The sequence below is a fragment of the Profundibacter sp. genome (genome assembly GCF_056498605.1).
Genome location: NZ_JBSMEZ010000163.1, coordinates 1 through 49,850 on the forward strand (window position 1 = coordinate 1; position 49,850 = coordinate 49,850).

Sequence of the window (49,850 nt, forward strand, 5' to 3'; positions counted from 1 at the left end):
CCCCGTGGCCAGCAGGCGGTCGCCCTCCCACATTCTATGGAACAGATGCATCTTTTTGCCCGCACCCAGCAGGCATTGGGTTTCCACCCTGATGCGCGCCCCTGCACGCACCTCGTCCAGATGGCAGATGTGGGTTTCGGCGGTGAAATAGCTGCCGCCGGACGCGATATAGTCCGCGTCACAGCCGACGATCTCCATAAACCGGTCCGTTGCGTCGCCAAACGCCTGCAAATAGCGGGCCTCGTTCATGTGGCCGTTATAGTCGGTCCAGTCCAGCGGCACGGCGCGGGCGACGGTCTGGATTGGCACCGTGATGTCAATTTCCGCCACCGGCTGGCGGGCGTCTTGCGCATTCAGCAACGCCCCCGCGCCGTAATCCTGCGCCTTTAGCCCTCGCAGGATGGTGACCAGATTGTTGTCGCGGATGCGTTCCAGCTCGCGAATCGTGTGCATCCCTGATTGCGCGTCGGACTGGTCCGCGATCTGGTCAATCAACTCGTCCGTCAATTCGGGCACATCCATCAGCTTGGTCCACGGCCATGACAGGCACGGCCCGAACTGCTCGATGAAATGTTTCACCCCCGCCTCGCCACCGGCAATACGGTAGGTTTCAAACAGCCCCATCTGCGCCCAGCGTAACCCAAACCCGTAACGGATGGCGTTATCAATTTCCTCGGTGGTGGCGATACCGTCCTGGATCAGCCACAGCGCCTCGCGCCAAACGGCCTCAAGGAATCGATCCGCGATGTGAGCATCAATTTCGGCCCGCACATGCAGCGGATACATGCCAATGCCTGTCAGGGTTTCTTTGGCCTTATCAACCAGTTCCGGCGCGTTCTTATCCGTTGGCACCAACTCAATCAGGGGTAATAAATAAACAGGATTAAACGGATGCGTCACCATGATCTGTTCAGGGCGGGTGGCACAGCCCTGCAATTCTGACGGTTTGAACCCCGATGTGGAAGACCCGATCACCGCATCCGTCGCGCAATGTTCTTGGATTTTCTGATAGGTTTTGCGCTTCAGATCAAGCCGCTCGGGGATACTCTCTTGAATCCACACAGCGCCCTCGACGGCCTGTGAAATGGTGTCGCAAAACACCAGCCGCCCCTCGTCCGGCAACATTACATCCGACAAGCCCGGCAGCGAGCGCCGCGCATTGTCCAGCACCTCGCCGATTTTGCGCTGCGCTTGCGGATCGGGGTCAAACACCCGAACCTCCCAACCCATCAACAGGAACCGCGCGGCCCAACCTCCGCCGATGACCCCGCCGCCGATAATCGCTGCAACTTGCGCCATCCTAGCCCCCGCAGCGGGTGTATTTGGCCGGATCACCACCACCATACCAACGCCACAGAGTATCTTCCCCATCCAGCATCAGCAGGGCTGTATCCTCGTATTGCTCGCCCTCACCGGAACACGACAGGGCCAACTCCCAATACTGCATTTGTTCATTGCCGCGCACACCGGTGATTGAACAGCTGTTCTCCAGCCCCGCAACTTCGGTCTGGGTGATGCGGATCGGGGTGGGATCATGGCCGCCGATCATGTCTGCATATTGGCACCAATCAGGGTTCGAAGTCCAGATCCCTGTCCATGCTGGCGTTTGCGCCAATGCCGGTGTCGCCAGTAGTGCCATTGCTAAAATATAGCGTTTCATAATCCCCCCTTTGGCCGGATTTCCAGCCGCGATAAATCATACCCGTTCCAGTCTAGTATCTCGCGGGCCGCGGCCATCCTGTCAGCAGGTATATCCTGCCCGCGGTTCAGGATCATGCCGAATTCGCCATCAGGCGTGCCGATAACGGCAGTGCGATAGGTTTGATCAACCCACATCACCCAATGTTCGACCGCCTTGTTCGCCCCGCCTTTGGGCGTAAACCGCCCCGGACCGGTGACCATCGCGACACTATGCGTCACCGTCCCCGAACAGGCACGTTCCGCCAGATCGAACATGCCCGCACTGTCTGCAACCATGTCGAATGCGCAATTTTCACTGCCATATGAGGCGATCATTTCCCAATGCCCTGCAAGCTGCGCCGGATCAAACAGCGCAACCGACGTGATCGGCACAGAGGTGTTGCGAAACGAGGCGGCCACAGGCACGGTGCAGGCCGCAGCGAACAGGATCATGCTCAGGCTCAGTCGATGCAAATCTCGACCACCTCGCCGTTGTCCTCGACCATGCTGAAACACCCGAAGATCGGAGAGGCCGCGGAACAGGTAAGGGTGTCGCCGAAACAAACCCCTTCGCAATCCTTGCCCGTTTTGCAGGATTTTCCGGCGTCATTGGTGCTAAATATACAGGCCTTGCCAAATATTCCGGCCGGCACATACCGACCGCCATCAATCTCGCATTGTTTTTCCTCGGCACGGATCTGGGCGTGGGTTTTGCCCCCCATTGCGGGGTCTTCCTGACAGCCGGACAGGACCAGCAGACCGCAGAGTAAAATCAGACTTTTCATAACAACCTCATTCCTTTTTGGAATGTCCGCGCGAACCCAGTGAATACCTTTTGGGGACCCCGATCAATAGGGCATTGGATGTGCTTGGTGCGCCGTATTAATCTCGGCCAGAACCTCGTCCGGCAACTCCACATCAACCGCACCCAGCGCCACCTGCAACTGGTCCATATTCGTTGCCCCGAAAATCGCCGAGGTCATAAACGGACGTGTGCGGCACCACGCCAGCGCCATTTGCGCGATGTTCAATCCGTGCCGCGCGGCAATGTCCTCATAGGCCGCCACAGCACCCCACACGCGGTCGGTAACCCGCCCACCAAGACTGCCGTTGATCGCACGGCGTGATCCTTCCGGCGTCACATCGCGTTTGTATTTGCCGGTCAACAGCCCTGTCGCAAGCGGCGAAAATGCCAGCAGGCCGACGTCCTCGTTCACCGATAATTCCGACAGGTCAGTGTCAAACATCCGGCACAACAGCGAATATTCATTCTGGATCGACATCATCCGTGGCCCCGCACCCTCGTCACTAAGACGCAACCACATCGCTGTGCCCCATGCACTTTCGTTCGACAGACCGACGTGGCGGATTTTGCCAGCCTTAACCATTTTGGCCAATGCCTCCAGAACCTCGTGCATATTCGCAACTGTTTCAGCACGATCCTGACCGGACGGGTCAAACTCCCAATTCTGGCGAAACATGTAGGAACCGCGATTGGGCCAATGTAGCTGATACAAATCGATATAATCCGTTTGCAGCCGCTTTAGCGACCCTTCAACGCCTTCGGTGATCGTTGCGCCCGTGATCCCCTGACCATCCCGCACAAAGCCACCGTTTTTGCCCGACATTTTGGTGGCCAGCACCACGTCCTTGCGCCGTCCGGTGCGGGCAAACCATTCGCCAATGATCGCCTCGGTCTTGCCGACATTTTCAGCCGCCACCGGATTGACCGGATACATTTCGGCGGTATCGACAAAGTTCACCCCGTGGTCCAGCGCCATGTCAATTTGCGCATGCCCCTCGCCCAGTGAATTTTGCGTGCCCCAAGTCATCGACCCGAGACACAGCTCGCTTACTTTCAGGCCAGTGCGGCCCAATTCTTTCATACGCATGTTCTGATCCCTGTTTTATATTCAGCGATCAGAGGTAACCAGTTTTACACGATTGGCAATCCCTTACGGGCGCACATAGGCAAATCCGTTTTCCTGCAATTCGATCAACCGGACCACACCGGATGGCACCACCGTGGCTTCGGACATTAGCGGCACTTCATGGCCGGCTTTGGCGTTCATCTTACGCAGAGTGTTGCCACAGGCGGAAAACGACAGGTTGTCCAATTCCAGTGACAAAACCGAGATTCGATCCGCCACAGGGCTTTTGCCCTCGACAAACATATTCAGGCCAGGGCCATAGGCAACCAGCTCAACTTCAACAGTATCGCCTATGGATTCATAGTATTTCGTGACGTTCACGGCATTGTTAAGGGCCATGTTCATTACTTTTGGATCGTTCTGGTCAACATGGATGGCGACGAAATGCTTCACGCCCTCGGCAGCCGCTCCGCCAATAAAAGAAAGGGATAGCAGTAATGTTGTGATAAATATCTTCATGGTTTTTCCTCCTGTTTATCAAAGTAGCTTATCAGGCAATGCGCATTTGGCGAGAAGGTATTTCTGATATTCCGGTTTTTACTTTACTGTGATGCGGAGCAGGCTATGCTGGTCCCATGCTCCAAAAAACCTTTGGCCTTATTCTGTTTATGCTGACAATCACGGCGGCCGGTGCCGCGCCGTTTCACTATGCGCTTGAGGCTGATAAATCATCGGTCGGGTTCACCTATCAGTTCAGCGGCAACCCGACAAAAGGCACCATGCCCGTTACCAGTGCAGACCTGACAATCGACTTTGCCGCATTGGAAAAATCAACAGTTCAGGTCGTGCTGAATGTCAGAAAAGCCCGCGCCGGTTTCATTTTCGCCACCGAAGCCCTGCGTGGTAAAACCGTTCTGCATGTTGCCAGCCATCCGCAAATCCGCTTTGTCAGCACACGGGTATCACGGTCCGGCAACGGGGCCAAAATCGATGGCAGGGTGACCGTCCGCGGCGTCACCAGACCTTTGACGCTGATGGCAGGGTTTTACCGGCAGAAAGGCAGCGCCCCTGCCGATCTTTCGCGCCTTAGCATCCTGTTGACCGGCTCCATATCCCGCAGCGCCTTTGGCGCAACGGGCTATCCAGATCTGGTTGGCGACAGGATAGATCTGCGGATACTGGCACGCATTCGTCCGGTTAACTAAGATCAAAAACGACCCCGCCACGTCGATAAATGGATAGACCCCGAAAATGATTCACACCATAATTTTTCCACCCAACCACGCGAACCCTATTTCATGCGCCTACTGATTTCCTTTGCCGCCCTGTTTCTGTCTGTCATCCTGTTGCAGCTGTCTTCGGGCGGCGTGGCCCCGCTTGATGCGATCTCGGGGTTGAACATCGGCTTTACCACAGCGCAGGTCGGCTTTCTTGGATCAGCACATTTCTTTGGCTTTTTGATCGGTTGCTGGTGGGCGCCCCGCCTGATGGGCAGCGTCGGCCATTCCCGCGCTTTTGCCGCCTTTACAGCAACGGGTGCGATCGGCCTGTTGGCCCACATGATCATCATCGACCCCATCGCATGGGCAATCATGCGCATCGCCACCGGTCTGTGCATCGCGGGCTGTTTCACCGTGATCGAAAGCTGGCTACAGGCCAAAGTCACCAATGAAACCCGTGGCCGCGCGATGGGCGGTTACCGCATTGTCGATATGGGCGGGTCCATGGCCGCGCAGCTGATGATTGGTGTGTTGGAGCCCGCCAGCTATGTGTCCTACAACCTTCTGGCGTTGCTGTGTTGCGCATCAATCCTGCCGCTGACCCTGACCAAGGCCAGCCCGCCTGAAACACCCGCCGCCCCGCGCCTGCGTCCGATGCTGGCGATCAGGCAATCCCCGCTGGCCGCCGCCGGTGTGATGGTTGCGGGCCTGACCAGTGCCGCCTTTCGAATGGTCGGCCCGATCTATGGCCAAGAGGTTGGCCTACAACTGAACCAGATCGCCCTGTTTCTGGCGGCCTATGTGTTGGGCGGCGCGTTGGCGCAATATCCTGCAGGCTGGCTCGCCGATAAATATGACCGGCGCTGGGTGCTGATCGGCCTGTCGATTGCTGCAGTGTTTAGCTGTGGCGCAGCGGTTCTGGCCTCGGACGGGGGCACAACGATGGTGATGCTGGGCGCGGTTTTCTTTGGTTTTACCACCTTCCCGATCTTTTCGGTCGCTGCCGCCCATGCCCATGATTTCGCCACCTCCGAGGAGCGCATCGAGCTGTCCGCTGCCCTGATGTTCTTTTTCGCCATTGGTGCCATCGCCAGCCCGTTGATCGCATCATCTATGATCCAGACATATGGCCCACCCGCCCTGTTTGCGTTTCTGGCTTTTGGGCATCTGGTGTTGGTGGTCTTTGGCCTCAGCCGGATGCTGGTCCGCCCCACGGTGGAAAAACGCACGCCCTACGTCTATGCGCCGCGCACGTCGTTTATGATTGGCCGGATGTTGCGCCGCCAACGCGACAAGCGCAAACGCTAGTCTTCAAGTGTGGCGACAAACGCAAGGCGCAACGCCTTTAGGGTGCGCGGGTCTGCGGTGCCGCCGTAAAACGCGAACAATGCGGATTCAAAAACCGCACTTGCGCCTTTAACCCTTGAAAATAACGTTATTGCGGCATGGAACGCCTGACCATCTTGATGATCAAATAACGTGCGCGTGCCACCAACCGCCTGCTGGATCGCCAGTTTTGTGCATTGGATCAAGCGCGGGCCTAATACGGGATGCGCCAAATAGGCTGCCGCTTCATCCCTGTCATGCAGGGCGTAGAATTCAGAGCTTTCCGAAAACTCAAGCCCCTCAAGCTGTGGAAAAATACAACTGACCCAGTCGCCACGTATCTGGCCACTGCCCAATTCCTCAAGAACCGCGTCGATACAGGGGGATTGCGCCGCAACAAAGCGTTCAAGGTCATAGGATACATTCATATTCACTCTCTAGCATGTGATGTCGTGCAGGTAAACGCCCTAGCCCTTGGCAGCACCATCCGTTAAAGGGGGACAACACAATCAAAGGCATCTGAAATGGCACGTATCCTCATCACCTCGGCCCTTCCGTATATCAACGGGATCAAGCATCTGGGCAATCTGATCGGCAGTCAGTTGCCCGCTGATCTGTTCGCGCGTTACAATCGCGGGCGCGGCCACGAGGTGATGTTCATTTGCGCCACCGACGAGCATGGCACCCCGGCCGAATTGGCCGCCGCCAAAGCCGACATCCCCGTGGCAGACTACTGCGCCGAACTGCATGATGTGCAAGCCAAAATTGCCGCCGATTTCCGCCTGTCGTTTGACTATTTTGGCCGCTCTTCCAGCCCGCAAAACCGCGAGCTGACCCAGCATTTCGCCGCCAAACTGGCCGAAAACGGGCTGATCGAAGAAGTCAGTGACAAACAGGTTTATTCCATCACTGATAAACGATTTTTGCCGGATCGCTATATCGAGGGCACCTGCCCCAACTGCGATTACGTCGGCGCGCGTGGTGATCAATGTGATAATTGCACCAAACCGCTGTCGCCCACTGACCTGATTGATCCATATTCCACCATTTCAGGGTCCAAAGACCTTGAGGTGCGCGAAACCAAGCACCTGTTCCTGCGCCAATCCAAACTGCGTGGGGAACTGGATAAATGGATTTCCAGTAAAACCGACTGGCCAATCCTGACCACATCTATCGCCAAGAAATGGCTGCATGACGGGGACGGGCTGCGCGACCGTGGCATCACCCGCGATCTGGACTGGGGTGTGCCGGTGCCGCATATGCAGGGCAAAGTTTTTTACGTCTGGTTCGACGCGCCGATCGAATACATCGGCGCGACGGCTGAATGGGCGCAAGCAAACGGGCTGGACGATGCTGCATGGCAGCGCTGGTGGCGCACAGATAAAGGGGCTGATGATGTGCGTTATGTGCAGTTCATGGGCAAAGATAACGTGCCGTTCCACACCCTGTCCTTCCCCGCCACAATCATGGGGTCCAGTGAGCCGTGGAAGCTGGTCGATTACATCAAATCCTTTAATTATCTGAACTATGATGGCGGCCAGTTTTCCACCTCGCGCGGGCGCGGCGTGTTCATGGATCAGGCGCTGTCGATCCTGCCATCAGACTACTGGCGCTGGTGGCTTTTGTCCCACGCACCAGAAAATTCGGATGCCGAATTCACATGGGAGAACTTTCAGGCAAGCGTCAACAAAGACTTGGCGGATGTGCTCGGCAATTTCGCCTCGCGGGTCACCAAATTCTGCCGTTCCAAATTCGGCGAGGTGGTGCCGGAAGGCGGTGAATATGGCGATGCCGAAAATGCCCTGATCGCCACGCTGACGGATCGGGTTGCCGCCTACAACACACACATGGATGCCATGGACGTGCGCAAATCGGCGTCTGAATTACGCGCCATCTGGGTTGCGGGCAACGAGTATCTGCAAAATGCAGCACCTTGGTCGCTGTTCAAAACCGACCCCGATGCCGCCGCCGCCTCGATCCGTCTGTCACTGAACCTGATCCGGCTATATGCGGTGCTGTCCGCCCCCTTCATCCCCGATGCCGCCGCCAGCCTGCTGGCCGCAATGAACACAGATGACGACAGCTGGCCCGACGATGTGGCCGCCGCCTTGCAAACCCTGCCAGCCGGTCACACATTCACCGTGCCCGAGGTGCTGTTTGCCAAAATCAGTGACGAGCAGCGCGAGGAATGGCAGGAGAAATTCGCAGGCAGGCGGGAATAATCCGGCGTAGAACAACTCTTGTTAGGTAACACGGAGAACCCTATGCGCCTTTTTCTTGCTTTGATCGTTGCAATGCTGCTGCCCCTGTCGAGTCACGCAGAAGCCACGCCGCATGACCGCGCCCTGCGCGCCCTTACCCCGCCTGCCGGAAAACTGCTGCATGGTGTCTACACTGGTGGACGCAGCGGCGAAGAGGACGATATCCGCCCCTCTGATCTGGATGCCTATATCCGCACCGTGGGTGTAAAACCCGCATGGGTCTATTTCTCCAACAACTGGTATCACTCGCGCGCCTTCCCCACCGCCACCGCCAAATGGATTCGTGCCAAAGGCTCCACCCCCTTTGTGCGCCTGATGCTGCGCTCTGACCCCGAACAGGACCACCGCGACCCGCTGTTCACCACCCGCGCCATCGCCAGTGGCAAATTCGACGCCGATCTGGCCAAATGGGCACAACAGGCCGCTGCCTTCAAAACCCCGATCCTTGCCGAATGGGGCACCGAAATGAATGGCAAATGGTTCCAGTGGAACGCCCGCTGGAATGGCCGCAACAAAGGCGCTGAACGTTTTGCTACCGCATATCGGCACATCATCGATATTACCCGCACCAACGGGGCCAGCAACATCATCTGGGTGTTCCACGTCAATTGGGCCGATGGGCCGCCAAAGCCGTGGAACCGGATGGAAAAATACTATCCCGGGGATGATTACATCGATTGGCTCGGTATTTCGCTCTACTCGATGCAAGGGCCGGATGAATGGGAGCCTACCGCCTTTGCCCAAATCGACAACACCATGAAACGGCTACACCGGATGGCCCCGACAAAACCCGTGATCATCGCCGAATTCGGCACCGATGTGCACAACCCGCGTGAACCCGCCGCACCATGGGCTGATAAGGCTTTGAAACTAATCCTGTCAGGGAATTACCCCCAACTGATCGGATTCAGCTGGTGGAACGAAACATGGCCCAACGGCGATGATCCGAAAGATGCCACCGACACCCGTATTCAGTCGGATCCCGCCCTGACACAAGTGTTTCGCCGCGCCCTGAAGCACCCGCGTATCGCCCGTTAAAACGGTTCAGATAGAACCCAGTCGCCAATCGGGGCAGATACCGGATGCTTTGATAAACGGCGTCACATCCTTACCTGCAAACAACCCGTGATCCGTCACCAATACGGTTCGCCACCCCCGTGCAGATGCCCCCAGAATATCTGTGTGCAATGTATCCCCGACCATCACAAGACGGGCGTAATCCTGTGCGGCTGGCAAGGCCGCCTCGATACGTTGAAACACCGGCGCAAAGGGTTTGCCCAAAAACACCGGCATCCGCCCTGTCGCATCCGCCAAGGCATGACCGTAATACCCGGGATCAAGGCTAAGGCCATATTCGCGCGGCGCCACCAAATCGGGGTTGGCGATGATCATCGGGCGCGGTGTGTCCAGCAGCGCCTGGCCCAACAGGTTTTGCCGCCCATTGGTCCACTGCGCCGCCCCCAGAAACAAAAACCCGTCCACCGCGCGGTAATCATCCACGTCATCGCCCAGCGTGATGCTGTCAAACGGCAAATCCGATGGTTTGTGGTGTACGGGTGCAATCACTCCCCACAGCTTGATCTGCGAATAATTCGCCGCATGATCCAGCGCTGCATCCCGACTGGATATGATCTCGTCCGGTTCAAACGCGAACCCAAGCCCCGCAAACCGCGTCTGCATGGCAACGCGGGTGTAGGATGCCGAATTGCTCAGGACAAACACCTGTTTGCCGAGGTCTCGCAGCTGTTTAATCCGCGCCGCCGCCCCCACAATCGGCCCCTCGCCCACGTTCAGCACACCGTAGGCGTCAAACACGAAAACATCGGCCTGATCTGCGATATCCAGCAGGCTGTTGATCTGCGCCGTTATGTCAGGAAATTTAGCGGATGGCAGACGCGGACGCAGCGTTTCATAACGGGCAAAGGCGGCGGCGGCATCCATTTCATTCACATCCTATCTGTCGCGCCAATGCATCCCGTGGGCCAGCAAACGGCGCTGTGCGCGCGCTGGATAGTCGGTGATAATCCCGTCCACCCCCAGCGCTATCATTGCATCCATATCCTGTGTGGTGTTCACGGTCCATACATTGACGATCAACCCCAATGCGCGCGCCTCAGCCAGATCCGCCTTGTTCAGGTCGGCAAAATACGGGCTCCAGACCTGCCCACCCGCCGCCGCAACCAGACGCGGCAGGCTGCCGTTAAAATCGGCCAGCACATAGCCATCCATCCACGGTGATCCGTCATAGACATTTTCATCCGCCGGTGTTGTGGTGGCGGGCAGATCACTAAGATACGAGCGCACGCTGTCCGGTGCCTGCAGAGCAACCTCGCGCAATATGCGCCAGTCAAAGCTCTGGATGATGCACCGCCCCATCAGGTCATGCGCCTGCACCACCTGCAGCACGCTCATAACCAGTGCTGGGATCGGCGGGGAATATTCAGGGTGCAACGGGTTAGACTTAATCTCGAGGTTCAGCCAGACATCTGCGTGTTCAGGCCGCACCATTAATTCGGCCAGCTGCGCCAGCGTCGGAACCCGCTGCCCCGACAGAAACGCCTGATCAGGGTAGAGCGCGGCATAGGCTGTGCCTTCTTGCAAGCCGCCCATGTCATAGGACTGTATCTGCGCCAGTGACATGCTGTTGACCGGCGGCGTTTTCGCATCCAGCCATTGCCCCGCCGCATCGCGCGTCATGTCCGGCATCAGGTGCGGGTTATGCGTGACCACAGGCACGCCATTGCTGGCAGATTGCACGTCGAATTCCACAGCATTTACAGCGCATTCCAGCGCATAGCGAAATCCGGCCATGGTGTTTTCCGGCATCACCCCGCGCGCACCGCGATGGCCATGCAGCCGGATCACACCGGATTGCGCTCGCAGCGCCGACAGGCGATCTGCCCCCGACATCAGCCGATCCGCTGCCCGCTGTTTTGATCAAAGAAATGCAGCGCCTTGGGCGGGGCACTAAACCGCACCACGGCCCCTTCAGCAACGGTTTGCGTGCCCGGCAGGCTGACCACCATTTCGCTGTCAGTGCCGTCCAATACCCCGTGGATCAACGTATTCGCGCCCAGTTGTTCTTGCATCATGACCTTGACCTTGATCGGCCCCGCATCATCGGCAACCAGATGTTCGGGGCGCACACCCATTGTCATGTCACCCCCGCCTGCACCCCCCATAATCGTTGTGCCATCCCCAAGCATTAACGTGTCATTTGACTGTGCCTTTACCGGCAGAAAATTCATCGCAGGGCTACCGATGAATCCGGCAACAAAGATCGAGGCGGGGCGTTCATACAGCTCAATCGGGGTGCCGAACTGCTCCACATAGCCGCCGTTCAGAACCATCAAACGATCCCCCAGCGTCATCGCTTCGACCTGATCGTGGGTCACAAAAATTGACGTCACCCCCAGCCGTTTTTGCAATTTGCGGATTTCCAGACGCATCTGCACCCGTAATTTCGCGTCCAGATTGGACAGCGGTTCGTCAAACAAAAACACCGAGGGTTCACGCACAATCGCGCGGCCCATTGCCACCCGCTGACGTTGGCCACCCGACAGCGCACGGGGCTTGCGATTCAGATAGTCGCGGATTTCCAGAATATCGGCGGCCTCGTTCACGCGGCGCAGGATTTCATCTTTGGCGATGCCACGGATTTTCAGACCATAGGCCATGTTGTCATAGACCGTCATATGCGGATATAGCGCGTAATTCTGGAACACCATTGCGATATCGCGGTCGGCAGGCTCCAGCGTATTCACCATCTTGTCGCCGATATAAACCTCACCCGCTGTCACGGTTTCCAGTCCGGCAATCATCCGCAGCAGCGTGGATTTCCCACAGCCCGACGGGCCAACGATCACCACGAACTCGCCGTCATTAATCTCGCCATTCACCCCGTGCAGAACCTCGACATCGCCGTAGGACTTTAGCAGGTTATCCAGTTTAATCTTTGCCATCTTAAATGTCCTACTTGTCGGTTTCCGTCAGCCCTTGCACAAAGAGCTTTTGCATAAACACCACCACCAGAATAGGCGGCAGCATGGCCAGCAGGGCCGTCATCATAATGATGTTCCACTGCGGGCTTTGTTCGGCTGATTCCAACATCTGTTTGATGCTCATTACAATCGTGGTCATACTGGTATCGGTGGTGATCAGCAGCGGCCACAGGTATTGGTTCCAGCCGTAAATAAACAGGATTACAAACAGCGCCGCGATATTGGTGCGCGACAGCGGCAGCAGGATATCCCAGAAAAACCGCATTGGCCCTGCCCCGTCAATGCGGGCAGATTCCAGCATTTCATCGGGAATGGTCAGGAACACCTGTCGGAACATAAACGTCGCTGTGGCTGACGCTATCAAGGGGATTGAGAGGCCCGCATAGGAATTCAGCATACCCAGCGACGCCACCACTTCGTAAGTGGGCAAAATCCGCACTTCGACCGGCAACATCAGGGTGATAAAAATCATCCAGAAAAACGCCATGCGGAACGGGAATTTGAAATACACGATGGCAAAGGCCGAAATCAGCGAAATAGCGATTTTGCCAAACGCGATGGACAAGGCCATGATCAGACTGTTCAGCAACATTCGCCAGACCGGCACGCTATCATATCCCGCCATCCCGTCACCAAACAGCACTTCTTTCATATTTACAAAGAACTGATCGCCGGGCAGCAGCGGCAGCGGAACTTGGGTCATGCGTATTTCATCGTGGGTCGATGCCACAAAGGTGATCCAGATCGGGAATGCGATCATCACGATCCCCAGCAACAGGATCAAATGGGTCAGGAACGTCAGGATGGGGCGGTTTTCTATCATTTAATATTCCACCTTGCGTTCGACGTAGCGGAACTGAACCACCGTCATTGCGATGACGAGGACCATCAGGATAACCGATTGCGCGGCTGATCCGCCCAGATCCAGCCCGACAAACCCGTCGTTATAAACCTTGTAAACCAGAATATTGGTCGACCCCGCCGGCCCACCTTGCGTGACAGCGTGAATGATGCCGAACGTATCAAAGAAGGCGTAGACCGCATTTATCACGATCAGGAAAAACGTGGTGGGTGAAATCAGCGGGAACACGATGGTCCAGAACCGTTTCAACGGCCCCGCCCCGTCAATCGCTGCGGCCTCGACCACTGATTTGGGGATCGACTGCATGGCGGCCAGATAGAACAGGAAGTTATAGGCGACCTGTTTCCACGCCGCGGCCATAATCACCAGCCCCATCGCCTGATTGCCGTTCAGATAGTGGTTCCAGTTCACCCCGACAAATTCCAGCGCATAGGAAATAATGCCGAGCGTCGGGTTGAACATAAACACCCATAACGCGCCCGCGAGCACGGGGGCCACGGCATAAGGCCAAATCAGCAAGGTACGGTAAATCATTGCGCCGCGAATAACGCGGTCGGCAAATCCGGCCAGAACTAACGCAATTGACATCGACAGGAAGGCCACCGCGATTGAAAAGAACCCTGTGCGGATAAAGACGTCTAAATACTGGCTATCGGAAAACAGAACCTCGAAGTTTTCAAACCAGACGAATTCAGTGCTCAGCCCAAAAGCATCCTCGATCAGCAACGACTGATATAACGCCCGACTTGCAGGCCAGATGAAAAACACCAGCGTGACGATGATCTGCGGCGCGACCAACAGATATGGCAACACCGAGGATGGGAAATGGACGCGTTTAAGCAACGAAATCTCTCCGGAAATCTAACGGTTCATGCCGCCCCTAACATCTGGGGCGACATGATGTGTTTTTTCAGCTTTGGCTTACTTAACTGTGCGCTCGAACTTGCGCAGCAGGGCGTTGCCACGCTCCGTCGCCGCTGCCATTGCCTCGGTGGCGGTTTTATCGCCAGCCCACAGCGCTTCCAGCTCCTCATTAATCACGTCACGCACCTGGACAAAGTTACCAAACCGGATACCGCGCGATGCGGGGGTTGGTGTGTTCAGGCTAAGCTGCAAAATCGCTGTGTCTGTGCCCGGGTTGCTTTCGTAGAACCCTTGGGTTTTTGACAGCTCGTAAGCGGCAGTTGTGATCGGAACATAGCCGGTTTCCTGATGCCACCATGCCTGCACTTCGGGCGAGGACAGATAGGTCAAGAACTTAGCAGTCCCTTTGTATTCCTCTTCCGACTTGCCTTGCAGAACCCACAACGTAGCCCCACCGATGATCGAGTTTTGCGGCGCAGACGCAACATCTGTGTCCAACGGCAGCATAGTTTGGCCAAAGTTAAATTCTGCCTGCTTTTTGATGGAACCGTAATATGCCGAGGAGTTCATCCACATGCCGCATTCGCCAGATGTGAACAGCGGCAGGCTGTCACCACGACGGCCACCGTAAACGAACAGATTGCCCTCGGACATCGACGCGATGTCGTCCAGACGGTTGATCACCGCCTCGTTGGCCATAGTGAATTCGGTGTCAAATCCGGCGAACCCGTTCTCTTTGGTGCCCATTTCCAGATTGTGCCATGCCGAATAGTTTTCGACCATCACCCAAGATTGCCAACCGAACGAGAAACCGCATTTCATGCCGTTATCAACCAGCTTTTGCGAGGCAGTTTTGATGCCTGCCCATGTTGTCGGAACTTCGGCACCCGCCGCATCCAGCGCGTCTTTGTTATACCACAAAACTGGGGTGGAGGAGTTGAAAGGCATCGACAGCAGTTCGCCATCCGGCGTTTGGTAATATGAAATCACCGCAGGCAGATAGTCTGATTTATCAAAGGCTTCACCAGCGTCCGCCATCAGTTTTTCAACCGGGTAGATCGCGCCTTCGGCGGCCATCATCGTTGCTGTGCCAACTTCAAACACTTGCACGATTGTCGGCTGCTCGCCTGCGCGAAACGCCGCAATCGCCGCTGTCATAGTTTCGGTGTAGTTGCCTTTATTGACGGGAACGATTTTATAATCGGTTTGCGTTGCGTTGAAATCGGCGGCGATTTTATCAACCCGCTCGCCATTGGCACCGCCCATAGCGTGCCACCACTGAATTTCGGTTTGCGCCATAGCTGATGCCGCAAAGGACATAACCACACCCGCTACAACGGACCCTAATAGTTTGTTTTTCATAGTATTGGACCTCCCAGATCACAAAAACCTTGTTGAACAAAGCAAAGGTCAAAGAGGTGCTGTCGGCAGCCCCCCAGCCTTTCCTATGGTCAGCAAACCACGGTCAGAAACATAATTCAATTAAAAGATTTGTAACATAAGTCATAACATCATGTTATATATTTGCAGAGAACTTGAAGGGAAATGTTCAGCTTTGGCTATTAGATTAAGACAATTAGAGGCCTTTCGGGCGGTTTCACAATCCGGAAATATAACCCGTGCAGCAGAAAATCTGGGGGTTTCGCAGCCCGCTGTCAGTCGGCTTTTGTCCCATTTCGCTGTTGAGGTCGGGTTCGAACTGTTCCAGCGGCGTGACGGGCGACTGATTCCCACACAAGAATCACGTTATCTGCTGGGCGAGGTTGACAGGCTGCTCGACAGTCTTTCCCATATCGAGGAATTGACCAAAGATTTGACCGAGCGCAAAGCCGGTCATCTGCGCATCGCCTGCCTGCCCGGGTTCGCCACCAGCCACCTGCCCGGCGTGGTTGCGCAGTTCCTGAAATCACGCCCCGGCGTCACCGTGACGATTGAACCAGACCGCCCCGAACGCATTCTGGAATGGATCATCGGCGAGCAATATGATTTCGGCATCACCGAAGGGTTTGCCGGCCATCCTGCCGTCGAAAGCAAACCGGTGAACATGCGCACCGTGTGTATCCTGCCAACGGATCACCCCCTGTCCACGGCGACCGAGGTTTGGCCCGAGGATCTGGCAAACCAGCGGATGATCCACACACGGCGCGACAGCCAGTTTTTCCGCGCGCTGGAAGAACAGTTCGTAACCCGCGGCGTCGCCCTGCCCTCATTGATCGAAGTGCGCCAGTTCAACGCCGCCTGCATGCTGGTGGCCGAAGGGGCGGGCGTTTCTGTGGTCAGCGAGCTGGACGCCTGCGCCTATGAGGGGCACGGGCTCGTCATCAAACCCTTCCGCCCCCAAATCAGCCACAACCTGACCCTGCTACACCCCATCCACACCCCGATCTCGATGGTCACGCTGGAATTTATCGAGGTCTTCAAGGCGAGTCTGGGGCCGTATCTGGCCTAATCTTCGCAAAACTCAGACTTCATAAATACGTCGCGGTCGGTCGTGCATACCGTCTCCCACATGCGCCGCATCTCCTCTTTTTGCGCACGCAATTCCTGCGCAGTTGGTGGCACTGGCGTAAACCACTCCAGTAACCCCGCCCGATGCTCCTCATCCACATATCCGAACATCATCCTCGCCAAATCATGCCACGGCCCAAATCCCGGCGAATGGTAAAAACTCACCGAATACCCTTGCGCGTCAACCATTTCGGAAATCCAATAGGCACCGTCAAACACAACTCTATCTTTGGAGGCTGGCCCCTCAGCACTGACCGCCTTAGCCAGTGCTTGAATGCGCTCAAACTCATCAACCGTCAGCGACACTTGCTGTTTACTGTGCACCTCAATCGGCCCCCAGTCAGGGGAAAACGACACCGTAATAGATAAAATTCTCGCTTCATCTCGTGCCACCGCACGAAAGGCATAATGACCGTAGAACGAAGATGTTAGTGTCAGCCGCACAATCGCATCCTCGCCCATTAACACGGCATCCTTAATTATAGGCTCTGCCAACCCTGACAGCGAATATGATACTGAGTGCGCGACTGAATACGGCCCATCCTTATCCCCGGTGCCCAACCCGCCTTGGGGGAAATAGCTTTTCCCTTTCCATCCATAATAAATCTTTTGGGCAGCACGATGTATCATCAATTCTGGATCAACGGGCACGACCATTCCCGACGGGTAGGGCATCGAAAAAGAATTGCCATCATTGGAAATATACTCGTCACCAAAAGAATACAGCCCGCGTGACAAGTCCCAATCACTCCACTCTATCGTATTTTCAAACGCCGCCGCCGCTTGCACATTTAGAAACACAAACAAAACCACCCGCAACATTGAGAGCCTCCAAATCAACCTACCGTTTCTTTTTCACATATATATCCCCGCAGGAGGCATAAAACCCTTCCCGCCAGCGGTTCTCTGCCACATCCCCATTGCCCCGCCTTCCCCACCTGCATTAGTATAAGCCGAAACAAAACCAACAAGAGCAGCCTTATGTCCGCAGACGACCTACTTTCGGGCCGAGACCCCGAGAAAACCTATGACGCCTCCTCGATCGAAGTGCTTGAGGGGCTGGAACCCGTGCGCAAACGCCCCGGGATGTATATCGGCGGCACCGATTCCCGCGCGCTGCACCATCTGGTGGCCGAGGTTCTGGACAACTCGATGGACGAAGCCGTGGCGGGGCACGCAACCCGCATCGAGATCGAGCTGCATGATGATTATTCCGTCACCATCCGCGACAATGGCCGCGGCATCCCCGTCGATCCACACCCGAAATTCCCCGATAAATCCGCGCTCGAGGTGATCCTTTGCACCCTGCACGCAGGCGGCAAGTTTTCCGGCGACAGCTATGCCACGTCGGGCGGGTTGAACGGGGTTGGCTCATCCGTGGTGAATGCGCTATCGGACAGCATGGTGGTCGAGGTGGCCCGCAACCGCATCCTGTACCGTCAGGAATTCTCGCGCGGCCTCCCGCTGGCCCCGCTGGCCGAAATCGGTGCCGCCCCCAACCGGCGCGGCACCACGGTGACCTTCCACCCCGACCCTGAAATCTTTGGCACGCTGAAATTCAAACCATCCCGCCTACACGAGTTGGTCCAATCCAAGGCGTTCCTGTTCTCCGGCGTTGAAATCCGCTGGAAATCCGCTGTGGCCGATGGCGACACCCCGATGGAAGCCTCGTTCCACTACCCTGGTGGTCTGGCCGAATACCTTGGCGAAGTTCTGGGGGATGCCGCCACCTACGCCGACGCAGCATTCGCTGGCAAAGTCGAGTTTGGCGAAAAGTTCGGCGAAGCCGGATCGGTGGAATGGGCGATCAACTGGACCCCGTCACGCGACGGTTTCATCCAGAGCTATTGTAACACGGTGCCCACCCGCGACGGCGGCACGCACGAGGGCGGGTTCTGGACCGCCGTTCTAAAAGGCATCCGCGCCTATGGCGAATTGGTCGGCAACCGCAAGGCAGCCTCAATCAACCGCGATGATCTGACCACCGGCGGCTGTGCGCTGCTGTCCGTGTTCATCAGCAACCCCTCATTTGTTGGCCAGACCAAGGATCGCCTATCAAACGAATCCGCGCAGAAGATGGTCGAAAATTCGGTCCGTGACCATTTCGACAACTGGCTGGCCGCCGATACCAAATCGGCAGGCGCAATCCTTGATTATCTGGTGCTGCGGGCCGAAGAACGCCTGAAACGCCGCGCCGAAAAGGAAACCCAGCGCAAAACGGCAACCAAAAAACTGCGCCTGCCCGGCAAGCTGACCGATTGTTCCAGCAAAACCCGGATCGGCACCGAACTGTTTATCGTGGAAGGGGATTCTGCGGGGGGCTCGGCCAAAATGGCCCGCAACCGCAAGACCCAAGCGCTGCTGCCCCTGCGCGGTAAAATCCTGAACGTGCTGGGGGCGGCCTCCTCGAAAATCGGCACCAACAACGAGATTAACGATCTGACCCAAGCGCTCGGGGTCGGGCTGGGTTCCCGCTTTAACCTTGACGATCTGCGCTATGAAAAGGTCATCATCATGACCGATGCGGATGTCGATGGTGCCCACATCGCGGCGCTGTTGATGACGTTCTTCTTCACCCAGATGCGCCCGATGATTGACGCGGGGCACCTGTATCTGGCCTGCCCGCCGCTGTTCCGGCTGACGCAGGGGGCCAAGCGGGTTTACTGCATTGACGAGGCCGAGAAAGCCGCGTGGATGGAAAAAGGGATCGGCGGCAAGGGCAAGATCGACGTGTCGCGGTTTAAGGGGCTGGGCGAGATGGACGCCAAGGATTTGAAAGACACCACCATGAACCCCGAAACCCGCACCTTGATCAGGGTAACGATCGAGGAAGATAACCCGGGGGATACGGCCGATTTGGTGGAGCGGTTGATGGGCAAGAAGCCCGAGATGCGGTTCCAGTATATTCAGGAGAACGCGCAGTTTGTGGAGGAGTTGGATGTTTGAGGGTATTAGCGTACAAAAGGAATAATTATGCCTGAAGAATCCATTCAAGAATTATACCAAAGAATCGTCAATCTACTTGCAAGTTTTAATTCAACCGACAAGACTTTTGAACGGGCAGACATGGATGAAGTTTCTATGCTAACCCAAGAATCTCAAAGTATTCTCCCTGAAAGGTTTGTAAAAATCGTAAAAGAAGCAGACCAAAATTTTCCAGATGATACGTATAAAACATATGAGTTGAGAAGACGGTTGGAGAGGGTGCTGGTTGTTTCCAAGACGGTTCCAGAATCAATATCGCCCAGCAACGATTCCCCCCTTCTTCCAACATTTACTCTGCCAAAAAAAGACAAAGATAGAGTAGTGAAGCTATGTGGAGATATGCGTAAAATTGTTTTCGCATCACCAGATTTTGACCAACCTCACAAAAAAAGGCTATTGGACCGAATAGCAGCTATAGAAAAGCAAGTGCTCTCCAAAACGGGACTATTTGATGTCATCCTAGGCGGCGTATCCGATATTGGCGAGACAATTGGAAAATTCGGCAAAGACGTCAAGCCACTTACAGATCGCATGAACGAAGTTGCTCAAATTACACGGCAGGGAACAAAAGAATACGACCAAATTCCAGCACCAGAGGAAATCAAAAGGCTTCCCAAACCCGATGATGCAGATGAAAGCTAAGGCACAATTGAAAGAATAGCCAATTTACCCATGCGCTGGCCGCCCACCCAAGGGTATAAGCGCCCCCCCGTTGTTGTGAAAGACTGAAGCCAAAAACATGTTCCTAACCGGCATCCCCATTGCGATCATCGTCGCCATAATCACCGGCCTAATCTGCCGTGCCGCCGGAATGGACGGGCGCGAGGCCAAGCCTAAAATCCTAATGGCAGCCTTGATCGGTCTGCTGGCTGGCGGCATCATCCCCAGCCTGCTGCCCTATTTGCTCACGCCCTAGCGCTGCAAGCTTTCCAGATAATCCGCCACCGCCAGCACCGCGGCCTTGGTCACAATCGGGTCACCCGCCGCCGTGTCAATCACCGCCGAGGCCCCAGTCAGCAACGCGCCAAACACCGGCATCGGATCGCCATGCCCGCGCATTTCAACCCGACCGTCGATCTGGCGCACGACGGACACCAGTGGAAACACCCCGCCGTATTGCCGCGACAACCCCGTCAAATCGGGCACCGGAACGCTGATCAAAGCCGCCAACGGCCCGTCGCCCTTGGCCGCCTCGCCGTGGCATCCGGCGCAGTATTCCAGATAAATCTCCTGCCCGCTCGCACCTTGTGCCCCCGAATCCTGCGCCAATGCCGCAGTTGCAGGGATCAGGGCCGCCAATGAAAGCGCTAATAGATATCGCATCGGTATCCTCCAGCCTGTTACAGGCACCAATCATAGCCGATCCGCGATCAACGCGATATGATCTAAAGCAATTTGCGTTTTAACCCTGTGCAGGTCAGCCCCGCACCAGCGCGCCGTTCTCCAACCGCACCACGCGGTCCATTTTGCCCGCCAGTTCCATGTTGTGCGTTGCTATCAGCGCCGACAGCCCCGTGTCGCGCGCCAGCGCCATCAGGGCAGCGAACACCTGATCCGAGGTCGCGGGGTCAAGGTTGCCTGTTGGCTCGTCCGCCAGCAGCACTTTTGGTTCATTCGCCAGCGCACGGCAAAAGGCCACCCGCTGTTGCTCACCACCAGACAGGGCCGCGGGGCGGTGGTCTGCGCGCTCCGCAACGCCGACATTATCCAGTAGTTCCAAGGCGCGGGCCTCGGCCACCGCTTGCGGCACCCCGTTGGCCAGTTGCGGCAGAACGATGTTTTCCAGCGCCGAAAATTCAGGCAACAGGTGGTGGAACTGATAAATAAACCCAACCCCGTTGCGCCGCACGTTGGTGCGTTTGCGATCCGATTGGCCAGTCATATCGACCCCGTTGATCAGCACCGTGCCGCTATCGGCTGTGTCCAGCAATCCGGCGATATGCAGCAGGGTTGATTTTCCTGCCCCCGAAGGGGCGACCAGCGCCACAACCTCTCCCGCTGATAGCATCAGGTCGGCACCGCGCAGCACATTGATTTCATTGGGTCTACCATGGTTATAGGATTTGCTGATCCCGTGCAGTTCCAACATTGGTTTACTCATACCGCAGCGCCTCGACAGGGTTCATCCGCGCCGCGCGGCGGGCTGGAAAGATGGTCACGATGAAGGACAGGCCCAGCGACAGACCAATCGCCGACAGCACATCGTTCAGTTGCAATTTGGCGGGCAGTTTATAGATGCCGCGCACCGAGGCATCCCATACCTCGCCCCCCGATGCCCCGCTGACGAACGCAAGGATCGGATCAAAGTAGAGCGCGAACAGGCAGCCGAGGATCACCCCGAAGATCGTGCCGATCAGCCCCGTCATCGCGCCGCAGATAAAGAATACCCGCAGGACTGACCCTTCAGACAGGCCCATCGTGCGCAAAATTCCGATGTCGCGACCCTTGTTTTTCACCAGCATCACCAGACCGGAAATGATGTTCATTGATGCAATCAGAACCAGCACCGTCATCAGCACGAACATCACGTTATCCTCGACCGTTAGCGCCCGCAGGAACGACCCCGACGCATCGCGCCATGTCCACAGGATGGCGCGGTCGCCGCCTGCCCGCAGAAAATCCAGCGTCAGGTCGTCGACCTTCTCCGGCTCCTTGACCATGACTTCCAGCTCATCCGCCACGCCCTCGCGGTTGAAAAAGCTCTGCGCCTCGACAAATGGCATGTAGATCCGGATGCCATCGATGTCATAACGCCCGACGGAAAAAATATAGACCACCTCGTAAACATTCACCCGCGGGCTAACACCGAAGGCGGTTTTGGTGCCATTGGGGGAAATCAGTTTGATTTTATCGCCAATGCCAAGGCCAAGCGAGTTGGCAATACCCTTGCCAATCGCCACACCTTCGTTGAAGCGATCAATATCGCCCCGCGCGTTTTCTCCCGACGCAATGCGGGGAATGGTTTTCAGATCGGCCAGCGATATACCGAACACCTGCGCGCCAGTATTGGCGGCACGGTTGTTGGCCATCACCTGCCCCTTGATCAGCGGAGCAACGCGGGTAACACCAGCAATGGCGCGGATTGCTTCGGCTTTTTCCTCATAGCCCTCCATCACGCGACTGGTCTGGCCCGCATCGTTCGCCGTGATCGAATTATAGACCGTCACATGGGCATTGGCGCCCAGAATGGTATCGACAAATTCAGCGCGAAACCCCGCCCGAACCGCCAGCGTGATGATCAGCGCCGCCACGGCCAGCGTGATGCCGACCAGCGAAATCCATGTCATGATGCTGACGCCACCTTCGGCGCGTTTGGCGCGAAGGTATCGCCACGCGATCATCCATTCAAAGCGTGCAAAAGGGGCTGTCTGGCCTGCCACTGGTCTGCTCCTCGATTTATCTACCGTGTTTTTATATGCCGGATTTTGACTGTATCCGTTGATTTGGTCAAGGAAGCGATACCAGCCCAAGGGCCGGATGCCAATTCATCATCCTGCAATCGGCGATTGGCGGCTGCATTTAGACCGGGTCACAACATTTAATTGAATTAACGCCCCCCGTATCCCGCATAATAATTTCACGCCAGCGCCACAGTCTGTCCACATTTCAAAAATAACAATATGTCATCAACTGCCACATTGCGCTTTGCAAGGCGCTCATTTCTCATGGGGGAAACATCATGAAACTAGATAATACTAAAAAGGCACTGACACTGATCTCGGCTATCGTATTCACTGCGGGCCTAACACAAATGGCCAATGCGGGCGAACTGCCAAACAGCAATTCTGCTCAAACGCAAATCCAGTTCAGCACCAAATCAGGTGACAGCACTGGCCAATGGCAAACATTGTCAAATGGTTGCTCCTACTCTCGCGCACAGGCGCCTGGGTATGCCCCGACGTGGCACTTGATTGTAAATCCACAAGCAATGGGGCTGCCAGGTCGCCCTCGTGGCTGTAAGCCTATGGTTCAAGGATAATAAGCGGATTGGCCTGACGTATAGTCTGGGCCACAACCAGATAATCCAGACGATCAGAAATTTATTAATGCGCGCGTTACTGCAATGCGCGCTTTAATCGTTTTATGGGTCTAAAATGGCGCTACGACTATACCTTTAATATGCATCTTGTATGATTATATCAGTATCAAAGCATAATCACCGGAGCATATGCCAATGAGCAATGACCCTTATAAAGCGCTCGGACTAAAAAAGTCAGCCACCGACGCCGAGATCAAAAAGGCCTATCGCAAAATCGCACGCGATAGCCATCCGGACCTGAACCCGGGGGACAACCAAGCCGAAGCAAAATTCAAGGCTGCCTCGGGCGCCTATGATTTGTTGAAAGACTCCGAAATGCGCCGCCGTTTTGACGCTGGCGAAATTGATGCGTCAGGGGCCGAACAACAACCCGAACGCAAATTCTATCGTGAATATGCTGAACAACCTGGCCACAGCTATCAATCCTCGCACGGGTATGAGGATTTTGGCGATATGTCGGATATGTTCGCCGACATTCTGCGTCAACGACAGGCACAATCCGCACATGGCGCTGGCTTTGATGCCCGTGGCGCGGATGCGCGCTATATGCTCGAAGTCGACTTTTTGGCCGCGGTGAAGGGCGGCAAGAAACGTATCACCCTGCCCTCTGGTGACAATCTCGAGGTGAAAATCCCCGAAGGCACAGCGGATGGCCAAACCATCCGTCTGCGCGGCAAAGGCGGCGAAGGGTACGGCAAGGGTGCGCGCGGCGACGCCTATGTCACCATCAACGTGACACCCCACAAAGTATTTACCCGTGACGGTGACGACATTCTGGTCACCCTACCCATCACCATTGACGAGGCTATTCTGGGCGGCAAGGTCGCCACCCCCACCATCCACGGGTCGGTCAACCTGACCATCCCCAAAGGCGCCAACAGCGGCCAAACCCTGCGCCTGCGTGGCAAAGGGGTGAAACGGGGGGCGAAAACCGGCGATCAAAGGGTCGAGTTGCAAATCAAGATGCCGCAGACGGTTGATGCTGAACTCGAAGAATTCATGCAGGGCTGGCGCAAGGACCACGCCTATGATCCACGCGAAGGGATGTCGATATGAGTCGTTATTATTCCGAGCAAGAAACCATCACCACCGTCACCCGCCTGACCCGTTCGCGTTTGACAACCTATGTAAAGCACGAATTCCTAAGCCCGACCCAATCCGAGGCTGGCCCCGTCTATGACGCCGCTGATCTGGCGCGAATTGAACTGATTTGCGATCTTTCGGAACAGTTCGATCTGGAGGGTGATGCTTTGGGGGTGGTGCTGTCGCTGATTGACCAGTTGCACGGCGTGCGCGGCGAATTGCGACGGGTGATGGCTGCTGTTGAGGCCCAGCCACAAGATCTGCGCGACCGGATCATTACCGCGCTAGAGGATGGGCAATGATCCGTTTTCTTTGAAAGAAAACGAGCCGGAATTTTTCAAAAATTCCGTTTACAGCTGCGCGTAAATCTCCACCACCTTGGCCACCGCATCCTCGGGCGTCATTTCAACGCTTTCGCCGGTTTTACGGCTGGTCAGTTCCACCACACCGTTTTTGAGGCCCCGCGGACCAACCGTGATGCGCCACGGTAGACCGATCAGGTCCATCGTCGCAAATTTCCCGCCAGCCCGTTCATTCCGGTCATCATATAGCGGCTCAAGCCCTGCTGCAGTCAGCGCCTTATACAGCCCCTCGCAGGCCGCATCCGCCGCCTCGTCGCCTTGGCGCAGGTTGATGATGCCGCAATGGAACGGTGTCACCCCTTCGGGCCAGATGATACCTTTGTCATCATGTGATGCCTCGATAATCGCACCAATAAGGCGGGATACACCAATGCCGTGGCTGCCCATATGCACCGGCACCCGTTCACCGCTGTCAGTCACCACAGTCGCGCCCATGCTTTCGGAGTATTTGGTGCCAAAGTAGAAAATCTGTCCAACCTCGATGCCACGGCTGGTTTTGCGTCGCTCTTCAGGGATCGCATCGAACAGCGCCGCGTCGTGGGTCTCGTCTGTGCGGGCGTATGGCGTGGTCCAGTCCTTGGCGATTTGCGTGCATTCCTCGACATTGTCGAAATCCACCTCGCGGTCGCCGAATTTCATCTCCAGAATGGCACTGTCGTAAAACACTTCGCTTTCGCCCGTATCGGCCAACACCAGAAACTCATGCGTATCTTCGCCGCCAATCGGGCCACTGTCTGCCCGCATCGGAATGGCTTGCAGCCCCATACGCTCATAGGTGCGCAAATAGCTGACCATATGGCGGTTATAGGCGTGGATCGCGGCGTCATAATCAATATCAAAGTTATAACCATCCTTCATCAAAAACTCGCGCCCGCGCATCACGCCGAACCGTGGGCGCACCTCGTCGCGGAATTTCCACTGGATTTGATACAGGGTCAGCGGCAGGTCTTTGTAGCTGTTCACATGGGCGCGAAACATGTCAGTGACCTGTTCCTCGTTTGTCGGACCATACAGCATATCGCGCCCGTGGCGGTCCGAAATCCGCAGCATTTCAGCGCCGTAATCATCGTAGCGCCCGCTTTCGCGCCACAGGTCTGCCGACTGGATTGTCGGCATCAGGATCGGGATGTGGCCAGCTCGGGCCTGTTCCTCATTCACGATGCGCTCAATCTTGCGCAAAACCTTCAGACCCATCGGCAACCACGAGTAAATCCCCGCGCTGGCCTGTTTGATCATACCGGCCCGCAACATATAGCGGTGCGAAACGATTTTCGCCTCGGCAGGATTTTCTTTTAGAACGGGCAGGAAATAACGGCTAAGACGCATCTGGGTGAAACCTTTGTGAAAAAAGACAGTATTCGCAGCCCCGTCTAGGCGATCCTGCCGCGCCAGACAAGAACCCTTGAACCCAGCCGCGTCCCTGCCCACTTGCAACATAGCCCTCCATGGGCCAAGAAGTGTAAAGAGTGACAGGAGCAATCATGGGCCTACCCGCATCAGAGCAAACAAAATACTGGGGCATCGCAACGGCGGTGTTTTTGGTGGTGTTGTGGTATCTGGGCGATGTAATCCTACCATTCGTTCTAGGCGGCGCGATTGCCTATTTCCTTGATCCGATCGCGGACCGGCTCGAAGCGGTCGGAGTTTCGCGGGTATGGGCCACAGTGATTATTACCCTATTTGGTTTGGTGATCTTTGTGCTGATGGCACTGCTGATTATCCCAACACTGGTTGAGCAAATCATTTCACTGGTCAATTCCGCGCCTGAAATATTTGCCAAGCTAAAGAATTTCCTGACCGAACGGTTTCCGGCCCTGATGGATGCCAATTCAACCCTGCGCCAATCGCTGGACAGTCTGGGTGAATCGATCCAGTCCAAAGGCGGCGAATTGGTCAACACCGTTCTGTCATCGGCCATGAGCCTGCTGAACATTGTTATCCTGATGGTGATCGTGCCGGTGGTGGCATTTTATATGTTGCTGGACTGGGATAATATGGTCGCCAGAATTGACAGCTACCTGCCGCGGGATCATGCGCCTGCAATCCGCCAGATCGCGCGAGAAGTTGATCAAACACTGTCCTCGTTCATCCGCGGCCAAGGCACAGTTTGCCTGACGATGGGGGCCTATTACGCGGTTGGCCTCATGCTGGTTGGCTTGCAGTTTGGCCTACTGGTCGGCGCGTTTGCAGGGTTGATCACCTTCATCCCCTATGTTGGCGCATTAATCGGCGGGGCGCTGGCCATCGGGCTGGGGTTGTTCCAGTTCTGGGGTGACTGGGTGTCGCTGGGTCTGGTCGCTGGCGTTTTCATACTTGGACAGGCTCTCGAGGGAAATGTGATCACCCCCAAACTGGTCGGCAACAGCGTTGGATTGCACCCCGTCTGGTTGATGTTCGCACTGTCGGTGTTTGGCACGCTGTTCGGGTTTGTCGGCATGTTGGTGGCGGTACCTGTTGCGGCGATCATCGGGGTGTTGATCCGGTTTGGCATTGGCCAATATCAAGAAGGGCGCTTGTATCAGGGCGTTGCGGGAACCATCGACGAAACCGACACAGCACCTAAAGAAGACTAGTCAATGGCACAGCAAATGACGTTTGATTTGCCCGTTAAAACGGCACTGGGGCGCGAGGATTTCTTTATTTCCCCCGCCAATGCGCTGACGGTCAAGGTGCTTGAAAACTGGCCGGGCTGGCCCAGTAACAAGCTAGCCCTGATCGGACCAAAGGGTGCGGGAAAAACCCACCTGACACAGGTTTGGGCCACGGATACCGGCGCCACGGTGATCCTTGCCCGTGACCTTGTTACAACTGACATCCCTGCCCTTTCAGAGCACCCCGTCGCGGTCGAGGACGTGCAGAATATCGCCACCGACATGCCTGCCCAAAAGGCCCTGTTCCATCTGCACAATCTGGCGCAGACAAACGGCACACCGCTGCTGGCCACCGGTGATGCCGCGCCAAACCACTGGGCGCTGACCCTGCCCGATCTGCAAAGCCGGATGGCGGCAACCACAATCACTACCCTGTCGCCCCCAGATGACGCCCTGCTCAGCGCCGTCCTGATTAAGCTTTTCACGGACCGCCAAATCGACGTGACCCCGAAACTGATTGCCTATCTGCTGAAACGCATGGATCGCTCATTCGATGCCGCCGGAACACTGGTTGCTGCACTGGATAAGGCGGCTCTGGCCAAAGGGGGGGCCATCACCCCGAATTTGGCCGCACAAGTGCTGGACAATGCCCGCTGAAATACGGCATAAGTCCCCCTTATCATTCCCAAAACCACCGGTTGCACCATGACCCACGCCGATTTCCTAAAAGCCCCGTTTGACGCGGCCAACGACCTGCCCGATGAGGACTGGGATGGCCCAAAACGCTTTTTTAACCGCGAGCTGTCATGGCTGGCCTTTAATTGGCGTGTACTGGAAGAGGCCGAAAATCCGCGCGTGCCGCTGCTGGAACGCCTGCGGTTCCTGTCAATTTCCGCCACCAATCTGGACGAATTTTTCACCGTACGGGTCGCGGGCCTGCAAGAGCTGGCGGATGCGGGCAATACCACGCCTGCCGCCGACGGGCTGACCGCCGCACAGCAACTACTGCTGATCAACACCGATGCGCGTGATCTGCTGCAAGCGCAACAACGCGTCTGGGATACGCTGCATGGCGAAATGGCTTACGAAAACATCACCCTGCTGGATGCCCAAAACCTAAGTGACACAGATAAAGAATTCGCCGAGCAATTCTTTCTAACCCAAGTGTTTCCGGTCCTGTCCCCACTGGCGATTGATCCGGCCCACCCGTTCCCGTTCATCCCCAACGAAGGCTTCTCGCTAGCGCTGAAACTCGAGAGCCTTGCCAACAAGCGCCCGCTGCAAGCCCTGCTGCCGATCCCGCACCAGATTGATCGGTTTGTTGCCCTGCCATGCGATAGTAATACGCAACGGTTCCTGCCATTGGAAGAGCTACTGCTGCTACATCTGGACGCCCTATTCCCGGGCTATGCCACCAAAGGCAGCTGCACGTTCCGGGTGCTGCGCAACAGCGATCTTGAGGTCGAGGACGAGGCCGAAGACCTTGTACGTGAGTTCGAGGTGGCGTTGAAACGGCGCCGCCGTGGTGACGTTGTGCGCCTGAAAATATCCGCTGACGCACCGACAGGCCTGCGCCGTCTGATTATTCGTGAGCTACATGTTGAAGAGGACGAGGTGGTCGAGATTGACGGAATGTTGGGCCTGACTGATCTGTCGGAACTGGTGCTGGACAGCCGCCCTGACCTGCTGTGGCCCAGTTTCACCCCGCGGGTGCCCGAACGTGTGCGCGACCACGAGGGTGATATGTTCGCCGCGATCCGGCAAAAGGACATGCTGCTGCACCACCCTTACGAGACATTCGATACCGTGGTGCGGTTTCTGGAACAGGCCGCGCGCGATCCCGATGTGGTGGCGATAAAACAGACATTTTATCGCACCTCGCGCGATTCCCCCATCGTGGCCGCCCTGTGCGAAGCCGCCGAAGCGGGCAAATCGGTCACCGCATTGGTCGAGCTAAAGGCGCGATTTGATGAGGCCGCCAACATCCGCCAGTCCCGCCGTCTGGAACGCGCTGGTGCGCATGTGGTGTACGGGTTCATCAATTATAAAACCCACGCCAAAATCAGCATCGTGGTGCGGCGTGAAGGTGATAAACTGGTGACCTACACCCACTTTGGCACTGGAAACTACCACCCGATCACTGCCCGCATCTACACTGATCTGTCGCTATTTACCTGCAACGAGGCCTTGGGCCGTGACGCAACCAAAGTATTCAACTACCTGTCAGGATACGCCCACCCCGAGGGGCTGGAAAACCTTGCAATCGCGCCGCTAAACCTGAAATCTACCCTGATTGAGCGGATCAATAACGAGGCAGAGTTCGCTCGAGCAGGCAAACCCGCCGAAATCTGGGCCAAGATGAATTCGCTGGTCGATCCATCGGTGATCGACGCGCTTTACGACGCCTCGCAGGCTGGCGTGAAAATTAGCCTCGTTATTCGTGGCATCTGTGGCCTGCGCCCCGGCATCAAAGGTCTGTCTGAAAACATCCGTGTTAAATCCATCGTCGGGAGGTTTCTGGAGCATTCCCGCATTGTGTGTTTTGGCAACGGTTATGGGTTGCCCGCCAAAAAGGCCAAGGTTTACTTTTCATCGGCTGACTGGATGGGCCGCAATCTGAACCGGCGGGTGGAAACACTGGTCGAGGCCACCAACGCTACCGTCAAAGCCCAGATCATGGGGCAAATCATGGCGGCAAACCTGGCTGATGAGGCACAAAGCTGGGTATTGGCTCCCGATGGCCGCTACCTGCGCCCAATAACCGCAACCGATGCACATCCGTTCAATTGCCACCGTTTCTTTATGGAAAACCCGTCACTTTCGGGCCGTGGCAAGGCCGGTGCCGCCGATGTGCCGGAATTAACCCACACCAAAGATTGACGCGTGCCCCTCGCGCAATGCAAAATAGGTGCAACTTACGGGGGATATTCACGTGGACGGAAATAACGAAGACTGGGGCCCGTTTGGCCGCCCGCTGTTTGATGACCCCTCGTCACGGGCGTTGTCACGGGTTGGCGTGGTCGATGTCGGGTCAAACTCTGTCCGGCTGGTGGTGTTTGACGGCGCCGCCCGCAGCCCCGCCTATTTCTACAATGAAAAAATCATGTGTGCGCTGGGGGCTGGCCTGCCTGAAACCGGTCGGCTGAACCCTAAGGGACGCGCCCGCGCCTTGGCTGCAATAAAACGGTTCCAGCTGCTGGCCGAGGGCATGGGCATCCCGCCCCTGACCGCCGTTGCCACCGCCGCCGTGCGCGAGGCCGAGGATGGCGCGGATTTCTGCGCCGAAGTTCTGCGCGAAACCGGTCTGGATATCTATGTGATCGATGGCGAGGAAGAGGCGCGGCTATCGGCACAGGGCGTGTTGCTGGGCTGGCCCACCGCCAACGGGCTGATCTGCGATATTGGTGGCTCGTCAATGGAACTGGCCGAAGTTGCCGACGGGCGCGTCGGACGGCGCCTGACCTCGCCGCTCGGACCGCTGAAGTTAAGCAACGTGAAGGGCGGCAAAAAAGGGCTGAAGACGCATATCAGCACCATTCTGGACGATCTGCACAGCCAGATTCCGGTTGAAAAGAAACGCCTGTTTCTGGTCGGCGGATCATGGCGGGCGATTGCGCGGCTCGACATGCTGCGGCGCGGCTACCCCCTGTCTGTGCTGCACGAATACCGGATGACACCCAAATCGGTGATGCAAACGGTGAAATGGATCGGCGAGAATGATCTGGACGATTTACGCGCCCAAACCGGCACATCCCAAGCGCGGATGATCCTTGTGCCGATCGCCTGCGAGGTGCTGAAACGTCTGGTGCGCAAATTCAAGCCGCGTGAGATCGCTGTATCCAGCTACGGCATCCGCGAAGGTATGCTGTATGAACAAATGCCGCAAAAATTACGCAACCGCGACCCCCTGATCGAGGCTTGCCGTTTTTCCGAGAGCAAAGACGCGCGATGGCCGGGGTTTGGCAAGGGGCTGTATAATTTCATCATGCCACTGTTCAAATCGGCAAACGCTGACCGCAAGCGCCTGATTATGGCTGCCTGCCTGCTGCACGACGTGACATGGCGGGCCCACCCCGATTACCGCGCAGAAGTCTGTTTTGATAACGCTACCCGCGCCAACCTAGGCGGCTTGCGCCACCGCGAGCGGGTGTTTCTGGGGCTGGCTTTGCTGCACCGCTATAAAAATTCACGCGAAGGCACACAATTCGAACCACTGGTCGAGTTGCTGGAAGACAAGGCCGTTCAGGACGCCGAAGTGTTGGGCAAAGCTATGCGGTTTGGCGCAATGCTGACGGTTGACGCACCCGACAAAATGGCGGAATTACGGTACTTCCCCAAAAAGAAAGAGCTGGAGTTGCGCTTGAATGAAAAAGCGCGCGGATTATTTGGCGAAGTGGCCGAGGCACGTTTTATGTCACTCGCGAACGCGTTGGGGGCGCAGGTTAAGATAAAGGAACTGCACTGATAACTTGACTTAAGCGGTCGGCGTGCGAAGACTGCACATCCTTAAATTTTCAAAGATAACCATTGATGAAACGCATTCTTATAATAGTATCTATAGCTGCATTGCTATTTTTGGACTTCACGACAGGGCGCGACTTTCTGATAGACAGATGGGCCATACGCGAGGCGGAAAAATCCAGAGCCGAACTTGCTGAAATATCTGCGCCCGACTACCAGCCGCTATTGGACCTACAGTCGAACAGCCACTTTGTAGTCCGGAATATATACGATTACGGACAGGCAAAATTTCAAGGCAAGGTGTTGGTTGGCTCTAATAATGCCCCGCTATTATTATTTTCCGACAGCAAGGTAGGGTATCAGAATTTCTTGCTGGACCACAAGGCAAACGTATTGCTTTCGATTGCTGAAAAAGGTGGCGTGGACCCTATAGGTGACTACCTTATTACCCGCGAGGGCTACTACTCATTCTTGCTGGATGGGAACCCCGAACTTATTCCTTACGAAAACTATGTATCTGACACTCCGGCCACCGAAGATATCATCATTAAGCTGTATGAAGAAAGCCAGTATTATACCTATGAGAACTATGGGGTTCGTGATGAAAACAACAGGTATCTCTATGGGAGATACGCCCATTATTTTTTCCGCCAAGGCCGATGGATTGCCGTGAAGATTGATTTCGATCTCGACCAAACTCTTGACAGAAAAATAGAAAAATTCGGCTCGAACAAGGGGGCCAAAGACTTTACCCGCGAATTCCCAAAAGATTACGAAGATGAAGAACAAATTGCTTCATTTTTCAATGGCAGGGTAAACATAACCCTCGATCACTTTCTTAAGGAAAAATACCACCGCCCAACATCTCCCGTGCTTGGCGACCCCACAGGCAGCTCAAAACCGGCATACTGGTCAGGCAAGGCCTATTATACGCTTATGTTTGATGGGAAAATGATCAAATTCTATGTGCCGACAGAATATCACGGGCGTCTTAGTTTGCATGGTGCCGAAATGTTGAATTTTGTAATTCTACGATTCAATCAGAACCAAAAAGACCAAAATATCATAATCAGCCTGAAACCGGATGCTTCAGGCCAGTAAGGGCCGGAAAATACCCCTAAAGCTCGATCTCACCCTCTTCCAGTGGATCAACCTCAAGCGGGGTTTTACGCCGGATAATAATATCGCCGTTAGGCAGAACCTCGGGTGCATGGTAATTGGTGAAATCACCAATCATTCCCTGCAATTCCACCAATGCCGGTGCCATCTCTTCGGCCAACCCCTTCAAATCCTTGAATGCGGGCTCCATCTCGGTCATCAGACCGCGAAGAAGTATTTTTGCGCCCTGTTCCATAAGGTTCAGGCCATCGCCCATTTCGCCTTTGTCGTCATTACCCGCTGTGGCGGGTGACAGGGCCAAACACGCGGCAAGTGTGATCGCTGCTAAATGTTTCATATTCCTATTATAATGCATGTTGGCCGATTCTATAAGGGTCGGACCAATACATAACCTTATATATCCAGATCAATCGTCACCGGAAAATGGTCGGACGCCGCCAGCAATGCTTCGCGCAACTCCGGCATATCGTAGCATTCTGGATCTTCAAACGGGTGCCAGATGCGCCAATCCGGCCCCAGTTTGCGCAAATCCGGAGACACCATGATATAATCCAGAAGCACGGACAGATACCGTTTTTCATGCTTGATATAAAACCGCGAGGTGGCCGGTTTTGCCCCCAGTTTGCGGCTCAGGATCATTTGCGCATGCGGGTCGAACAGGCACTCCTGCCCCTCCTCGCCCAGCACGATTTCAACGCTGGAACGGCCGAACAGTTTTTCGTATTCGTCCAGCCCGGGTCCATCATTGAAATCCCCCATAACCATCACAGAATCGCCTGCCGCCAAATGCGTCTCGACCCGTTGACGCAGCCAGATACATTGCGCCATCTGCTTGCGCCGGTTCTCGATCGCTTTGCGCATCTCTTCGACTTTGCCACGCGCTCCGTGCGGAGCTTTGGATTTTATATGCACTCCGATCAGCCGCACCAATGCACCCGCTTTGGTTTGCAGCGCCACCTCTAGCGGCGGTTTGGAAAAGGTGATCAATTCGGGTGCTGCATCCACATCCAGATCGCGGCGAAACACTCCGTCAAAACGCGGCGCATCGGGCGAGCCTTTCTTGCCGGTCATATCGCCGATTGGATCATGACGTGCCGTGATCACATCGGGATCATACATCAGCGATATTTCCTGTTGCGTAGTATTAGCAAACCCCATCAGCGCCTTGCTGGTGCGCAGCCCGAACCGTGCGGCAAATGCCTCAAGCGCCTTTGTGCCGTTGCGCTTGCGGCTGCTGTCAGGTGCCTCGATCACCATCACCGCATCGGCATCCATCGCCGCGAACACCTTGGCCAATGCCTCTAGCTGCTGCATCCGCGTTACATTGTAGCGCCGTGACCAGCCACCATCCATCAACAGTGCCCCGTCCTGATCAAACAGGCCGTCAAACCATTCAACATTATAGGTGGCAATCCGCATCACGCCGCCGCTTTCTGGATCTCGTCCCAGGCATTATTGATCGCCATCAATCGTCCCTCGGCCAGCTTTACCGCTTCTTGCGGAACCCCCCTGGCGGCCATCCTGTCCGGATGGGTTTCACGCACCAACGTACGATATACCGTGCGGATTTCTTCCAGAGACGCATCCGGCGCAACCCCTAGCACGTCGTATGGGTCAGGCATCGCATCGGTGACAAATTGTGCCCGCATTATGCGAAACTCGCGCTCCTCCAGTCCAAAAATCCGCCGCACCCGATCCAGAAAATCATCCTCTTTCGGATGATACTCGCCATCTGCAACAGCGATAAAGAATAGCCCCTCCATCAGGTCGAACAAGGCCGCGCGCCGCGTGCCAAACATCGCCACAATCCGGTGGGCGTATTCCTCGAAACCGGCCACATCTGTGCGCGCCATATTGAAAATACGCGCCGCATTCGCCTCTTCTTCGGGGGGGATGGTGAACACCTCGCGGAATGCCGTGACCTCGTCGCGCGTCACCAACCCGTCGGCCTTGGCCATCTTTGCCCCCAGCGCAATCACCGCAATGGTAAAACCGGCGGTTTGCTCGGGCGGGGTGCGCAGGCGTTCAAACACCTCACTCAGCCCCTCACCGCTGGCAAGGGCCGACAACGCATCAGCAATTCGACTCCACAAAGACATGCGGCCACATTAACGGGTATTTTACCGACTGTCAGGTCACGTATTCAATTGTTATTGTCACAGGGGGTCACCCCAACACCCGAATGCCGTGCGGCGTTTCAATCTCGGCCCGATAGGCCACCGCATCCCCTCGCGAAATGACAACCCGCGCGTCGCTTAAATTCCCCGCTATGGTCGCGTTCAATGCTGCCGCCTCGGGATGGGTTATCTCGAACGAGCGCAACCTACACCCCACGTCAGGCAAACGCGCCACCGGATGCGCCAGCCCTTCCCACTGGATCAATGCCGGATAGGCATTGCCAAATGGCAATTTTCCGTCCGCAGGAACCGCCATCCGCCAGCGCAAATCTGCACGGCTCAAGGCAACAGGCACCCCCACGCCGTCAGGGCTGGCACCGATTGCACCCTCCAGATCATCGGTGCGGCATATCCAGTTGGTCAACCGTGGTTCACCGTTGAAATTGTCCAAGTCAAACCAGCGCGGATGATCCGGACCCGCCGCATCGGGGTTGATCGCAATCACCTCCAGATACACGCCCCCCAAACCCAGCAACCGGTTCTGCGTGCCCATCAACGCATGCTCGCCACCACCTGCCAAAGACACGCCCAGCGTCTCTTCAATCACCGCCACGCCGTCTATCAAAGTGCTCGCAGAAACCGCCAAATGATCAAGTTCAAACACAGCCCTTACCCCTTCTTCTTGCCTTAAATACCTCCCGCGCGGAGCGCATAGAATCTCTTATTCCTATGCCTTCGCCTCACGTATAATCCGCAAAATATCCTGCGCTGCTTCGGGAATATTCGTTCCCGGCCCGAATATCGCCTTCACCCCGGCCTTATACAGAAATTCATAATCCTGCTGCGGAATAACTCCGCCGCAAATCACGATAATATCTTCCGCACCCGCCGCCTTCAGCGCCTCGACCAGCTTGGGTGCCAGTGTCTTATGCCCTGCCGCTTGCGACGAAATTCCGACCACATGCACATCGTTATCCACCGCATCCTGTGCCGCCTCTTGTGGTGTCTGGAACAACGGGCCGACATCCACGTCAAACCCGATATCCGCGAATGCCGTGGCAATCACCTTAGCCCCGCGATCATGGCCGTCCTGACCCATTTTCACCACCAGCATACGTGGGCGACGGCCCTCGTCCTGCGCAAAATCCTCGACCGATTTCTGGATGGCTGCAAACCCCTCATCCCCTTCATACGCCGCGCCATAGACGCCCGCCAATGTCTTCACCTCGGCGCGATGCCGCCCGAATGTTTTCTCCATCGCCATGCTTATCTCTCCTACCGTTGCGCGCGCCCGTGCCGCGTCAATCGCGATTTCCAACAGGTTGCCCTTGCCCGAAGCCGCCGCCTCTTCCAGTTCCACAAGTGCCGTATCACAGGCCACCTGATCACGCTTGGCCCGAATATCGGCAAGTCGCGCCACCTGATTTTCACGCACCGCCACATTGTCCACATCCAGAATGTCGATTTCATCCTCGACCTCCAGCCGGAACTTGTTCACACCAACGATCACATCATCGCCGCGATCCACCGCCGCTTGACGCCGCGCCGCTGCCTCCTCGATCCGCAATTTCGGCATGCCCGACGCCACCGCCTTGGTCATGCCGCCCATCGCGTCGACTTCTTCGATAATCTTCCACGCCGCATCCGCTAAATCCGCAGTCAGTTTTTCAACGTAATAGGATCCCGCCAGCGGGTCGATCACGTTGGTTACACCGGTTTCATTTTGCAAAATCAGCTGGGTGTTGCGCGCGATGCGGGCCGAAAAATCGGTCGGCAGGGCGATGGCCTCGTCAAAGGCGTTGGTGTGCAGCGATTGGGTGCCGCCCAACACCGCCGACATCGCCTCGTAAGCGGTGCGCACAATGTTATTGTAGGGATCTTGTTCCTGCAACGACACGCCTGATGTCTGGCAATGGGTGCGTAGCATCATGGATTTCTCGCTTTTCGGGTTAAACTCCGACATGATTTTATGCCACAGGAACCGTGCGGCCCGAAGTTTTGCGGCCTCCATAAAAAAATTCATACCGATGGCGAAAAAGAACGACAATCGCCCGGCAAAGGCATCCACATCCATACCCCGCGCCAGCGCCGCACGCACATATTCGCGCCCGTCGGCCAGCGTGAAGGCCAGTTCCTGCACTAGGTTCGCGCCCGCCTCTTGCATGTGATAGCCCGAAATCGAAATCGAGTTGAATTTCGGCATCTCGGCCGAAGTGAATTCGATAATATCGCTGACAATCCGCATCGAGGGCTCAGGCGGATAGATATAGGTGTTGCGCACCATGAATTCTTTTAGAACATCATTCTGGATCGTGCCCGACAGGGCCGCACGATCCACACCTTGTTCTTCACCCGCCACGATGAAACTGGCCAGCACGGGAATAACTGCACCGTTCATCGTCATCGATACCGAAACCTCGCCCAGTGGAATGCCGTCGAACAGGATTTTCATATCCTCGACGGAATCAATCGCAACACCGGCTTTGCCGACATCACCAACCACCCTTTCATGATCACTATCGTAACCACGATGCGTCGCCAGATCAAAAGCCACTGAAACCCCCTGCTGGCCCGCCGCCAGCGCGCGGCGATAAAAGGCGTTGCTTTCCTCGGCGGTGGAAAATCCGGCGTATTGGCGAATGGTCCACGGGCGCCCCGTATACATGGTGCTACGTGGGCCACGAGTGAACGGTACCTCGCCGGGCATCGAGCCCATATGGTCCAGCCCTTCGGCGTCATCTGCAATGTAAACCGGCTGCACTTCAATCCCTTCGGGCGTTTGCCACGTCAGATCATCCAACGTGCGTCCGCGCAGTTCTTTTTCGGCGCGCTTGGCCCATGTTTCTTTGTTCTTGGTCATTGGTCTGTCCTCTTTGTGCTGTCAGTGGCCACAGGTTTGTCCCTGCTTATCCTCATCCCGAATTATCTTCATATCTTGCAATCCCATCAGCGCCGCTGCGCAGCCATACGATATCTTCGTCATACTGGGCTTGAAACGCGGCTATTTGATGCGTTTCATACGGTTGCCAGCGCTGTGTGCCATCCGGAATTTCTGCGGCAAGGGCGGTATGGCCGCCATCCTTCAACACCTGTCGCAGCTTAGCGCACCCTGCCGAGGCATTATGCCATTTATTTTGCCCGCGCATCTGTTTCGGTACAAGTCCACCAGTTAACAATGCCAGTTGGTCATTCACTCGACCAGTCATTGCTTCAAACGGCCAAACCAGCAGTTCGGCAGACGGAAATACGCCAGCAATTTCAGTAATGACATCACGCCAACGACGCGGCTGTGTTACCAAACGATCCATTTCTCGTTTGTTCGGTATTATGCGGCCCCTTTCAATCAAAGAGGTAAGCACAGACACCCAGTATTCTTCATATGACCGGACTGATATCGCCACCCGTGTGCAATGCCCCCCGAACCCATCGGCAAATTGCTGTAATCGCCCTTGCGCTTCCGCGTATAGCTGACAATTTGACAGATTGCCCCACATTGTGCCGATCATGTTTTCTTCGCTAACGATCAGGGATTTGGCCCCGCCCATCTCAAGCCGATCCAACTTCATCCTGATCAGATCGCAAGAGCGTTTTCCATCAAGTATCTCTGCATTTGTCAACGTGTCCGGTCTTTTTTCAAGACCGGTAAATAGTCCCGCGCGCGTCTGCTTTGGCCCCCAGAACTCGGTGCCGATTTCTGCCAGATTATCACGGTTCTCTTCCAGATACTTTTGGAGAGTTGTTGTGCCGGTGCGGTGGGCTCCTAGGTGTAACGTAACGTCCACGCGCTCATTGCTCCGCCATTAAAGTCAGCGCATGGTGCCCTGAAATAAACTTGCAAAATAATGCGCGGCTTTCCCTATCGGCGCAAACCGGCAGCACGGCAATGCCCGCAGGTGTTTGCCACGTCAGATCGTCCAGCGGCCGACTGCGCCGTTCTTTTGCTGCGCGTTCAGCCCACGCCGCTTGCTTCTTGGTCATGGAGATGTCCTCTTTCCGATTGCACCGGCCGCAGATGTATCCCTGCTGGTCCGCTGTCTAAATTTTCTACATAGGTCGCAATGCCGTCAGCGCCGCCACGCAGCCATTCGATATCTTCGTCATATTGCGCCCGAAAACCGGCAATGTGGTGGTCGCCAAAAGGTTGCCACCGCGTATTGCCTTCCGGCAAGGCCGCCGCATGTGTCCTGTCGCCCCGATCAACCAGCGTCCGTCGCAGTTTCGCACAGCCCACAGACGCATTATGCCAATCCCGCCGCCCGCGCATCCGGTCCGGCACCGCCCCTCCATTCAACACCGCCAACTGGTGATCCCCCAGACCAATCATCCCTTCAAACGGCCAAACCACCAGTTCAGCCGCCGGAAAGACCGATGCAACTTCGCGGATAACATCGCGCCAGCGGCGCGGTTGCGTCACCAGCCGGTCCAGATCCTGAATCTCCGGCATTGCTCGCCCCCGTTCAACCATAAAGGCATAAACAGACGCCCAGTATTTGTCGTAAGACCGGATCGAAATCGCCACCCGTTTGCAGCGAAACCCGAAAGCCCCCGCAAACCGGTCCAGCCGCGCCCGTGCATCAGGATAGAGCCTGCCGACAGACAGGTTATCCCACATCGCGCCGATCATGTTTTCCTCGCTGACAATCAGTGATTTCACGCCAGCAATCTCCAACCGTGACAGCTCCATCCGGATCAGGCCAGAGGCGCGCTCCCCGCGCAACACCGCTTCATGGGTAATATTTGCAGGGTTCTTGACCATACCGCTGAACAGGCCCGACCGTGTCCGGTTCGGGCCCCAGAATTCCGTGCCGATATCATTCAGATTGTCACGGTTATTCTCCAGATAGTTTTGAAGGGTCGTTGTGCCGGTGCGGTGGGCACCCAAATGCAGGATAACGTCCACGAAATGTACTACTCCGCCTGAAAAGGCCGCCCATGCCGCCCGAAAATGGTATTTAGGCCCCAACACTAGACCGACACCATGATCAGAGGATTAACAGCAACATATTTTCGCAAGCAGACATTTTGCCCCTTCGCAACGCCCCACATCATGCCTATATCAGTCAGGTCAGGAGACCCGATGAAACAGCTTTTTGCCTTTGTTATTGCGGTACTTATTCCAAATTTGACCCTTGCCCAAGTGCAAGAGGTTGCTGCGCCCGATGAGCCCGCCGCTGCACCTATTACAGCAACAATTGATACAAATTTGAATGATTTTTTATGGGTTGCACGCCCTGTCGTTGTTTTTGCCGACTCACCCGCCGATCCGCGGTTCAAGAAGCAAATGAATTTGCTGGCCGAATTACCGAATGAATTAAGCCTGCGCGATGTGGTCGTCATCACGGATACCGACCCAGACGCCAAAACTCCGTTGCGCGAAAAACTACGGCCACGCGGGTTTATGCTGGTGCTGATCGGCAAGGACGGCACCGTTTTGTTGCGTAAACCACTGCCGTGGCATGTGCGCGAATTGACCCGTTCGATCGACAAACTTCCCGCCCGCCAGCAGGAAATGCGCGACCGGCGTGTGCCGCCGAAATAATCGGCTAATCCTGAAATTCCACCCGCTCCGGCACCCGCCCGAACGCGATTTTCGCACCCGTGTAGGGGGTCATGTTCACGGGGCGCTCGCCATACATCACCGTGTCCGAACCATAACGCTGGTTCAACCCGTCCACCACCAGACACAGACGTTCCCGCGCGGTCAACTCCCCCGGCCCACGGCGCGCCTCGAACAAATCCGCTGTGTGGTTGTGGCCCGATTGCAGCCCGCCCAGCATCACCGCAACCGATGCGGGGCGCACAGGGGCCAGCCGCGCCCAGAACCCGCGGTAATGGCTCAGTAATTGAAACGTGTCCTGCGTCGCGTTGATCCGCGCCCCGTACGACAGGCGCCCCCGTTCGCGGCATTTCACCGACACATGTAGGTAGGTCGCAAAATACCGCCCGCGCCGCAGCCGCGTGGCTGCTTTGATCAACAACCGCCGCGCCACCAGACGCGCGCCCTCCAGCGTGCGGTTCTCCGGCGATAAAACCTGCCCGTGCCCCAACGAGTGGGGCCGCGTCACCGGATCGGGGATATCCTCGCCCTGAAGCGCACGAATAAACCGTTCGCCTTGCACACTGCGCCAAATCCGCCGTGCATGGCGCGGGTCCAGCGCGTAAAGCGCCTGCACGGTTTCGATCCCCGCCGCCAACAGCCGTTTTTCCACGCCCCGACTGATCCCCGGCAGATCGGTCAGCCCAAGATGCGCAATCTTGTCGGGCATCACTGTGGGCAGCAACCACTGCAACCCCTCGGGTTTTTCCAACTCGCCAGCTATTTTCGCCAGCAACCGGCTGCTGCCCAGCCCAATGGAACACCGCAGCGCCACCCCCGCGCGGCTGTAAATCTGCGCCCGCATCTGCTGCGCCAAATCCATCGCGCGTTCCAGCCCGCGATCCGCCCCCGTCAGACGGCAGGAAACTTCGTCGACCGAATGCACACCCTCGATTGGCAGCACAGTTTCGACCGCCGCTTTGATCCGGTGGTGATAGTCGACATAGAGATCGTGGCGCGCCGCCCGAACCGTAATATCGGGACACAACTGACGCGCCTCGACCATGCGGGTGCCGGTGCGAATGCCCAGCGCCTTGGCCTCGTAACTGGCCGCGATACAGCACGCCCCCTCGTGCAGGGTCGTCACCACCCCGACGGGACGCCCGCGCAGGCTCGCATCCACCTGCTGCTCGACGCTGGCAAAATAGCTGTTCATATCCAGATACAGCAGATCGACGTGCAAATTTTCCATCGCGTTCCGGTCCGGTTTGAGGGTTCAAACCGAAGCTAGAACAGAACGAGAACATTTGCACGTTCAATTTCATTCAAACTCCATAATCACGTCGTCCACCGCCAGACTATCACCGGCTACCGCATTCACTTTGATCACCACGGTTTTCTTTTCTGCCCGCAAGATGTTCTCCATCTTCATTGCTTCAACGGCACACAGGGCTTGGCCCTCTTCTACTTCGTCACCAACGGCCACAGCCACTGACACGATCAACCCCGGCATCGGGCACAACAACAGCTTTGATGTATCCGCTGGAATCTTTTCGGGCATCAGGCGGGCCAGTTCTGCCTGCCGTGGGGTGCGCACAAAGACCTTCATATCGGCGCCGCGCAGACGCATCCGGAACCCACCAGGGATTTTCCCAGCCTTGACCACCATAGCTGTGCCATCCACATCCAGCACCGCAAGATTCTGCCCAGGCGTCCAGTCAGATGACACCCGCAAATCGGACCCATCGGCAAAAGAAACCGTCGCTCCCATCGGATCAGCATCAATCGTCACGGGGAATGATTGGCCCTGTAACGACACGATCCAATCCTTGCCGACCTTGCGTTCGTGATTGTCCATTCGGCCCGACACCCGCGTACGCCGGATTTCAGCAACCCGATACATCGCAGCGGCAGATGCGGTGACACGGCGCAGCATATCGTCGGGCAATTCCACCCCGTCAAAGCCGTCGGGGAACTCTTCCTCGATGAACGCCGTGGTCATGTTGCCCGATGTGAATTTTTCATGGTCCATCACGGCGGACAGGAATGGCAGGTTGTGGCCAATGCCCTCAACCTCGAAACTGTCCAGAGCGGTGCGCATCCCCTCAATCGCTTGCATGCGGGTCGGAGCCCAAGTGCAAAGTTTGGCAATCATCGGATCATAATACATGGAAATCTCGCCGCCCTCATAAACGCCGGTATCGTTGCGCACCACATGGGTTGCATCCGCCACCTCTGCTGGAGGGCGGTAACGGGTCAAACGGCCAATCGAGGGCAGGAAACCACGATAGGGATCTTCGGCATAAAGACGGCTTTCCATCGCCCAGCCGTTCAGCTTCACATCTTTCTGGGTGATACTCAGTTTTTCGCCATCCGCCACGCGGATCATTTGCTCGACCAGATCAATGCCGGTGATCAGTTCCGTCACGGGGTGTTCCACCTGCAAACGGGTGTTCATTTCTAGGAAATAAAAGTTCCGATCCCCGTCCACAATAAATTCCACCGTGCCCGCACTGGCATAATCCACGGCCTGCGCCAAAGCGACGGCCTGATTGCCCATCTTCTTGCGGGTTTTCTCGTCCAGAAACGGGCTGTGCGCTTCTTCAATGACTTTTTGTTGCCGGCGCTGGATCGAACACTCACGCTCGCCCAGATAGATCGCGTTACCATGACTGTCGGCCAACACCTGAATCTCGATGTGTCGCGGTTGTGTGATGAACTTTTCAATGAAAATCCTGTCATCGCCGAAACTGGCCGCAGCCTCATTTTTGGAACTCTGAAACCCCTCGCGGGCCTCCACGTCATTCCACGCAATCCGCATGCCTTTACCACCACCACCGGCAGACGCCTTCAACATCACCGGATAGCCGATCTGTTTGCTGATCTTGACGGCTTCCTCCGCATCCTCGATCAACCCCATGTGCCCAGGCACGGTGGCAACACCGGCATCAATGGCAATTTTCTTGCTGGTAATCTTGTCGCCCATGCTTTCAATCGCGCCCACGGGCGGGCCGATAAACGCGACACCTTCACGCGCCAACGCTTCGGCGAACAGCTTGTTTTCGCTCAAGAAACCGTAACCCGGATGCACGGCCTCGGCCCCTGTCTGGCGGATCGCGTCCATCACCTTGTCGATCACGATATAGGACTGGTTGGCAGGGGGCGGGCCGATATGCACTGCCTCGTCCGCCATCTTGACGTGCAATGCATCTTTATCGGCGTCCGAATAGATAGCGACTGTAGAAATCCCCATTTTACGCGCCGTTTTAATCACCCGACAGGCGATTTCACCACGGTTTGCAATCAGTATCTTTTTGAACATCTAACAGGCCTTCCCCATATCATTTTGCACCTTCACGGCACTCGTTTTGATTGATCCGACTCGCGCCCGCGCGCGCGTTAGGATCGCAATTTCTGCGATCACTCTCCACTCACAACACAAGGAATTCCCGTGATGATATCGTCTTGATTTTGTGCTGTTAACGGCACGCATCGTGACACCAAGTGATTGAAAATCTCTGCCACACTCTCCCCATGGGTGCGCTAATTCCAGCGCGCCCTGAACAGGAGGAAGACCATGAAAGCAATCCCGTTTAACCCCAGACATCCGGCGCTTATCGCCACGCTGCTTGCGACGACATTCGCAACGCCAGCGCTGGCCGAAACCGCCGCCGAGTTGAAACAGCAACTGACGGCCCTTGAGGCGCGTATCGACGGGCTGGAAAGCGAGGGGCGACTGAAATTCCCCAGCGGCACAACCGTTGAAATCGGTGGCTATATCAAAACCGATTTCATCTTTGATTTTGACGAGGCTTTGGGCGATGCCTTTAACGTTGACGGCATCACCATTGGCGATGTTGGTGATGAAAACCATTTTCGTGCCCACGCGCGTCAATCGCGTCTGTTTTTCAAGACCAGCACCGATACCAATCGCGGCCCCTTGAAAACCCATCTTGAGTTTGACTTCTTTGGCAGTAACGGCAACGAGGTCTTCTCGAACTCCTACTCGCCACGCCTGCGCCACGCCTATGGCACATGGAACGGTTGGACTGTCGGGCAAACTTGGTCGAACTTTATGCCGATCGAAAGCTATCCCACCACGGTCGACTTCAACGGCCCTGCCGGTATACCGTTTATCCGCCAAGCCCAGTTGCGTTACACATTTCAGGTGTCCGATAGTGTGGCCATTTCGGCTTCGTTGGAAAACTCGGAATTCAGTGGGCGCGATGCGGCTGGTACGATTTCGGAAACGACGGGCAGCTCGATTTCGGGCCTGCGCGCCGGGCTTGATCAACTGCCCGATTTCACGTTGGCAGCGTCGTGGAAAGGCGAAAAGGCCTTTGTTAAAATCGCTGGCGTTGTGCGCGAGTTCGACTCGCCCACGTCGAACGACACCGAAACCGGTTGGGGTGTAAACCTGTCCGGCAACGCGTCCCTTTGGGAAGGCGGAACGCTTTATGGCTCGTTGACTTATGGTGACGGGATCGGGCGCTACCTGATCAACGGCTTTGCGCAGGATGCCTTTATCGATGCTGCTGGCCAGATCCAAACCATCGAGGCGGTCGGTGCCACCTTTGGAGTATCCCAAGCCATCAGCCCCAAGCTGACAGCGGGATTGGCGCTGGGATATTACGAGGTCAACGACACCTTTGCCGCGACCGACACCGACAATATTTCGACGGCCCACCTCAGTCTGTTTTACAAACCGACCGAGCGTATGACCGTCGGAGCCGAGTTGATCTATGGTCGGCGTGAAATCGTCAGTGGTGCCAGCGATGACGCCACGCGTCTGCAAACCTCGGTTCAGTTTAACTTCTGAACTGATGCTGCCAAGGGCCGGCCAAGGTGCATGGCCTGCCTTTGGCAACCCGTGCAATATGGCGGCATTCACAAAAAACCACCGCGAGGAAAACCCCGCGGTGGCTGTTTCATGAGTGGCAATGAACGGACGTAATACCGCCCGTATTTTGCGCGTTAGATTAGCGGCACACGCCAACGTCGTCGCATAGTGCGCCAGCGCCAGCGCCGATAACCGCGCCGGTAAGAATGCTGCCATTTGTAACATCCGCAACAACGGCACCAGCAACGGCCCCCGCTGCGGCGCGTTGGACATCATTTTCCAGACAACCGGCAAGCGGGATAATAAGAACAGCCACAAGGGCCAAGTGTTTGATTTGCATTGTTTTCTGCCTCCAACAATTGTTTTTATTGGAGCCATACATATCAGACTTCCCAGTCCAAGAGAATCCCCTGAATTCAGATTGTGCTTTTCGGCTGTTCTTTGCTCAATTTCGTGACAATCCGGCCATAAAAAAAACGGTCCGGCCCAAAAAGGACCGAACCGCTCAGAAGGGGAAGGGTAACGGTATTGACTAGTACAAGCAGACATCTTGCTGGAGGCGCCTGCCATAGGGAGGACATTGACCCAAATATTGTGCACAGAAAAGCCCAACATTGACCTTAGGTCATTTTGGGCTGTTTTCTGCCAAATCCCCAGATCCACAGGCAAATTCACGCCGATCCCCCGCCATCTGGCCCGTCAAACGCATCCGGAAACGCCGCGCGCGCCCGTCGCTCGTCAATTTTCAGCAGTGCCTCATAGCTTTCGGGATCAAACGGGTCTTCGGCAGGAATCACTTCACGTCCGAACATCCACGAAATGCGCCCCGCATCCAGATTGCCCCGCTCAAACGGCGCGTCGCCAAACTGGAACCACAGCGCCATCATAAACGCCACATCCGCCCGCCGGTCCGCAGGTCGCCGATCGGCAAACCGCTCGCGTGCAATCAGGGCAGTCACGCCCTTTTTGTTCGGTCTACGGATCGTAAATTGAAAATCTGTGCCCGGTAGACGCCCCGGGAAACCGCGATGCTTCAGCATAACTTCCCTCCTGCTAAAAAAGGGTTATGCGAAATCCATTTGCGGTTCGGAACGGGCCCGAAAGCCCGTTCCGATGGTATTTTAGTATTTAGTTGTTGGTTGCTCAACCATAACTGGCTCTTCAACGAAAACAACTTCTTCTTGTTGCGCACACGCTGCAACGACCGCGAAAAGGCCAAGGGCCATAACTGCTTTGATGCTATTCGACATCCTAGTCTCCTATTGATTGCAAAGATTCGGTCGCAGCCATTTGGCCACACCCGCCCCATTGATAAGTTACAGGCTACTTTGAGGTAACCTTGAGGAACGATAACTGATAAATAACGGAAAAAACATAGTCTGCTTTGCAATCGGCGGAATTGTGACGCCATTGCATCAATCCGCTGCAAGATAGGGTCATTAACCGCAACATATTGTGGCTGCATCAGAACCCCTCCCAGATACAGGTGGTGCCTTCGGGGCTATATATCTCGAAAAACTGGGTGGCGTCGGGGTCGGGTTTTCCGAACATCACTTCACGGTCCGAAATCGATATTACAATCCGGTCAACCGGGCGGTTTTGTTCGATTAATGCCGGTAGTGCCGATGTTTCGCACAGGTGCTTGATATCCTGTTCAGCCGCATCAAATCCGATGTTGCCGCCGTCCCGCGCAATCTGTGGCGCGATGTAGCGAAAGCGATAGGTGTTCATCTCGCCCTCTTCCTCCCAGATCACCTCGAAAAAGGTCACGGGCTGGCCCGAGGGCACCTCGATCGGGGCGGCCACAGCCGACAAGGGAAGGCACACCATTGATGCCAAAATCATATGCAGGGTTTGGCGCATTATAACGGTATATTCCCGTGCTTTTTCCACGGGTTCTGCTGTTTCTTGCCCCGCAATGACGCGAAGGCACGACAGATGCGTTTGCGTGATACCGATGGCTGGATCACCTCGTCGATGAACCCGCGTTCCGCCGCCACAAACGGGTTGGCGAAACGGTCCTCGTAATCTGCCGTGTGCTGGGCGATTTTATCCGCATCGCCCAGATCGGAACGGTGGATAATCTCCGTCGCCCCCTTGGCCCCCATCACCGCGATCTGTGCGGTTGGCCACGCATAGTTGAAATCACCACGCAAGTGTTTGGACGCCATCACATCATACGCCCCGCCATATGCCTTGCGGGTGATCAAAGTGACCTTGGGCACCGTCGCTTCGCCGTAAGCAAACAACAGTTTTGCGCCGTGCTTAATGACACCGCCATATTCCTGCGACGTTCCCGGCAAAAACCCTGGCACATCGACCAGCGTCAGGATCGGAATTTCAAACGCATCGCAGAATCGAACGAACCGTGCCGCCTTACGCGATGAATCAATATCCAGACATCCTGCCAAAACCATCGGCTGATTCGCCACCAAACCCACGGTCGACCCTTCCAGACGGACAAACCCCGTCAGGATGTTTTTGGCGTATTCTTCCTGAATTTCATAAAAATCACCCTCGTCGGCCAGTTTGAAGATCAGTTCCTTCATATCATAAGGCGCGTTGGGGTTATCGGGTACCAAAGTGTTTAGGCTATCATCCAGCCTAGAGGGATCATCAAAGAAAGGGCGCACCGGAACGCCTGAGCGGTTGTCCAGCGGCAGGAAATCGACCAAACGGCGAATTTCCGACAGCGCCTCGACATCGTTTTCAAACGCCCCGTCCGCTACGCTTGATTTCTTGGTATGGGTCATCGCACCGCCCAATTCCTCGGCGGTGACCACCTCGTTGGTGACGGTTTTCACTACATCGGGGCCGGTGACGAACATGTAAGAGCTGTCTTTGACCATGAAGATGAAATCGGTGATCGCAGGCGAATAGACCGCCCCGCCCGCACAGGGGCCCATGATCACACTGATCTGCGGCACCACGCCACTGGCCATGATGTTGCGCTGAAACACCTCGGCATAGCCCGCCAATGACGCAACACCTTCCTGAATCCGTGCGCCGCCACTGTCATTCAACCCGATCACGGGCGCACCATTCTGCATCGCCATATCCATGATCTTGCAAATTTTCTGCGCGTTAGTTTCCGACAATGATCCGCCGAATACAGTGAAGTCCTGACTGTAGACATATACCATACGCCCGTTGATCGTGCCCCATCCGGTCACCACCCCGTCGCCCGCATGCTGTTGTTTTTCCATATCAAAATCGGCACATCGATGCGTCTTGAACATATCGAATTCTTCAAATGAATCTTCGTCCAACAAAAGATCAATCCGCTCGCGTGCCGTCAGCTTGCCTTTGGAATGCTGCGCTTCGATCCGCCGATCACCACCACCCAAACGGGCCTCGCGGCGTCGGCCTTCCAACTCTTGCAGGATATCTTTCATCGGCACACCTCCGGTTTTGATTTTAAGGCAACCTATACGCCCCGCGCAGCAGAACAAAGCAGATTTCAGTATATTTGCAAACCCTACACGCCACACAGCCTGCGAACTGCAAATTTGCTAAGTTTTCCCTGTGCAAATACGCAGCCCTATCTCTGCAGCTATAATAATGGACAATGTCAATCAAACCCGATACGCCAGATGTATGACGCTGAAATCCGAGGTGCGGTATATGGACCGCACCACACCCCCGCATATCTCGACCCTGATCCTGCTGGCCGCTCTGCCCGCGTTATCCATGAACATGTTCCTTCCCTCGATCCCTGCCATGGCAGACCATTTCAGCGTGGATTACCGCGTCATGCAATTATCCGTCTCGCTGTATCTGGCGATGACGGCGATCCTGCAACTGCTGATCGGCCCGCTATCCGACCGTTACGGCAGGCGTCCGATCATCCTGTTGGGTGGCGCGATCTTCATCATCGCCACACTGGGCTGCATCCTGTCGCCAACCGCCGAAATCTTCCTTGGCTTTCGCATGCTGCAAGCGGTGATTGCCACCGGCATGGCCCTGTCACGCGCCGTGATCCGCGATATGGTGCCCGAGGCCCAAGCGGCCTCGATGATTGGTTATGTCACTATGGGCATGTCGCTGTCGCCGATGCTCGGCCCGCTGGTTGGCGGCATTCTGGATACATATTTCGGCTGGCATGCCACGTTCTGGGTTCTGAT

The 49,850-nt window shown here is 56.0% G+C and carries 52 protein-coding genes; 19 read left to right on the forward strand and 33 right to left on the reverse strand.

Annotated elements, in window-relative coordinates; genetic code table 11:
- The 6 genes from ACWB12_RS16300 to ACWB12_RS16325 all read right to left on the reverse strand — a co-directional run.
- Positions 1 to 1,299 (reverse strand): carnitine 3-dehydrogenase (locus tag ACWB12_RS16300; protein ID WP_479531156.1); only part of this gene is annotated, 1,299 nt, incomplete at its 3' end.
- Between the two features lies 1 nt (position 1,300).
- The gene (locus ACWB12_RS16305; RefSeq protein ID WP_479531157.1) at positions 1,301 to 1,660 is read right to left on the reverse strand and encodes a hypothetical protein; all 360 of its coding nucleotides are present in this window, start codon (positions 1,658 to 1,660) and stop codon (positions 1,301 to 1,303) included.
- A complete protein-coding gene (locus tag ACWB12_RS16310) occupies positions 1,657 to 2,133 on the reverse strand; it encodes a lipocalin family protein (RefSeq protein WP_479531158.1) in 477 nt (158 codons plus the stop codon). Before ACWB12_RS16310 ends, ACWB12_RS16305 begins: the two co-directional genes overlap by 4 nt.
- A gap of 8 nt (positions 2,134 to 2,141) precedes the next feature.
- Positions 2,142 to 2,465 (reverse strand): hypothetical protein, encoded by a 324-nt coding sequence (locus ACWB12_RS16315; protein ID WP_479531159.1) that lies wholly within the window; start codon positions 2,463 to 2,465, stop codon positions 2,142 to 2,144.
- A 63-nt stretch (positions 2,466 to 2,528) separates the two neighbouring features.
- Positions 2,529 to 3,572, reverse strand: coding sequence for an aldo/keto reductase (locus ACWB12_RS16320; RefSeq protein WP_479531160.1), 1,044 nt, complete (start codon positions 3,570 to 3,572; stop codon positions 2,529 to 2,531).
- A 63-nt stretch (positions 3,573 to 3,635) separates the two neighbouring features.
- Positions 3,636 to 4,070: a DsrE family protein gene (locus tag ACWB12_RS16325; protein WP_479531161.1), complete on the reverse strand. Its 435-nt coding sequence runs from the start codon at positions 4,068 to 4,070 to the stop codon at positions 3,636 to 3,638.
- Between the two features lie 116 nt (positions 4,071 to 4,186).
- On the opposite strand from ACWB12_RS16325, the gene ACWB12_RS16330 reads away from it, so the two are divergent.
- Together ACWB12_RS16330 and ACWB12_RS16335 are read left to right on the forward strand one after the other, a co-directional pair.
- Positions 4,187 to 4,756, forward strand: coding sequence for a YceI family protein (locus ACWB12_RS16330; RefSeq protein ID WP_479531162.1), 570 nt, complete (start codon positions 4,187 to 4,189; stop codon positions 4,754 to 4,756).
- Positions 4,757 to 4,849: 93 nt separating this feature from the next.
- On the forward strand, positions 4,850 to 6,079 hold the full coding sequence (locus ACWB12_RS16335; RefSeq protein WP_479531163.1) for an MFS transporter: 1,230 nt from the start codon (positions 4,850 to 4,852) through the stop codon (positions 6,077 to 6,079).
- Here ACWB12_RS16335 and ACWB12_RS16340 read toward each other — a convergent pair.
- Positions 6,076 to 6,525, reverse strand: coding sequence for a DUF1810 domain-containing protein (locus tag ACWB12_RS16340; protein ID WP_479531164.1), 450 nt, complete (start codon positions 6,523 to 6,525; stop codon positions 6,076 to 6,078). The genes ACWB12_RS16335 and ACWB12_RS16340 overlap by 4 nt on opposite strands.
- Positions 6,526 to 6,621: 96 nt before the next feature.
- Between ACWB12_RS16340 and metG the strand changes: the two genes are divergently transcribed.
- Both metG and ACWB12_RS16350 read left to right on the forward strand, forming a co-directional pair.
- Entirely contained in the window at positions 6,622 to 8,319 is a 1,698-nt protein-coding gene (gene metG, locus ACWB12_RS16345) for a methionine--tRNA ligase (RefSeq protein WP_479531165.1), read from the forward strand.
- 42 nt (positions 8,320 to 8,361) lie between these two features.
- A complete protein-coding gene (locus ACWB12_RS16350) occupies positions 8,362 to 9,396 on the forward strand; it encodes a glycoside hydrolase family 26 protein (protein WP_479531166.1) in 1,035 nt (344 codons plus the stop codon).
- A 6-nt stretch (positions 9,397 to 9,402) separates the two neighbouring features.
- On the opposite strand, the gene ACWB12_RS16355 is transcribed toward ACWB12_RS16350, so the two are convergent.
- From ACWB12_RS16355 to ugpB, 6 genes are all read right to left on the reverse strand, one after another.
- A complete protein-coding gene (locus ACWB12_RS16355; RefSeq protein WP_479531167.1) occupies positions 9,403 to 10,299 on the reverse strand; it encodes an HAD-IIA family hydrolase in 897 nt (298 codons plus the stop codon).
- A 12-nt stretch (positions 10,300 to 10,311) separates the two neighbouring features.
- Positions 10,312 to 11,268: a glycerophosphodiester phosphodiesterase gene (locus ACWB12_RS16360; RefSeq protein WP_479531168.1), complete on the reverse strand. Its 957-nt coding sequence runs from the start codon at positions 11,266 to 11,268 to the stop codon at positions 10,312 to 10,314.
- Positions 11,268 to 12,320 (reverse strand): sn-glycerol-3-phosphate import ATP-binding protein UgpC, encoded by a 1,053-nt coding sequence (locus ACWB12_RS16365; RefSeq protein ID WP_479531169.1) that lies wholly within the window; start codon positions 12,318 to 12,320, stop codon positions 11,268 to 11,270. Before ACWB12_RS16365 ends, ACWB12_RS16360 begins: the two co-directional genes overlap by 1 nt.
- Before the next feature lie 10 nt (positions 12,321 to 12,330).
- Positions 12,331 to 13,182, reverse strand: a complete 852-nt coding sequence (gene ugpE, locus ACWB12_RS16370) for a sn-glycerol-3-phosphate ABC transporter permease UgpE (RefSeq protein ID WP_479531170.1) — start codon at positions 13,180 to 13,182, stop codon at positions 12,331 to 12,333.
- Entirely contained in the window at positions 13,183 to 14,064 is an 882-nt protein-coding gene (gene ugpA, locus ACWB12_RS16375) for a sn-glycerol-3-phosphate ABC transporter permease UgpA (protein ID WP_479531171.1), read from the reverse strand. It lies immediately after the preceding gene.
- Between the two features lie 78 nt (positions 14,065 to 14,142).
- Positions 14,143 to 15,447, reverse strand: coding sequence for a sn-glycerol-3-phosphate ABC transporter substrate-binding protein UgpB (gene ugpB / locus ACWB12_RS16380; RefSeq protein ID WP_479531172.1), 1,305 nt, complete (start codon positions 15,445 to 15,447; stop codon positions 14,143 to 14,145).
- Positions 15,448 to 15,640: 193 nt separating this feature from the next.
- Here ugpB and ACWB12_RS16385 point away from each other — a divergent pair, with 193 nt between their 5' ends.
- Positions 15,641 to 16,534, forward strand: a complete 894-nt coding sequence (locus ACWB12_RS16385) for a LysR substrate-binding domain-containing protein (RefSeq protein ID WP_479531173.1) — start codon at positions 15,641 to 15,643, stop codon at positions 16,532 to 16,534.
- On the opposite strand, the gene ACWB12_RS16390 is transcribed toward ACWB12_RS16385, so the two are convergent.
- Positions 16,531 to 17,415, reverse strand: coding sequence for a hypothetical protein (locus ACWB12_RS16390; RefSeq protein ID WP_479531174.1), 885 nt, complete (start codon positions 17,413 to 17,415; stop codon positions 16,531 to 16,533). The genes ACWB12_RS16385 and ACWB12_RS16390 overlap by 4 nt on opposite strands.
- 159 nt (positions 17,416 to 17,574) lie before the next feature.
- On the opposite strand from ACWB12_RS16390, the gene parE reads away from it, so the two are divergent.
- The 3 genes from parE to ACWB12_RS16405 all read left to right on the forward strand — a co-directional run bounded on the left by parE (position 17,575) and on the right by ACWB12_RS16405 (position 20,494).
- Complete coding sequence (gene parE / locus ACWB12_RS16395; protein ID WP_479531175.1) at positions 17,575 to 19,539, forward strand: DNA topoisomerase IV subunit B; 1,965 nt, start codon at positions 17,575 to 17,577, stop codon at positions 19,537 to 19,539.
- A 27-nt stretch (positions 19,540 to 19,566) separates the two neighbouring features.
- Positions 19,567 to 20,220 (forward strand): hypothetical protein, encoded by a 654-nt coding sequence (locus tag ACWB12_RS16400; protein ID WP_479531176.1) that lies wholly within the window; start codon positions 19,567 to 19,569, stop codon positions 20,218 to 20,220.
- A gap of 97 nt (positions 20,221 to 20,317) precedes the next feature.
- Positions 20,318 to 20,494 carry a hypothetical protein gene (locus ACWB12_RS16405; RefSeq protein ID WP_479531177.1) on the forward strand — a complete coding sequence of 59 codons (177 nt, stop codon included), beginning with the start codon at positions 20,318 to 20,320 and terminating at the stop codon, positions 20,492 to 20,494.
- Here ACWB12_RS16405 and ACWB12_RS16410 read toward each other — a convergent pair.
- The 3 genes from ACWB12_RS16410 to ACWB12_RS16420 all read right to left on the reverse strand — a co-directional run bounded on the left by ACWB12_RS16410 (position 20,491) and on the right by ACWB12_RS16420 (position 22,919).
- Positions 20,491 to 20,901, reverse strand: coding sequence for a c-type cytochrome (locus ACWB12_RS16410; RefSeq protein ID WP_479531178.1), 411 nt, complete (start codon positions 20,899 to 20,901; stop codon positions 20,491 to 20,493). The genes ACWB12_RS16405 and ACWB12_RS16410 overlap by 4 nt on opposite strands.
- Positions 20,902 to 20,995: 94 nt before the next feature.
- Positions 20,996 to 21,679 carry an ABC transporter ATP-binding protein gene (locus ACWB12_RS16415; protein WP_479531179.1) on the reverse strand — a complete coding sequence of 228 codons (684 nt, stop codon included), beginning with the start codon at positions 21,677 to 21,679 and terminating at the stop codon, positions 20,996 to 20,998.
- Positions 21,672 to 22,919, reverse strand: a complete 1,248-nt coding sequence (locus tag ACWB12_RS16420; RefSeq protein ID WP_479531206.1) for a lipoprotein-releasing ABC transporter permease subunit — start codon at positions 22,917 to 22,919, stop codon at positions 21,672 to 21,674. Before ACWB12_RS16420 ends, ACWB12_RS16415 begins: the two co-directional genes overlap by 8 nt.
- A gap of 338 nt (positions 22,920 to 23,257) precedes the next feature.
- On the opposite strand from ACWB12_RS16420, the gene ACWB12_RS16425 reads away from it, so the two are divergent.
- The 3 genes from ACWB12_RS16425 to ACWB12_RS16435 all read left to right on the forward strand — a co-directional run bounded on the left by ACWB12_RS16425 (position 23,258) and on the right by ACWB12_RS16435 (position 25,002).
- The gene (locus tag ACWB12_RS16425) at positions 23,258 to 23,557 is read left to right on the forward strand and encodes a hypothetical protein (RefSeq protein ID WP_479531180.1); all 300 of its coding nucleotides are present in this window, start codon (positions 23,258 to 23,260) and stop codon (positions 23,555 to 23,557) included.
- Between the two features lie 195 nt (positions 23,558 to 23,752).
- Positions 23,753 to 24,673, forward strand: a complete 921-nt coding sequence (locus ACWB12_RS16430) for a DnaJ C-terminal domain-containing protein (RefSeq protein WP_479531181.1) — start codon at positions 23,753 to 23,755, stop codon at positions 24,671 to 24,673.
- A complete protein-coding gene (locus ACWB12_RS16435) occupies positions 24,670 to 25,002 on the forward strand; it encodes a hypothetical protein (RefSeq protein ID WP_479531182.1) in 333 nt (110 codons plus the stop codon). Before ACWB12_RS16430 ends, ACWB12_RS16435 begins: the two co-directional genes overlap by 4 nt.
- A 48-nt stretch (positions 25,003 to 25,050) precedes the next feature.
- Here ACWB12_RS16435 and proS read toward each other — a convergent pair whose 3' ends face one another.
- Positions 25,051 to 26,388, reverse strand: a complete 1,338-nt coding sequence (proS, locus tag ACWB12_RS16440) for a proline--tRNA ligase (protein ID WP_479531207.1) — start codon at positions 26,386 to 26,388, stop codon at positions 25,051 to 25,053.
- Positions 26,389 to 26,543: 155 nt separating this feature from the next.
- On the opposite strand from proS, the gene ACWB12_RS16445 reads away from it, so the two are divergent.
- The 5 genes from ACWB12_RS16445 to ACWB12_RS16465 all read left to right on the forward strand — a co-directional run bounded on the left by ACWB12_RS16445 (position 26,544) and on the right by ACWB12_RS16465 (position 33,215).
- A complete protein-coding gene (locus tag ACWB12_RS16445) occupies positions 26,544 to 27,635 on the forward strand; it encodes an AI-2E family transporter (protein WP_479531183.1) in 1,092 nt (363 codons plus the stop codon).
- A 3-nt stretch (positions 27,636 to 27,638) separates the two neighbouring features.
- Complete coding sequence (locus ACWB12_RS16450) at positions 27,639 to 28,310, forward strand: P-loop NTPase family protein (RefSeq protein ID WP_479531184.1); 672 nt, start codon at positions 27,639 to 27,641, stop codon at positions 28,308 to 28,310.
- A 48-nt stretch (positions 28,311 to 28,358) separates the two neighbouring features.
- Positions 28,359 to 30,533, forward strand: a complete 2,175-nt coding sequence (locus tag ACWB12_RS16455) for an RNA degradosome polyphosphate kinase (protein ID WP_479531185.1) — start codon at positions 28,359 to 28,361, stop codon at positions 30,531 to 30,533.
- Positions 30,534 to 30,585: 52 nt separating this feature from the next.
- Positions 30,586 to 32,118 (forward strand): Ppx/GppA family phosphatase, encoded by a 1,533-nt coding sequence (locus ACWB12_RS16460; RefSeq protein ID WP_479531186.1) that lies wholly within the window; start codon positions 30,586 to 30,588, stop codon positions 32,116 to 32,118.
- A 65-nt stretch (positions 32,119 to 32,183) separates the two neighbouring features.
- On the forward strand, positions 32,184 to 33,215 hold the full coding sequence (locus tag ACWB12_RS16465; protein ID WP_479531187.1) for a hypothetical protein: 1,032 nt from the start codon (positions 32,184 to 32,186) through the stop codon (positions 33,213 to 33,215).
- Between the two features lie 16 nt (positions 33,216 to 33,231).
- Here the strand turns inward: ACWB12_RS16465 and ACWB12_RS16470 are convergent, their stop codons facing one another.
- The 8 genes from ACWB12_RS16470 to ACWB12_RS16505 all read right to left on the reverse strand — a co-directional run bounded on the left by ACWB12_RS16470 (position 33,232) and on the right by ACWB12_RS16505 (position 40,250).
- On the reverse strand, positions 33,232 to 33,570 hold the full coding sequence (locus tag ACWB12_RS16470) for a hypothetical protein (RefSeq protein WP_479531188.1): 339 nt from the start codon (positions 33,568 to 33,570) through the stop codon (positions 33,232 to 33,234).
- Between the two features lie 56 nt (positions 33,571 to 33,626).
- Positions 33,627 to 34,652 (reverse strand): endonuclease/exonuclease/phosphatase family protein, encoded by a 1,026-nt coding sequence (locus ACWB12_RS16475; protein ID WP_479531189.1) that lies wholly within the window; start codon positions 34,650 to 34,652, stop codon positions 33,627 to 33,629.
- The gene (locus tag ACWB12_RS16480; RefSeq protein ID WP_479531190.1) at positions 34,652 to 35,332 is read right to left on the reverse strand and encodes a TerB family tellurite resistance protein; all 681 of its coding nucleotides are present in this window, start codon (positions 35,330 to 35,332) and stop codon (positions 34,652 to 34,654) included. The genes ACWB12_RS16475 and ACWB12_RS16480 overlap by 1 nt, the downstream gene beginning before the upstream one ends.
- A 67-nt stretch (positions 35,333 to 35,399) precedes the next feature.
- Positions 35,400 to 36,014 (reverse strand): VOC family protein, encoded by a 615-nt coding sequence (locus tag ACWB12_RS16485; protein ID WP_479531191.1) that lies wholly within the window; start codon positions 36,012 to 36,014, stop codon positions 35,400 to 35,402.
- A gap of 63 nt (positions 36,015 to 36,077) precedes the next feature.
- The gene (gene scpA / locus ACWB12_RS16490) at positions 36,078 to 38,210 is read right to left on the reverse strand and encodes a methylmalonyl-CoA mutase (RefSeq protein ID WP_479531192.1); all 2,133 of its coding nucleotides are present in this window, start codon (positions 38,208 to 38,210) and stop codon (positions 36,078 to 36,080) included.
- A 52-nt stretch (positions 38,211 to 38,262) separates the two neighbouring features.
- On the reverse strand, positions 38,263 to 39,132 hold the full coding sequence (locus ACWB12_RS16495) for a hypothetical protein (protein ID WP_479531193.1): 870 nt from the start codon (positions 39,130 to 39,132) through the stop codon (positions 38,263 to 38,265).
- 4 nt (positions 39,133 to 39,136) lie between these two features.
- Positions 39,137 to 39,328 carry a hypothetical protein gene (locus ACWB12_RS16500; protein WP_479531194.1) on the reverse strand — a complete coding sequence of 64 codons (192 nt, stop codon included), beginning with the start codon at positions 39,326 to 39,328 and terminating at the stop codon, positions 39,137 to 39,139.
- On the reverse strand, positions 39,300 to 40,250 hold the full coding sequence (locus ACWB12_RS16505; RefSeq protein ID WP_479531195.1) for a hypothetical protein: 951 nt from the start codon (positions 40,248 to 40,250) through the stop codon (positions 39,300 to 39,302). Before ACWB12_RS16505 ends, ACWB12_RS16500 begins: the two co-directional genes overlap by 29 nt.
- A gap of 177 nt (positions 40,251 to 40,427) precedes the next feature.
- Here ACWB12_RS16505 and ACWB12_RS16510 point away from each other — a divergent pair, with 177 nt between their 5' ends.
- Positions 40,428 to 40,889: a DUF4174 domain-containing protein gene (locus ACWB12_RS16510; RefSeq protein ID WP_479531196.1), complete on the forward strand. Its 462-nt coding sequence runs from the start codon at positions 40,428 to 40,430 to the stop codon at positions 40,887 to 40,889.
- A gap of 4 nt (positions 40,890 to 40,893) precedes the next feature.
- Here the strand turns inward: ACWB12_RS16510 and ACWB12_RS16515 are convergent, their stop codons facing one another.
- Positions 40,894 to 42,138: a Y-family DNA polymerase gene (locus ACWB12_RS16515; RefSeq protein WP_479531197.1), complete on the reverse strand. Its 1,245-nt coding sequence runs from the start codon at positions 42,136 to 42,138 to the stop codon at positions 40,894 to 40,896.
- A gap of 69 nt (positions 42,139 to 42,207) precedes the next feature.
- The gene (locus ACWB12_RS16520; RefSeq protein WP_479531198.1) at positions 42,208 to 44,208 is read right to left on the reverse strand and encodes an acetyl-CoA carboxylase biotin carboxylase subunit; all 2,001 of its coding nucleotides are present in this window, start codon (positions 44,206 to 44,208) and stop codon (positions 42,208 to 42,210) included.
- Positions 44,209 to 44,463: 255 nt separating this feature from the next.
- On the opposite strand from ACWB12_RS16520, the gene ACWB12_RS16525 reads away from it, so the two are divergent.
- Positions 44,464 to 45,705, forward strand: coding sequence for a DcaP family trimeric outer membrane transporter (locus ACWB12_RS16525; RefSeq protein ID WP_479531199.1), 1,242 nt, complete (start codon positions 44,464 to 44,466; stop codon positions 45,703 to 45,705).
- Between the two features lie 160 nt (positions 45,706 to 45,865).
- Here ACWB12_RS16525 and ACWB12_RS16530 read toward each other — a convergent pair whose 3' ends face one another.
- The 5 genes from ACWB12_RS16530 to ACWB12_RS16550 form a co-directional block, all read right to left on the reverse strand.
- Positions 45,866 to 46,066, reverse strand: a complete 201-nt coding sequence (locus ACWB12_RS16530; protein WP_479531200.1) for a hypothetical protein — start codon at positions 46,064 to 46,066, stop codon at positions 45,866 to 45,868.
- Between the two features lie 331 nt (positions 46,067 to 46,397).
- Complete coding sequence (locus ACWB12_RS16535; protein ID WP_479531201.1) at positions 46,398 to 46,766, reverse strand: hypothetical protein; 369 nt, start codon at positions 46,764 to 46,766, stop codon at positions 46,398 to 46,400.
- Positions 46,767 to 46,847: 81 nt separating this feature from the next.
- Positions 46,848 to 46,976, reverse strand: coding sequence for a hypothetical protein (locus ACWB12_RS16540; protein WP_479531202.1), 129 nt, complete (start codon positions 46,974 to 46,976; stop codon positions 46,848 to 46,850).
- A gap of 214 nt (positions 46,977 to 47,190) precedes the next feature.
- Positions 47,191 to 47,619: a DUF6497 family protein gene (locus tag ACWB12_RS16545; protein WP_479531203.1), complete on the reverse strand. Its 429-nt coding sequence runs from the start codon at positions 47,617 to 47,619 to the stop codon at positions 47,191 to 47,193.
- Positions 47,589 to 49,121 carry an acyl-CoA carboxylase subunit beta gene (locus tag ACWB12_RS16550; protein WP_479531204.1) on the reverse strand — a complete coding sequence of 511 codons (1,533 nt, stop codon included), beginning with the start codon at positions 49,119 to 49,121 and terminating at the stop codon, positions 47,589 to 47,591. The genes ACWB12_RS16545 and ACWB12_RS16550 overlap by 31 nt, the downstream gene beginning before the upstream one ends.
- Before the next feature lie 202 nt (positions 49,122 to 49,323).
- Here ACWB12_RS16550 and ACWB12_RS16555 point away from each other — a divergent pair.
- Positions 49,324 to 49,850, forward strand: a 527-nt coding sequence (locus tag ACWB12_RS16555) for an MFS transporter (protein ID WP_479531205.1), incomplete at its 3' end; no start/stop codon positions are given.

What these genes read in the sequence shown, in the direction of transcription:
- ACWB12_RS16305 (WP_479531157.1), bottom strand. Translation starts at nt 1,660, where the DNA reads ATGAAACGCTATATTTTAGCAATGGCACTACTGGCGACACCGGCATTG.
- ACWB12_RS16310 (WP_479531158.1), bottom strand. Translation starts at nt 2,133, where the DNA reads ATGATCCTGTTCGCTGCGGCCTGCACCGTGCCTGTGGCCGCCTCGTTT.
- ACWB12_RS16315 (WP_479531159.1), bottom strand. Translation starts at nt 2,465, where the DNA reads ATGAAAAGTCTGATTTTACTCTGCGGTCTGCTGGTCCTGTCCGGCTGT.
- ACWB12_RS16320 (WP_479531160.1), bottom strand. Translation starts at nt 3,572, where the DNA reads ATGCGTATGAAAGAATTGGGCCGCACTGGCCTGAAAGTAAGCGAGCTG.
- ACWB12_RS16325 (WP_479531161.1), bottom strand. Translation starts at nt 4,070, where the DNA reads ATGAAGATATTTATCACAACATTACTGCTATCCCTTTCTTTTATTGGC.
- ACWB12_RS16330 (WP_479531162.1), top strand. Translation starts at nt 4,187, where the DNA reads ATGCTCCAAAAAACCTTTGGCCTTATTCTGTTTATGCTGACAATCACG.
- ACWB12_RS16335 (WP_479531163.1), top strand. Translation starts at nt 4,850, where the DNA reads ATGCGCCTACTGATTTCCTTTGCCGCCCTGTTTCTGTCTGTCATCCTG.
- ACWB12_RS16340 (WP_479531164.1), bottom strand. Translation starts at nt 6,525, where the DNA reads ATGAATGTATCCTATGACCTTGAACGCTTTGTTGCGGCGCAATCCCCC.
- metG (WP_479531165.1), top strand. Translation starts at nt 6,622, where the DNA reads ATGGCACGTATCCTCATCACCTCGGCCCTTCCGTATATCAACGGGATC.
- ACWB12_RS16350 (WP_479531166.1), top strand. Translation starts at nt 8,362, where the DNA reads ATGCGCCTTTTTCTTGCTTTGATCGTTGCAATGCTGCTGCCCCTGTCG.
- ACWB12_RS16355 (WP_479531167.1), bottom strand. Translation starts at nt 10,299, where the DNA reads ATGGATGCCGCCGCCGCCTTTGCCCGTTATGAAACGCTGCGTCCGCGT.
- ACWB12_RS16360 (WP_479531168.1), bottom strand. Translation starts at nt 11,268, where the DNA reads ATGTCGGGGGCAGATCGCCTGTCGGCGCTGCGAGCGCAATCCGGTGTG.
- ACWB12_RS16365 (WP_479531169.1), bottom strand. Translation starts at nt 12,320, where the DNA reads ATGGCAAAGATTAAACTGGATAACCTGCTAAAGTCCTACGGCGATGTC.
- ugpE (WP_479531170.1), bottom strand. Translation starts at nt 13,182, where the DNA reads ATGATAGAAAACCGCCCCATCCTGACGTTCCTGACCCATTTGATCCTG.
- ugpB (WP_479531172.1), bottom strand. Translation starts at nt 15,447, where the DNA reads ATGAAAAACAAACTATTAGGGTCCGTTGTAGCGGGTGTGGTTATGTCC.
- ACWB12_RS16390 (WP_479531174.1), bottom strand. Translation starts at nt 17,415, where the DNA reads ATGTTGCGGGTGGTTTTGTTTGTGTTTCTAAATGTGCAAGCGGCGGCG.
- parE (WP_479531175.1), top strand. Translation starts at nt 17,575, where the DNA reads ATGTCCGCAGACGACCTACTTTCGGGCCGAGACCCCGAGAAAACCTAT.
- ACWB12_RS16400 (WP_479531176.1), top strand. Translation starts at nt 19,567, where the DNA reads ATGCCTGAAGAATCCATTCAAGAATTATACCAAAGAATCGTCAATCTA.
- ACWB12_RS16405 (WP_479531177.1), top strand. Translation starts at nt 20,318, where the DNA reads ATGTTCCTAACCGGCATCCCCATTGCGATCATCGTCGCCATAATCACC.
- ACWB12_RS16410 (WP_479531178.1), bottom strand. Translation starts at nt 20,901, where the DNA reads ATGCGATATCTATTAGCGCTTTCATTGGCGGCCCTGATCCCTGCAACT.
- ACWB12_RS16415 (WP_479531179.1), bottom strand. Translation starts at nt 21,679, where the DNA reads ATGAGTAAACCAATGTTGGAACTGCACGGGATCAGCAAATCCTATAAC.
- ACWB12_RS16420 (WP_479531206.1), bottom strand. Translation starts at nt 22,919, where the DNA reads ATGATCGCGTGGCGATACCTTCGCGCCAAACGCGCCGAAGGTGGCGTC.
- ACWB12_RS16425 (WP_479531180.1), top strand. Translation starts at nt 23,258, where the DNA reads ATGAAACTAGATAATACTAAAAAGGCACTGACACTGATCTCGGCTATC.
- ACWB12_RS16430 (WP_479531181.1), top strand. Translation starts at nt 23,753, where the DNA reads ATGAGCAATGACCCTTATAAAGCGCTCGGACTAAAAAAGTCAGCCACC.
- ACWB12_RS16435 (WP_479531182.1), top strand. Translation starts at nt 24,670, where the DNA reads ATGAGTCGTTATTATTCCGAGCAAGAAACCATCACCACCGTCACCCGC.
- proS (WP_479531207.1), bottom strand. Translation starts at nt 26,388, where the DNA reads ATGCGTCTTAGCCGTTATTTCCTGCCCGTTCTAAAAGAAAATCCTGCC.
- ACWB12_RS16445 (WP_479531183.1), top strand. Translation starts at nt 26,544, where the DNA reads ATGGGCCTACCCGCATCAGAGCAAACAAAATACTGGGGCATCGCAACG.
- ACWB12_RS16450 (WP_479531184.1), top strand. Translation starts at nt 27,639, where the DNA reads ATGGCACAGCAAATGACGTTTGATTTGCCCGTTAAAACGGCACTGGGG.
- ACWB12_RS16455 (WP_479531185.1), top strand. Translation starts at nt 28,359, where the DNA reads ATGACCCACGCCGATTTCCTAAAAGCCCCGTTTGACGCGGCCAACGAC.
- ACWB12_RS16465 (WP_479531187.1), top strand. Translation starts at nt 32,184, where the DNA reads ATGAAACGCATTCTTATAATAGTATCTATAGCTGCATTGCTATTTTTG.
- ACWB12_RS16470 (WP_479531188.1), bottom strand. Translation starts at nt 33,570, where the DNA reads ATGAAACATTTAGCAGCGATCACACTTGCCGCGTGTTTGGCCCTGTCA.
- ACWB12_RS16475 (WP_479531189.1), bottom strand. Translation starts at nt 34,652, where the DNA reads ATGCGGATTGCCACCTATAATGTTGAATGGTTTGACGGCCTGTTTGAT.
- ACWB12_RS16480 (WP_479531190.1), bottom strand. Translation starts at nt 35,332, where the DNA reads ATGTCTTTGTGGAGTCGAATTGCTGATGCGTTGTCGGCCCTTGCCAGC.
- scpA (WP_479531192.1), bottom strand. Translation starts at nt 38,210, where the DNA reads ATGACCAAGAACAAAGAAACATGGGCCAAGCGCGCCGAAAAAGAACTG.
- ACWB12_RS16500 (WP_479531194.1), bottom strand. Translation starts at nt 39,328, where the DNA reads ATGACCAAGAAGCAAGCGGCGTGGGCTGAACGCGCAGCAAAAGAACGG.
- ACWB12_RS16510 (WP_479531196.1), top strand. Translation starts at nt 40,428, where the DNA reads ATGAAACAGCTTTTTGCCTTTGTTATTGCGGTACTTATTCCAAATTTG.
- ACWB12_RS16515 (WP_479531197.1), bottom strand. Translation starts at nt 42,138, where the DNA reads ATGGAAAATTTGCACGTCGATCTGCTGTATCTGGATATGAACAGCTAT.
- ACWB12_RS16520 (WP_479531198.1), bottom strand. Translation starts at nt 44,208, where the DNA reads ATGTTCAAAAAGATACTGATTGCAAACCGTGGTGAAATCGCCTGTCGG.
- ACWB12_RS16525 (WP_479531199.1), top strand. Translation starts at nt 44,464, where the DNA reads ATGAAAGCAATCCCGTTTAACCCCAGACATCCGGCGCTTATCGCCACG.
- ACWB12_RS16530 (WP_479531200.1), bottom strand. Translation starts at nt 46,066, where the DNA reads ATGCAAATCAAACACTTGGCCCTTGTGGCTGTTCTTATTATCCCGCTT.
- ACWB12_RS16535 (WP_479531201.1), bottom strand. Translation starts at nt 46,766, where the DNA reads ATGCTGAAGCATCGCGGTTTCCCGGGGCGTCTACCGGGCACAGATTTT.
- ACWB12_RS16540 (WP_479531202.1), bottom strand. Translation starts at nt 46,976, where the DNA reads ATGTCGAATAGCATCAAAGCAGTTATGGCCCTTGGCCTTTTCGCGGTC.
- ACWB12_RS16550 (WP_479531204.1), bottom strand. Translation starts at nt 49,121, where the DNA reads ATGAAAGATATCCTGCAAGAGTTGGAAGGCCGACGCCGCGAGGCCCGT.